This is a genomic window from Bacillus cereus group sp. BfR-BA-01382, from assembly GCF_022663475.1.
GTDB classification, from domain to species: Bacteria; Bacillota; Bacilli; order Bacillales; family Bacillaceae_G; genus Bacillus_A; species Bacillus_A thuringiensis_S.
Window position 1 is genome coordinate 1 of record NZ_JAKUFQ010000046.1, and the last position, 41,301, is coordinate 41,301.

The following is a 41,301-nucleotide window of genomic DNA, read 5'->3' on the forward strand; positions in this document are numbered from 1 at the left end:
AGTTTGTCTAGCATCTAAAAATAAAAATTGACGTTTCACGTTGTTTGTTTCGTTCAGTTTTCAAAGAACTACTTGGTCGCTCATTTGCGACTTCCTTATGTTAACATCTTCGTTTTTCGATGTCAACTAAGTTTTTCAATTTCTTTTTTGTCGTTTTCTGCGTTTCCGCATCAGCGACGGTTATTAATATATCATGGTGAAAAATGAAATGCAACACCTTTTATAAACTTTTTTAAAAACTGCCCACATTTCTTTTTTAATATCATATACTTAAACGAAATATCTCTTTCATGTATGATTAATTCCTACATATATTTTATATAAAGTTACTCTATCAAAAAACGTTTCTTTCTATAATAAGCGTTTTATTCATATACCATATCATACAAGGAGGAATATATATGGACTATACCGATTTATTAATCAAACTAGGTCTCTCGGCTATTTTAGGATTTGCCATTGGTTTAGAACGCGAATTAAAACGGAAACCACTTGGTTTAAAAACGTGTTTAGTTATTTCTATTATTAGTTGCCTCCTAACGATTGTTTCTATTAAAGCAGCTTATAACTTACCACATACCGATCATATGAATATGGATCCACTTCGACTTGCCGCTCAAATTGTATCAGGAATTGGTTTTTTAGGTGCTGGCGTAATTTTAAGAAGAGGCAACGATAGCATTGCAGGACTCACGACTGCCGCTATGATTTGGGGTGCTTCTGGTATTGGTATTGCCGTTGGAGCTGGTTTCTATATCGAGGCAATTTTCGGAATGTGTTTTCTTATGATTAGTGTCGAACTTATACCATTGACAATGAAGTTTGTAGGTCCTAGATCATTTCGTCAACGTGATATTGCAGTGAAACTTGTTGTGCGAAATATGGACAATATCCCGGTTGTAATCGAGGAGATAAAAGAAATGGATATAAACGTTAAAAATATGAAGCTTAAAACGTTAGAAAACGGTTCTCACTATTTACATCTTAAACTGTCCATTGATCAAAAAAGACATACCGCTGATGTTTACTATACTCTCCAGCATCTTGAAAGTGTCCAACAAACTGAAGTGGAAAGTATGTAGCATAAAATAAACTCTCTTTAATTAGAGAGTTTTTCTTTTTTCTATAATGGTAACAATGAATGTAGTCCTGCAAAACAAGGAGGAATTTACTATTGAAATCCCGTCCGAATTTAGTAGATACATTTCGTGATTCCATTATTTTTCGTTTAATTTGTTTTATTATTGTACTCACTGCTTTTTCTGGTTTTCTTATACATAGATTAGAACCCTCTCATTTCACTACATGGTTTGACGGAATTTGGTGGTCAATTGTTACCATTTTTACAGTTGGATATGGCGACTTTGCTCCCCATACAACGATAGGAAAACTAATAGGTATAAGTATTATTTTATTAGGAACTGGCTTTTGTTCTTATTATATGGTTCTATTCGCTACTGAGATGATTAGTAAACAATACATGAAAGTTAAAGGTGAAGAAGCCGCTACCTCTAACGGTCATATGATTATCGTTGGCTGGAATGAGCGTGCAAAACATGTTGTAAAGCAAATGCATGTACTACAACCAAACCTTGATATCGTTTTAATTGATGAAACACTTTCTTTACTCCCAAAACCCTTTCATCATTTAGAATTTATAAAAGGTTGTCCGCATCACGATCAAACTTTATTAAAGGCTAATATTGCAACGGCACACACCATATTAATAACAGCGGATAAAGAAAAGAACGAAAGCTTAGCAGATACACAGTCCATTTTAAATATTTTAACTGCGAAAGGACTCAATCCAAACATTCACTGCATCGCCGAACTACTTACTACTGAACAAATTCAAAATGCAACGAGAGCGGGCGCGTCAGAAATTATAGAAGGAAATAAATTAACGAGTTATGTATTTACCGCTTCTCTTTTATTCCCTTCTATTTCAGGTGTACTATTCTCACTTTACGATGAAATCTCTGATAACAAATTACAACTGATGGAGCTTTCTCCGTCCTGCACCGGACAAACCTTTGCAAATTGTAGCTATACCCTTCTAAAACAAAACATTCTCTTACTAGGTATAAAGCGTGATGATCAATATATGATTAATCCAGTCCATACCTTCATTCTTATCGAAAGCGACATACTCATTGTTATTCACCATTAATAAAATGACGCTCTAGTTCTTGCATGAGCACTTTCCCAATATTGATATATTTTCTTTTTACATCTCCATCTGGATCTTTCGGTTCAGCAAATTGATCCATCCCACTCGTTCCAGCGGTTAAAGTATTCACATTATCATCTAGTTCGTCTTGATATACGTGCGAAAGAATATACGGCGTTTCAAGACGGACTACTACACCAGGTACATCCAGTTCACCATCTACTGCTGTAAACGGCACTCGTAAAAATTGATACCCATCTTCTTCATCGATTTTGTAATCGAAGCATCCTTTATCATAATCCCAATTACCACCAATGCTATATCCAAGTGGTTTCATAATCTCTTCTAACTTAAATAGCGCATATGTACGTCCTTCTAAATTTGATTGAATTGGAATCAAGTCCATCCCTCCAAGACTTTTCCTTTAGCATACCCACTCTAGCTTGAATATACTGATGGACTTTTCGATAAAATAATAAAAAGCGACCGGATTCCGGTCGCTTTTTATTATTTTAAACGCTCTTCTAATTCTGCTTTTAATTCTTCAAATCCTGGTTTACCAAGTAAAGCAAACATGTTCTTCTTGTATGCTTCTACGCCAGGTTGGTCAAATGGATTTACCCCTAGTAAGTAGCCGCTCATCGCACATGCTTTTTCGAAGAAGTATACAAGGTAACCGAATGTGTACTCATTTAATTCAGGAATATTGACGATTAAGTTTGGTACTCCCCCGTCGCTATGTGCAAGTAATGTACCTTCGTATGCTTTTGTGTTTACAAAGTCTACAGTTTCACCAGCAAGGTAATTTAATCCGTCTAAATCGTTTTCTTCTGATTCGATTGTTAGTTCATGTGTAGATTTACCTACTTTAAGAACTGTTTCAAATAAGTCACGACGACCTTCTTGAACGTATTGACCTAATGAGTGTAAGTCAGTTGAGAAGTTTGCTGAAGATGGGAAAATACCTTTTTGATCTTTTCCTTCACTTTCACCAAATAACTGTTTCCACCACTCAGCGAAGTATTGAAGTGCTGGCTCATAGTTAACAAGCATTTCAATTGTTTTTCCTTTATTGTATAAAGCGTTACGAACTACTGCATATTGGTAAGCTGGGTTTTCTTCTAGTTCTGACGTTCCGAAGTCATCATGACCAGCAGCTGCACCTTTCATCATCTCTTCAATATTTAAGCCACTTACTGCGATTGGTAATAAACCAACTGGCGTTAATACAGAGAAACGTCCTCCAACATCATCTGGAATAACAAATGTTTCGTAACCTTCGTTATCAGCTAGTGTTTTTAATGCACCACGTGCTTTATCTGTAGTTGCATAAATACGTTTGCGAGCTTCTTCTTTTCCATACTTTTCTTCTAATAACTTACGGAAGATACGGAATGCTAGTGCTGGCTCTGTTGTTGTACCTGATTTGGAAATAACGTTAATAGAGAAGTCTTTACCTTCTAATACGTCCATTAAATCTTTCATGTAAGTGGAGCTAATGTTTTGTCCAACAAATAGCACTTGTGGAGTTTTACGTTGTTCTTTAGAAAGCGTGTTGTAGAAAGAATGGTTTAACATTTCGATTGCTGCGCGTGCCCCTAAGTAAGAACCACCAATACCTACAACAAGTAAAATGTCAGAGTCATTTTTAATTTTTTCTGCGCATTTTTGAATGCGAGCGAATTCTTCTTTGTCATATTGAAGCGGAAGGTCTACCCACCCAAGGAAATCGTTCCCAGCTCCAGTTTTTTCGTGGATTGCGTGATGTGTTACTTTCACTGCATCACGTAAATAAGTGATTTCATGTTCACCGATGAAGGATAACGCTTTAGAATAGTCGAACGTTACATGTGTACTCATCTTTTTCCCTCCAATTATGGATATGTATTTCTGTATTCACTTTAGCGAAACTGAAGTTGTAAATCAAGCGATTCAACCATTGTAAACGTAACCAATATATATTTTTTAGAAAAAGTTCATTTTTTGCATAAAAATTCGTATTTTTCGGTATAGATGTATATACATCATCTTTCGAACATTTTTTATGTATAAAAACAACATAACTACCCCATTCTATAAAAGAGTTAATTAACTCATCGCTTGCTCATGCTTCACAATTAAGGGGGGCTTTTTCATGAGTACTTTGCAACGTATCGCATTAGTCTTTACTGTAATTGGCGCTGTGAACTGGGGACTAATCGGATTTTTCCAGTTTGACTTAGTAGCAGCCATTTTCGGTGGACAAAATTCAGCTCTTGCACGTATTATTTACGGCATCGTTGGTATATCTGGGCTTATCAATCTTGGTTTACTGTTTAAACCATCTGAAAATCTTGGTACACACCCAGAAACAAACGAAATTCGATAGTCAGTATGTCCTTTCACCTCCGACATACGAATATGATTGCATGCAATCATATTTGCAAATATATATCATAAGATAAAGTAAAAGAGGAACGCTCATATGCGTTCCTCTTTTACTTTGTTAACTCGGACTCTTCAATCCATTCTGCCAACTTTTCTCGCAGCGTATTAAATCCGTTTTCAGATGGGTTCGGTATAAGAATCCTTCCTTGTTTTCTTTTCGCCGCTTTTAACGATAAACTCATTTTTCTGTGCTCTTCATCAATTGAAAGTACCTTTACTTCTACTGTATCGCCGACTTTTAAAAAGTCATGAATATCCTTTACATATCCATTTGTAATTTCAGATATATGCACAAGTCCTTGTGTTTCTGCATCTAACGCTACAAATGCACCGTAATCTTGAATTCCAGTCACTTTCCCTGTTACAACCACTCCTGTTGTATATTGTTCTGACATATGAAACACTCCCATACGTTTACCATTCTCTCTACAATTATAAAGAGCAAAGCAGATATATTTATTTTAAATATCCGATTGGTTAGTACGCATTCTAGATAACGTTATCTAGAATGCGTATACCTTATATTAGTAAATTATACCACTATGACAGAACTCATTCAAAATTCATGAAAAATTTCCCTTAAAGAAGTATAATTCTCCAATATTGGGATAGACTACTAACACATGGCTTTCTAGTATTCCCCCCCTTTTATGGACAAAACGTATTACGTTTTGTCCTTTTTTTATTTTCTACAAACCGTTCCATTCTCTTCATCGCTTCCATAAGTTGTTCAAGCGACGTTGCATATGAACAACGAATAAATCCTTCACCACTTTCGCCAAATACGCTACCAGGGACAACGGCCACTTTCTCTTCCAACAATAACTGTTCTGCAAATTCCGCTGAAGATAATCCGGTTGAAGATATAGCAGGAAAAACATAAAATGCTCCGCCCGGCACATGACACGTTAAGCCCATTTCATTGAAAGATGTCGTCATGAAGTTACGACGCTTCTTATAGCTATCTCTCATTCGAATTACTTCATCGTTCCCTGCGCGTAACGCCTCAAGTGCTGCAAACTGAGACATCGTCGGTGCACACATCATTGAATACTGATGGATTTTGAGCATTAATTCTGAAAATTGAACAGGAGCTGCAATCATACCGAGGCGCCATCCTGTCATCGCAAATCCTTTTGAAAATCCTGAAATTAAAATCGTATGCTCACGCATATTTTTAATACTCGCGAAACTTGTATATACTTCGTCGTATACAAGTTCTGCATAAATTTCATCAGATAATACGATTAGATTGTACTTCTCAACAATCACTGCTATTTCTTCAAGCTCGGATTTATTTAGCATTGCACCTGTCGGGTTATTTGGTGAACAAAGCAAAATTGCCTTTGTTTTCGCTGTAATAGCTGCTTCAATTTGTTCTGGTTGTACTTTAAACTCGTTTTCTAACGTAGTCGCCACAGGAACCGGAACTCCTCCAGCTAATGTCACAAGTGGTGCATAAGAAACGAAGCTCGGTTCAATAATGAGCACTTCATCATCAGGATTTATAATGGCGCGCATCGCTACATCTAACGCCTGGCTCGCTCCAACTGTAACAATGATTTCATCACTTGGATCATAAGATACTGCAAATTGTTTTTTTAGATACTTTGCTATTTCTTGACGGAGCTCCAATAATCCTGCATTTGCTGTATATGACGTATACCCTTGTTCCAAAGAACGAATACATGCTTGCCTTACATTCCAAGGTGTAACAAAATCCGGCTCTCCTACCCCGAGGGAAATAACACCTTTCATATTTGCTGCTAAATCAAAAAATTTTCGAATACCAGATGGTTTTAAAGATTCTGCTGATCTAGATAGTTCAAATTGCTTCATGGTGTCACCACAATTCGCTTATCATCATCGTCTTTTTCATAAATAACGCCCTCATGTTTATACTTCTTCAAAATGAAATGAGTAGTTGTAGAAACAACAGATTCAATTGTTGCTAATTTCTCAGAAACAAACATCGCTACTTCTCCCATCGTTTTCCCTTCTAATGTAATAGAAAGATCATATGTCCCTGACATTAAATAAACGGATTTCACTTCTGAATAACGATAAATTTGTTCAGCAACCGCATCAAACCCAACGCCATGCTTTGGCGTAACTTTCACATCGATCATTGCCGTTAAACCTGTATGTTCTTTCACCTTCGTCCAATCAATATGTGTTACATAATCCACAATAATCTTTTCATTTTCTAACCTCGCAACCATCTTCTTTACTTCTTCTACCTCTATATTTAACAGCTTCGCTAATGTATCTACAGATAATCGACTACTCTTTTCAAGACAAGCTAATAATTCTAATTCTTTTTCTGTCACCATATAAATCATCCTTCCTTTTCGTTTGTGTTTAAATTATACAAATACCCTTTCCAGTTTGAAAAGAAGATTTTTCTATTGAATTATGTCAAAATAAAGTGAAACTTTAATCAGTGGAAAAATGCGTGATAAAGCGAAAGGGGATGGAATCGTGAAACCAAAAGTTTATATTGCTGAACCAGTTCCAACATTTGTAGAAAACTATTTATCAGAACACTGTGATTATGAAAAATGGGATCAAAATGAGAAAGTACCCCGTGATGTTCTATTAGAAAAAATACAAGATAAAGATGGGTTATTAAATTTCGGATCTGCTATTAATGAAGAATTACTGACAGTGGCTCCTAACTTAAAAGTAGTGAGCAACATTTCTGTCGGTTACGATAATTTTGATTTACAAGCGATGAAAAACCGAAATGTTATCGGAACGAATACACCATACGTATTAGATGATACAGTAGCTGATCTCGTTTTCGCCCTTATGTTATCTGCTGGGCGCCGTGTTTGCGAACTCGATTCTTATGTGAAAAATGGTGAATGGAACGCTGAAATTGGAAAAGAACACTTCGGACTAGATGTACACCATAGCACAATTGGTATTATCGGTATGGGCCGAATTGGAGAAGCCGTTGCAAAACGAGCAAAATTCGGATTTGATATGAATGTTCTTTACTATAACCGCCGTCGTAAAGAAGAAGCTGAACAAAAATTCGATGCTACATATTGTGATTTACAGACGCTACTGGAGCAGTCTGACTTTATTGTTCTTCTTACTCCATTAACAGATGAAACATATCACCTTATCGGAGAAAAGGAATTTTCATTAATGAAAGAAACAGCAATCTTCATTAATGCTTCTCGCGGGAAAACAGTAGATGAAGAAGCGTTAATCCATGCTTTAACAGAAAAGAAAATCTTTGCAGCAGGTATCGATACATTTACACAAGAGCCGATTCAAAAAGATAATCCACTCTTATCATTACAAAATGTTGTGACTTTACCACACATCGGATCTGCAACATTAAAAACTAGGCAGCAAATGGCTATGACCGCCGCTGAAAATTTAGTTGCAGGATTACAAGGAAAAACACCGCCTAATATTGTTCGCGGGTAATAATGAATAAACGAAAGGCAAGATGACATCGTCATCTTGCCTTTTTTTGTTAACATATTTTCTTCTTCCTTGGAGATGATATGAACAAAAATCAATGGAGTGACAAAAAATGAATCACGAATATACTTGTCCTTATTTCACTTTTTCCACTCGCGGCACTACTATTCATTACGAATTGTATGAACACGATAACAAAACAGAACGTCCTACTTTCGTACTCGTTCACGGCTTTTTATCTTCCTCATTTAGTTACCGTCGTCTCATTCCCTTACTATCGAAAGCAGGAACAGTGATTGCTCTTGATTTACCACCGTTCGGAAAAAGTGATAAGTCTCATCTGTTTAAGTATTCTTATCACAATTTAGCAACGATTATTATTGATTTAATTGAACATTTATCTCTCTCAAACATTGTATTAGTTGGGCACTCTATGGGTGGGCAAATTTCTCTCTATGTAAACCGTATACGTCCTGAACTCATTTCAAAAACGATTTTACTATGCAGCTCTAGCTATTTAGCACGCGCAACCTTACCTTTACTATACTCTTCTTATTTACCGTTCTTTCATTTATACGTAAAGAACTGGATTATTAGACGCGGTATTGTTCATAACTTAATGAATGTCGTTCATGATCACTCATTAATTGACGATGAAATGAAAAAAGGTTACTCCGCTCCTTTTTATGACGACCGTATATTTCCCGCTTTAACTCGCATGATACGAGACCGTGAAGGTGACTTATCTTCAACTGAATTACAAAAAATCGAAACACCTATCTTGCTCATTTGGGGTGAAAAAGACCGCGTCGTCCCTGTACATGTAGGTCATCGTCTACACAAAGATTTACCGAATTCAAAATTTATTTCTTACGAAAATACAGGACATTTACTACCTGAAGAAAAGCCTAAACATGTTTATGAAGAAATTATCGCTTTTTCTGCGCAATAAAGTGAAACTTTAATCAGTCCCCACCTAACTTCTTTGCTTCCGCTGAATTTTGAGGTGGGGTCTTACTACCAAGCAAATAGCGGGATAATATAAAAAAGGCTGTCGGAAATTCCGACAGCCTATAATGAACAACTTCCGCCTTCTTTTATTACAAGTAATTCCACAGCTAACTTCTCACATTTTTCAAGCGCAGGTACTTCCTCAAAAGACATAAAGTATATATGTTGAATCTTCTTTGCGATGTATTTTGGATCATCAAACACACTTATGACGTTCACAACATCGCTCGCTTCTGTTTCATAAAACTCCGGTCCCATTTGAAACGGATCCCAATTCTTCACAACCTCTATCATCTTTTCATATGTACCCATTCGCTTCCCGCCTTTTCACTTTTTAATACTTTTCTTTATCCTATCACATCAGCTATTCTATAAGAAGAGAGAGAACTTTCGTAACTTATTGGTTTTACAGAAGAAGGGGGCAAACTTATGCAACTATTTCATAAAGCAATCAATCGACGTGGAACGCATAGTATAAAATGGGATACATATAAAAACGAAGAACTTATCCATGCTTGGATTGCTGATATGGATTTTGAAGTACCAAAACCAATTCAAACTGCCTTAAAACAACGGATCGAACATCCGATTTTTGGCTACACACTTCCCCCTGAAAATATTGGGGATATTATTTGTAACTGGACAAAACAACAATACGACTGGGACATTCAAAAAGAATGGATCGTCTTTAGTGCAGGGATCGTTCCAGCTCTTAGTACGAGCATACAGGCTTTTACAAAAGAAAACGAATCCGTTCTCGTACAACCACCTATTTATCCTCCATTTTTCGAAATGGTCACAACAAATAATAGGCAGTTATGCGTGAGTCCATTACAGAAACAAAATGATACATATGTGATAGACTTCGAGCATTTAGAAAAGCAGTTTCAGCAAGGCGTCAAACTCATGCTTCTTTGTAGCCCTCATAATCCAATCGGACGCGTTTGGACGAAAGAGGAACTTGTGCAGCTCGGATCGTTATGTACTAAATATAACGTAATCGTTGTCGCGGATGAAATTCATTCCGATATCATTTATGCAGACCATACACATACACCGTTCGCTTCCTTATCTGAAGAATTAGCAGAACGCACTATCACTTGTATGGCTCCAAGTAAAACATTTAATATCGCTGGATTACAAGCGTCGATTATTATCATTCCAAACGAAAAACTCCGTCACGCCTTTACAGCTATCCAATATAGACAAGGCTTCCACGGGTTAAATATCTTCGCCTACACAGCGATGCAAAGTGCCTATACAGAATGTAATGATTGGCTAAACGAAATTCGATTATATATAGAAGATAATGCTCAATTTGCTTATGAATATATCAAAACTCACATACCTGCTCTTTCCGTAACGAAGCCAGAAGGTAGCTTTTTATTATGGATTGATTGTTCTCGTCTAAAGCTTTCTCAAAACGAGCGTACTGCATTACTTGAGGAAAAAGGAAAAATCATCGTTGAACCTGGTGAGAAATACGGGTTAGGTGGGGAAGAACATATTCGAATTAACATCGGCTGTCCACGATCTGTTTTAGAAGAAATTTTGAACAGACTGCGTCATACGTTTTCATAATAAGAAAAGAGGCTGTCATAAATCATTTTAGGACAACCTCCTTTATCCATATCTTTTCAATTACTTTTCACAAAAAAAGCTACCATGCACAGTAGCTTTTACTTTTTCTTCATATCCGATGCTTTTTTTACAATGACACCACAAGCAATTCGATCACCTGATTTACCTGTCGGTTGTGTCATACCATCATCAGCGTTTTCTGTAATAATAATAGACGCTCCATCTTTTCTATGAATCGTTGTTTTTCCTTCTTCAAGCGTTATGTGCGGCGCGTCGATTTCTGCCTTGATCTTTCCAGAACCGTCTGCAATTACGTTCGGTAAATCACCGTTTTCTGCACCCTTCGGATTAAGAAGACCATGTTTTTTATCATCAGGATTAAAATGATTCCCGGATGATTCAAAACGAGGTGCCTTACACTCTCCAATTTCATGTACATGTAGTCCGTGTGGTCCTGGCGTGAAACCTTCCCCTTTAATCGTAATTTTCACTCCACTTGTTTGCTGAACTACTTTCGCAGTCCCTACTTCATCTCCTGAAGCATTATGTAATTTCACTTCAATTTCTTTCGGCTTTCCTTGGTCACAACCTGCCATCAGAAATAATAAACAACAACTGAAAAAAAGCCGTTTCTTCATTCCATTCCCTCCAAAATATATTCTGCCCTTAGATTGTCCGAGCATAGAGGGAAACATACAAAAATGCGTTACTGTTTCTTTTCAGCTAATAGTTTTTCTTCAACTTTCTGTAATCGCTCTGCTTCTCTTTTTGATATACGAATAAACATGCGCCACGTGGCAATAGCACCGATAATAAATAGAACGCACACAATCCCTGGAATAATATATTCTGTTTTATCTTCCGGAAAATATAAAGGCATCATAACGAACACTCCTTAATTATAGGATTCAAAAAAAACATCAGAATTTTCTGTTATATATATCTTTAAATTATAGTTGAACCAGTTCATATTCTCAAGAGGCGTTCCGAAAGTGAATGATTTCTTTGACTCCTCCTCCTACTTTCCTTACTATAAACTTGAGGTGAAAAATATGAGAGAAACATTTGAAATTGGTGAAATCGTTACTGGTATTTATAAAACAGGAAAATACATCGGCGAAATTACAAATAGCCGTCCTGGTAGTTATGTCGTAAAAGTATTAGCTGTTTTAAAACATCCGGTGCAAGGTGACTTACATAACGTAAAACAAGCTGACGTACCATTTTTCCATGAAAGACGCGCTTTAGCTTTTCGTGAGCAAACGAACATTCCACAGCAAATGGTAAAGAAATATGAAGGAGAAATTCCTGATTATACCGAGTCACTAAAATTAGCATTAGAAACTCAAATGAATTCATTTTCTGAAGATGATTCACCTTTTGCAGAGCGTAGTCTAGAAACATTAGAACAGTTAAAGAAGGACTACAAACTCTAAAAAAACAAAACGACCAAATTACATAATGTGCAATTTGGTCGTTACTGTGTGCTCACTTTCTTTAACACTTTTGAAAAATCAACGAGTTCTCCTAATGTTGGTGGTGCTGGTTTTACTAAATACTCTTTATCTTTTTCTACTAGTTTAAAAATATTGTACGTCGTCATCGCATCATCAAGCGCACAATGATGCTTCCCTGTCCCTACTTTTCCGTACGCCTCAATTGCTTTCCATAATCCTGTTTGATTTCTTTCCCCAAAAAACTTCTTATACTCAAGCGATAAATCACGACACTGCCCGAAGAATGGAAAAGCTATCCCTGCCATTTCACAATTATGCTTCAGCACTTTCATATCCATATTTCCCCACGTTACAATTGTCGGTTTACATTTCGTTTCGTATTCTGCAAGCTTCTTAACGAGTTCAGGAAATGAAATCCCTTTATCCACGACTTCTTGTTTTATTCCTAAAAACTTCTTACATCGATCCGTTAAGGAGGGAAATGTTTTCGGCCTGACATGTGATGAATACGTATCTTCCACCTTACAGCCAGCAACTGAAACGAGTCCTACCTCAATAATTTCCGGAAAAAATCCTTTCGGTTTTTTTCTATGCTGGGGCATCGTAAACTCAAAGTCTAAAAATAAAAATCGTTGTTCATCCATACGATCCCTTCCTTATCATTTTTGTCATTCCTTTCTATTTGACACTCCTACACGAACAAGCTCGAATGCTAATTCCATTTTAAATATTCAGATTGGATGTATCTTATATATATGTCAAATGCCCACAAATATTTTAAAAAATAAGAAAAAATGACCTATGCAGAAAATATGACAAAATCCCTCCTTTCATTTACATCCGCAGTTTTTCTACTTTATAATGACGTTATGTGTGTTTCATCTAGTTAATATTTGACACACTAAGAAAAATGAATGAAAGGAGATGAGATTTTTGCACGAAACAACGCAAGAACTCGCTAACTGGCAGTATTATTTTGCTATCGCAGTCTTTTTAATTACATATGCCATTATTATTTCTGAAAAAATTAATCGCGCTGTCATCGCACTTCTTGGTGCAGCACTCATGGTAATTGTGGGGGTCGTCGATTTACATAACGCCTTTACGAAACATATTGAATGGGGAACGATTACGCTACTCATCGGTATGATGATTTTGGTGAACATTACGAGTAAATCAGGTGTTTTCCAATACGTTGCCATTAAAGCAGCAAAAAGGGCACAAGGAAATCCAATTAAAATTTTAATTTCCCTTTCCCTACTTACTGCGCTTGGCTCCGCATTTTTAGATAACGTTACAACTGTACTTCTTGTTGTTCCAGTTACTTTATCTATTACGCGCATACTGCAAGTAAATCCTGTTCCTTATTTACTTTCTGAAATTATTTTTTCAAACATTGGGGGAACGGCAACATTAATTGGTGATCCACCTAACATTATGATTGGTTCTGCCAATAAACATTTAGACTTCAATGCTTTCCTATTGAATCTAGCACCAATCGTAATTATTATTATTGGAGTTACAGCAACAATACTTTACTTCATGTACCGCAAACAATTAATTGCCGATCCTGTACAAGTCAAAAAATTAATGAGCTTAGATGAAAAACAATACATTAAAGATCCAGTATTAATGAAAAAATCTTTAACGGTACTTGGACTTACAATTGTAGGTTTCATGACTCATTCTATTTTCCATATTGATGCGGCTATCATTGCCTTAACTGGTGCTACTGTACTTATGTTAATTGGTGTGAAAGAGCATGAAATTGAAGAAGTATTTGCAAGCGTAGAGTGGGTAACAATCTTCTTCTTCGCAGGGCTATTCGTACTTGTTGGAGGACTTATCGATATCGGTCTTATCAAAATGTTAGCTCAAAAAGTAATTGGTATAACAGGCGGAGATATTTCTTACGCATCCATCCTTATTTTATGGGTATCTGGTATCGCCTCTGCAACAATTGATAACATCCCATTCGTCGCAACAATGATTCCACTTATTAACGATATGGCAGTTGGGCTAGGCTTATCACCATCTGACGCACAAATCGATGTATTATGGTGGGCATTAGCACTAGGTGCTTGTCTCGGCGGAAACGGAACATTAATCGGAGCTTCTGCTAACGTAATCGTTGCAGGTATCGCGAGCCGCGAAGGACATAAATTTAGTTACATGGAATTCCTAAAAGTCGGTTTCCCAATTATGATCGTTTCATTAATCATTTCTCACATTTATATTTATTTACGCTACCTTATGTAGTAGAAAAAGCGCCCTGATAATCAGGGCGCTTTTTTACTTATATCTAAAATATATCGACTTATCAACAGAAACGAAAAATCTACTCTTTATATCTCACCGGTTCATTTCGAATAATAAATAAATGAATCGGTAAGAAAACCGAAAATGTGATTGTATGAATAATCGTAAACAATATAGAATTCGTTCCGTATCTATCTAAAATTGCGTAGATAAGATAAATAGACAGCACAATCGATACAGCTGTTGCTAATAAATATAGAATTGGTACGAAGTTAAAAATGAAACATGCGACATATATGCCGAATACTTTCCATCCCGCTTCTTCTTTTAAGAAATCCGGTAATTTGTCTTTTGCTAAATCACCCCATATCTTACTATTTAAAAAAGGAATAAACGCAAGAGCACCATCCGTTGCACCATCATTTTTCGCCATCGTATACAGTGCAAAAGCCGTTAATAAATACGCAATAATTGCCCAAATCAATACAACAAGAATAAACGCAAAACTAAGAGCAAAGAAACCTGCTAGTACGCCTTGATCCTCCATCTTATCCTCTCCTCTCTACTTTCAACATATTTCATTACATTGCAAGTTATGTTTTAAAATTTATCCAAACTCTTTGTATAATAAGAGAAGAAAGAGAATAAGAGAGGAGAAACACGTATGCATCCATTTGTAAAAGCATTACAAGAGCATTTTACAGCTCATCAAAATCCTGAAAAAGCAGAACCTATGACTCGTTATATGAAAAATCACTTCCCATTTCTAGGTATTCAAACACCGGAAAGGCGCCAATTATTAAAAGACGTCATTCAAATACATACTCTCCCAGATAAAAAAGACTTCCAAATTATTGTACGCGAGCTTTGGGACTTACCAGAACGTGAATTCCAAGCGGCCGCACTTGATATCATGCAAAAATATAAAAAGCATATAAACGAAACTCATATCCCCTTCTTAGAAGAACTTATTGTCACAAAATCTTGGTGGGACTCTGTCGATAGCATCGTCCCTACATTCTTAGGTACTATCTTTTTAAAACACCCAGAATTAATTTCTACGTATATTCCAAAATGGATTGCATCAGATAACATATGGTTACAACGTGCCGCTATTTTATTCCAACTGAAATATAAACAAAAGATGGATGAAGAACTTCTTTTCTGGATTATTGGGCAACTACATTCTTCAAAAGAATTTTTCATTCAAAAAGCGATTGGCTGGGTCCTTCGTGAATATGCAAAAACAAATCCGGATGTAGTTTGGGAATACGTGCAAAACAATGAACTCGCTCCATTAAGTAAGCGTGAAGCAATTAAGCATATTAAACAAAATTACGGAATAAATAATGAAAAAATAGGCGAGACTCTATCATAGATAGACACGTTCCTCTATTGAGATTTAAAAAAGAACGTGTTAGAATATGTTCATTATTATTAATATAAGTAGCGATGACGGACTTATAAGTACTTGCATAAAAAGCGATTCAGGGATAGTGAAAGCCTGAAACCGCAAGGAAACGGCAGTCCCGAGCAATACATGATAAAGTGGATGCACCTTTTGTGTATCAACTAGGGTGGAACCGCGGGCAAACGCTCGTCCCTAGGCAAATAAGCCTTGGGATGAGCGTTTTTTTATGTTCTTTTTAGCATATACTGCTCGTTTCCAAAGTATCAGAGTATATCATCGCCAATACGTTAACTTTCAAAAGGAGGATTTTCTTATGTATTCAATGGAACAAGTTGTAAACTTAGCGAAACATCGCGGTTTTGTTTTCCCTGGTTCTGAAATTTACGGTGGTCTTGCAAACACTTGGGATTACGGTCCACTTGGAATCGAATTAAAAAATAACGTTAAAAAAGCTTGGTGGAAAAAATTCATTCAAGAATCTCCACACAACGTTGGTTTAGACGCAGCTATTTTAATGAACCCTAAAACTTGGATCGCTTCTGGTCACGTTGGTAACTTCAACGATCCAATGATCGACTGTAAAAAATGTAAAGCTCGTCACCGTGCTGACAAATTAATTGAGGATGCTTTAGATGCAAAAGGCATTGAAATGGTTGTTGACGGTCTTACTTTCGACCAAATGGCTGACTTAATGAAAGAACATGAAGTAAAATGTCCTGATTGCGGTAGTGAAGAATTCACTGAAATCCGTCAGTTCAACTTAATGTTCAAAACATTCCAAGGTGTTACAGAGTCTAGCACAAACGAAATTTTCCTTCGTCCTGAAACAGCACAAGGTATTTTCGTAAACTTCAAAAACGTTCAACGCTCTATGCGTAAAAAGCTTCCATTTGGTATTGGCCAAATCGGTAAGAGTTTCCGTAACGAAATCACGCCTGGTAACTTCACATTCCGTACACGTGAATTCGAACAAATGGAACTTGAATTCTTCTGTAAGCCTGGTGAAGATTTAGAGTGGTTCGCATTCTGGCGTGAAACTTGTAAAAACTGGTTACTTTCACTTGGTATGACTGAAGAGAGCATGCGTCTTCGTGACCACGGTGAAGAAGAGTTATCTCACTACAGTAATGCAACAACTGACATTGAATTCAAATTCCCATTCGGTTGGGGCGAACTTTGGGGCGTTGCATCTCGTACAGACTTCGACTTAAAACGTCACATGGAACACTCAAACGAAGACTTTAACTATATCGATCCACAAACGAATGAGCGTTACGTACCATACTGCATCGAGCCATCTTTAGGCGCAGACCGCGTAACATTAGCATTCTTATGTGATGCATATGAAGAAGAACAATTAGAAAACGATTCTCGTACAGTTCTTCGTTTCCACCCTGCTTTAGCACCATACAAAGCAGCTATCTTACCATTATCTAAAAAGCTATCTGAAGGTGCTACTGAAGTATTTGCAGAATTAGCTAAAGACTTCATGGTAGACTTTGATGAAACTGGTTCTATCGGTAAACGTTACCGTCGTCAAGACGAAATCGGTACACCATTCTGTATCACATACGACTTCGACTCAGTTGAAGACAAAGCTGTTACAGTACGTGACCGTGACACAATGGAACAAGTTCGTATGCCAATTAGCGAACTAAAAGGTTTCTTAGAGAAGAAAATCCAGTTCTAATTATAAGAAAAAGAGGCTGCTCATAAGAGCGCCTCTTTTTTACTTTTCACGTTTTTCTTTAATTGCTACTGTACATCTTGATATACATAGTAAATCATCATTTTCATCAATAATGCGAACATCCCAAACCATTGTCGCTTGTCCTCTATGTATCGGTGTCCCAATCGCTGTTACAATTCCATCTTTCTTTGAGCGAATGTGGTTTGCATTAATTTCTAATCCGAAACAAATACATTTTTCTTGATCAATCAAATTGTATGAACCAACACTTGCCACTGTTTCTGCTAATGCAACCGATGCACCACCATGTAAAAATCCAAACGGCTGATGCGTACGCTCATCAACAGGCATCGTAGCAACCACCTTTTCTTCTGTCATCTCTAACAACTCAATTCCAAGTGAATCCATTAAAGTTTTTGCCATATCGCTTCCTCCTTCTCTTACTTTAATTAAATGTATAATTTTACCTATTTATTTTCAAACTACTTATAACACTTATATAAGGAGGCTTCACCTAAATGAAACAGAAATTTTGTATATTACTGCTTATGTTCTCCTTGCTGACTATTGTACCAAATTGTGCAATAACAGCCAAAGCATCTAACCTGACAATCGATGTTAAGACTGTAACGCAAAAAGGTAAGAAACCTTATATAGAATATCAAATAAATAGGCCTTCTTTTCACAACTTTTCTGACTCTAAATTTCAAAATAAGCTCAATTTATATTACAAAAAATCCACTGACAAATTTAAAAACAAATTAGAAAAAGAAGCAAAAAAATATTATAAAGAGACAGAAGGATCTAGTACACCATTTCATCCGTACGTAGCAAATGTCGATTATAAAGTCTCATTAAACAAACCACCTTTTCTTAGCCTATATGTGAATTACTATCAATATACTGGCGGAGCACATGGTCTTTATACGTGGAAGGCAAATACATTTGATTTAAACGAAAAAAAGCTACTGCACTTAGACGATTTATTTCAACAAAAAAATAAATATAAAGATGTAATCCGTGCAGAGATTGTAAGACAAATTAAACAAAATGAAAGTATTTATTTTCCTGATGCAACTGAAAAGGTAATGAGTATGAAAAAGTTTCACTTCTTTTTAGAGCCAGACAATCTCGTCATTTATTTCCCTTTATATGAAATTGCTCCGTATTCAAGTGGAATTCCGCAATTTCGTATTCCATATACATTGCTAAGAGACTATTTAAAGCCTTCTTATCAAAATATTTTGATTGACAACAAGTAACTATTTTCGCTACGATAATGTTAACCTAAAAACAACAGGAGGTTAACATTATGAGGAGATTTCATGTTTTAGATTTAGCATTAGCTGCCATGTTCGTCGCTCTTATGGCCATTGGTGCAAATATTGTATCTTGGGCACCATTCCTGCAAGTAGCGGGCATCCCATTATCTATGCAACCATTTTTCGCAATTTTAGCAGGTCTTCTTCTTGGAAGTAGACTTGGTGCCTTATCCATGACTGTATATATGCTCGTTGGCGTAGCCGGCGCACCAATCTTTGCTAACTTCAAAGCTGGATTTGGAGCACTTTTAGATCCTACTGGTGGTTTTATTATCGCATTTATTATCGTTGCTTACGTATCGGGAAAACTAGTAGAACAAAAAGAAAGACCAACATTCATTACATTTGCTATTGCCTCTTTCACAGGAATTATTTTAACTTATATAATCGGTACTACTTACATGTACGGGGCAGTCAATCTCTTTATGGGCGGTAATATGAGTTATAAAGCTGCTTGGATGATTATGATGTGGTTCGCAGTAAAAGATATTGCATTTACAATTATCGGTGCTATTATCGCACCTCGCATATACTATGCTGTGCGTCGTTCTGCTTATCAGCATTCTCATTCGACGATTTCATAATAAAAAAAGAGTTATTTCAAGCTGAAATAACTCTTTTTTATATTAAGACTCTTGATTCGCTTGTTCTTCTAAAATTTTCTTCATCATCGCAACCATGTCATCACGTAATTCTGGGTGTTGCAGGGCCATTTCAATTGTCGTTTGAACGAATCCTAGCTTTTCACCTACATCGTAGCGCTTTCCTTCGAAATCGTAAGCAAATACACGTTGGATTTCATTTAAGCTTTGGATTGCATCTGTTAACTGAATTTCACCGCCAGCACCGACATGTTGCTGTTCTAAGAACATAAAGATTTCAGGCGTTAAAATGTAACGGCCCATAATCGCTAAGTTTGAAGGTGCTGTACCTTGTGCTGGTTTCTCAACGAAATTGCGAACTTGGTAACGACGACCTTCTTGTTCTAATGGATCGATAATTCCGTAACGGTGTGTTTCTGTTTCTGGAACAGTTTGTACACCAATAACAGAAGAAAGTGTTTTTTCATACTCATCCATTAATTGACGTAAACATGGTTTCTCAGCTTGGACAATATCATCACCTAGTAACACTGCAAATGGCTCATCACCAATGAATTTACGTGCACACCAAACAGCATGTCCTAGTCCCTTCGGCTCTTTTTGACGGATGTAATGAATATCTACCATTTTTGAAGAAGCTTGTACTTTTTCAAGCAACTCATATTTTTTCTTCTCTAATAAGTTTTGTTCTAGTTCAAATGCGTTATCAAAATGATCTTCGATAGAGCGCTTTGTTTTACCAGTAACGATAATAATATCTTCGATTCCCGATTTCACTGCTTCTTCTACAATGTATTGAATCGTTGGTTTATCTACTATCGGTAACATTTCTTTCGGCATTGCTTTCGTTGCTGGTAAAAAACGTGTTCCTAATCCAGCTGCTGGGATTATCGCTTTTCTTACTTTTTTCATCACAAAATACCCTCTCTCCTGTCGGAATTAATAGCAATCATTTCCTACATAAAACAAAAGGGAGATTTCGCTCCCTTTTGTTCCTTACTACTTAAAATTACTTTGTATTATAAACGATTCATAATGTCTTCTTTAATAGTAAGTAACTTTTGTTCACTATTTTGTAAAGAACTATCTTGTACACCGAAGTAGAACTTAATCTTCGGTTCAGTTCCAGATGGACGTAGGCAGAACCATGAACCATCCTCTAATTGATATTTTAACACATTTGATTTCGGTAAGTGAATCTCTTCTTTATGTCCATCTTGTAAAGATGTAATGATGCTTGCTTTATAATCTTCAACTGCTACGACTGTTAAGCCTGCTACTTCTTTCGGAGGATTCTCACGGAACGTCGCCATCATCTCTTGGATTTGTTCCGCTCCATCTTTTCCTTTTAACGTTAACGATACAAGGTCTTCACGGAAGAAACCATACTTCTCAAATACTTCTAATAGACCATCATATAACGTTTTCCCTTGTGATTTGTAGTATGCAGCTACTTCACATGCAAATAGGACAGATTGTACTGCATCTTTATCACGGCAGAATGGACGGATTAAATAACCATAGCTTTCCTCATAACCGAATTGGAATTCGTATTGTCCGCTTTCTTCATACTGTCTAATTTTCTCACCGATAAATTTAAATCCAGTTAACGTATCAACTGTATCTAAACCGTATGCTTTTGCAATTGTACGGCCAATTTCAGACGTTACGATTGTTTTTAATACGACACCGTTCTCTGGAAGTATTCCGTTTTCTTTCTTTTGAGATAGTAAGTAATCAAGCATTAATGCACCTGTTTGGTTTCCTGTTAATACTTGGAACTCACCATTATGATTACGAACAGCTACACCAAGGCGATCTGCGTCAGGATCAGTTGCGATTAATACATCTGCGCCTACCTTTTCACCGTCACGAATTGCATACTCAAACGCGGCGTGCTCTTCTGGGTTCGGTGATTTTACTGTAGAGAAGTTTGGATCTGGTAACTCTTGCTCTTTTACAACTGTTACATCTGTAAATCCAACTTCTTCTAAACCACGGCGTACAGAAATATTTGATGTTCCGTGTAATGGTGTAAAGACAATTTTTAAGTCTTTGCCGGCCTTTTCCACCATTCCTTTATTAATGATGACATTGTTCAATTCTGCAGCATATGCATCATCTACTTCTTGTCCAATAATATGTAATAAACCGTCAGCTTTTAATTGCTCTACATCAGCGACTTCAACTGTTAATTCATCTTCTATTGCATCTACGTAGCTAATTAACTCATCCGCTTCTTTTGGCGGCAACTGTCCACCATCTTCACCGTATACTTTGTATCCGTTATATTCAGGCGGATTATGGCTTGCCGTAAGAACGATTCCACTTACTGTATGTAAATGACGAACTGCGAAAGAAAGTACTGGCGTTGGACGTAAGCTTTCAAACACATATGTTGTGATACCACGTGCACCAAGTGTAGCAGCGACTTCCATTGCAAACTCAGGTGATTTATGACGAGAATCATAGGCTACAACAACACCTCGTTTTTTCGCTTCCTCACCTAATTTTTCAATAAAGCTTGCTAATCCTTTTGTTGCTTTACGAACTGTATATACGTTTAAACGGTTCGTACCAGCACCAAGTTCACCACGCATACCACCTGTGCCGAACTCTAGGTTTTTATAAAAGCTATCCTCGATTTTCTTCTCATCTTGCTTCATGTTTTCTAGCTGTTCTTTTAATTCTGCATCTAATTGTGCGTAAGAAAGCCAGCGACTAAATTCTTGTTTCCAATTCATTCTTCTCTCTCCTCTCGCTCGTCATACCTTTATTATATGAAAAAAACATGCCGTATCTCAATATTTTATAAAATCTAGCAGGATTTTACTAGGAATATTTGTATACACTATTGTTAAATACTCCACTAAAGGGAATGAGGATTATGCACGAATGGGGCTTGTCAGAAGAGCTCAAAATACAAACAAAGCAAATGATTGAAATTGCTGAAAGAGAACTATCGATTATGAGGAACGCAATCGATAAAGAAGATGAATGCATTTTATGCAAAATGGAAGATATTCATCATATGTTGGCAAATGTACAAACATTGGCAGCTACATACTATATTCAGGCATATTTATCACCTTATACGGAAAGTTCATCTTTTATTACAACAGCTATCCAACATTTAAGCGCCAGAAAACATGGTGCTCTTATCGTTGTGGAACGAAACGAGACGCTTGAAGCTTTCATTCAAACTGGAACGACATTAAACGCTCATTTAACTGCACCATTACTCGAATCAATATTTTATCCAGGTAACCCTCTTCATGACGGTGCCGTTCTCGTAAAAAATAATCATATTGTCTCAGCTGCTAATATTCTTCCTTTAACGAAAAGTACAGAAGTTGATCCTGAGCTGGGAACACGGCACAGAGCTGCAATTGGCTTATCAGAAAAGAGTGATGCACTTATATTAGTTGTCTCTGAAGAAACGGGCCGTACTTCTTTTGCCTTAAATGGGATTTTGTATACGATTTCTTTATAAAGTGAAACTTTAATCAGCCCTCACCAATCAAGAGTTTACGAGCAGCTCGATCCACACTTAACTTCTTTGCTTCCGCTGAATTTTTGAGGTGAGGGTCTTACTGCCCGGCAAATAGCTGGATAAACAAACCTATAAAAAAGAAGACTGTTCCAAAATATTGGAACAGTCTTCACTTATACTCTTATTCTTCTCCGAAACGCTCCACAAGTGTTGCAAGTGTACGTACCATTGCACCAGTTGCTCCAGCTGGACCTAAGTCGTGCGCGCCTTTTGTTTCTGATGTTCCAGCGATATCTAAGTGTACCCACGGTGTATCTTCAGCGAATTCGCCTAGGAATGTACCTGCCATAACCGCATGTCCTTCACGGCCTGGTGAGTTATTTAAATCAGCAAACTTACTGTTTCTCACACGTTCTTTATCACGATCAAAAATCGGTAGTTGCCAAATTGGCTCATCTGTTTCCATAGAAGCCTCTAGCACTTGCTCAAATAACTCTTCATTATTGGTCATTGCGCCTGTCGTATAGTTTCCAAGTGCAACAATTACACCGCCTGTTAATGTTGCAATATCAACAAGGTAGTTTGCACCAAGTTTTTTCGCATACGTAATACCATCAGCTAAAGCTAGACGACCTTCTGCATCCGTATTTAATACTTCAATTGTCTTTCCGCTCATAGATGTGATTACATCGTCTGGCTTAAATGCCGTACCACTTACAACGTTATCAGTTGAAGGAATAACAGCGATCACATTTTGTTCTGGGCGCAGTTCTCCGATAATTTCCATCGCACCTAATACAGCAGCTGCACCGCCCATATCACCTTTCATACCAACCATGCCTTCACGTGGTTTTAAAGAATAACCACCTGTATCGTATGTAATACCTTTTCCAACGAATCCAATGACATCCGTCCACTCTTCTTTTCCTTTATAAATAAGAGCGATCATTTTTGGTGGCTCTACACTACCTTGGTTTACTGCAAGTAACGCACCCATACCAAGATCTTCCATCTCTTCTTTCTCAAGAACTTTATAGTCCATATCATACTTCTCCGCTAACTCAACAGCATACTCAGCAAGCTTTGTCGCTGTTAATACGTTTGGCGGCATATTTACAAGTGTACGAGCCGAGTTTGTTGCACGTCCATGTACGTAGCCAACTGTTAATGCGGCTTCAATTTCTTGTGCATCTTCCGCTGTAATAGCCGTGAACTTCTCTAACTCTACACGATCCTTTTTATCTGATTTATACGTTTGTAACTCATATGTACCAAGGCCTTGTACTTCTGCTGCAATATGAGCTACATCAATCGCATCTAATTTCTCTGTTACGAAAGAATCAAGTAAGATTGCTGCATCTTGTACTTTTGCTACTTGTAATGTTTTAAACGCTTTTCCAAGAGCCGCACGTAACGTTTCTGTCGTGTAAGACTCTTTCTTGCCTAAACCAACAAAGTAATAACGTTTCACATTTGTTTTTCCTAAGCTATGTACTTTCGAAATGGCCTTTTTCTTCGTAGATAATTCTTTCTCTTCTAGTAAAACTTGTAATTGTCCTTCAAACGCTTTGTCCAGTTCTTGTACAAAACTACTCATTTTCTCTTCTTCAAATAGAGCAACAATCACTACTTCATGACCTGCTAATTCTTTTTGTACTTGAAACATGTTCAGACCCCCTAAATTTCTCTACCACCATTATAACTTTATTTTCTATAAAATGCGACAATTCTAACTACAGTTATATGACGTGTAAAATCTCCTCTATTATGAAATAAGCCAAGAAAAAAAGTCTAGCGTAATTACAACTAGACTATCTTTGTTTTAAATATTGACCACGAAACACTTGCATCGTTTCGTCTTGATTTAACATCGTTAACTCTTCTTCTGTAAACTTACCATTTCCTACTTTTACTACATACACATTTACTTTTTTCTTACCCCATTGGCTATAAACATCTTTCACCGTATCATAATATAGATCAAGACGGTTTCCTTTTATTGCACCGCCCTTATCAGCTACTACACCATACCCGTAACCTGGCACGAAGAGAATCGTTCCAATCGGGAATACGCGTAAGTCCGCAGCAATTGTGGAATATAAATCCCTTTTCACTTTAACACCTGAATATGTAATACCATACTCTGGATGCCCTGGCCTCTTACCAGTTGACTCAATCCCCGATGTATAACCTGTTGCAGTCATTTCAATTGAACGATATTTAGACCAGTCGTTTGCCTGCTCTAAAGCATTTATCACTTCTTTACTCGGAGCAACATTTCTCTTAACTTCTGCTGCATGTACTTCTTTTGCACTCGTTCCCTCATATTTCTTTACAATCTCTAATAGAGAAACTCCTGTGAAAGCATTCCATGTTACGCATAATGCAATTGCAAGTAAACAAGTCATCATAATGCGAATACAATATCGTTTTAACATTTTTATATTCCACACTCCTTCATCGTTAATCATTCCCTATACGATGAAGGAATATGCAAAAAAATAATCTCCAAATGAATTGGAGATTAAAACATTTGATATCCGCTTTTCCGAAGTTTCTTGATTACGACTCCTGCTAAAGCAGCCCCTACTAATCCAGTAGATAGAATAAATAAGTCTGCTTGTCCTAAGTGCGATACACTTGTCCCAAATGAAGAAAATGTTTCTTTCGGCTTTGAAAAATAATCCCACATACTCGCTTTATTAATAATAAGCATACAAACAATCGGATACACAATAACCATTACCCATGTAGCCCGCAAAATCATGTTGAGTAAAAATCCAATTCCAAAGAACAAAATAAAGAATAACATCATTGAAATAAGTAGTACCGGTATACTCACTCTTTTTCCCTCTCCTTCGCACGTGCCGTAAATACGTGATAAGCTGTATAACCAAATGATTCTCCTGGATTTAATGTTTTGTCCACTTCAAGATGTAGTTCTGATCTTCCTTCTAACAAATATTTAATAAGTACAGACGTATTCGGATTGTCCGCAATCTTATCTGGATGTAAGAACGCCACTTCAGACAATTCTTTCTCCTGTACAATAATATTTTCTCCTTCAGGCTCCAAAAGGAAAATAATCATATTATCACTAATTTCATCACGAATAACACCCGATCGAACACCAATGATCCCCTTCACATGAGCGACAATGCCTGTCTCTTCTAACACTTCGCGTTTCACAGCTTCATCAACTGTCTCACCTTCATTTACAAAACCAGCCGGTAAAGACCATTTCCCTTTTAATCCACTGTATTTCTTCTTAACGAATAGCCACCTGCCATCTTTTGTAGCTACTAGACCGCTAACAGCTAGCCATACCTTCCCTCGTTTCTCCATGATGTAATAACCTCCTCCATCATAACGGACAGAATATTCTTTCTTTTTTATATATTATACTATATTTTTAATATGAAAAAAGCAGAAACAGCGCTTAGCCGTTTCTGCTTTTTCTACTATATATTAAAAGAACTTTAATTTACCTTTTTTAAGAACTAATAAAGGTCCACCTAATAAGAACAGGTAGCGGTTATCGATTACTTTCTTCATGAAGGAAGCTTTCCAACCTGTTAACTTTTTACCCATAACAACACCCATTGCATCGTCATGACCTAAAGAACATACAGATCCTTTATTATCGAATGCGAATTTTTTCATTTCGCCCTTGCCACGAACTAATACAGTTAAGTTGTGTGCAATGTTGTAACCTTGTTGAATTGCAATTTGTGCTGTTGGTGGGTATGGACGGTTAATTTCTTCGTTAATAATTAACGCGGCATCACCAACCATGAATACCTCTTCGTATCCTGGAGCGTGCATGTACTCATCAACTTTTACACGTCCGCGCATTGCTTCAAAGCCAGACTCTTCTACAATACCATTACCACGAACACCTGCAGCCCAAACTACTGTTTCAGACTTAATTAATTCCGTATCATCGCCATTTGCAACGATAATTCCTTCTTCAGTTGCTTCTTTAATTGCTGTACCGATGCGGAATTCTACGCCTTTTTTCTCAAGTTGTTTTACAGCGTATTCTACTAATGCTGGATCGAAACCTGGAAGTGCTGTTGGAGCCGCTTCTACACAAATGATACGTGCTTTTTCACGTGGTACATTGTACTGTTTGCAAAGTTCAGGAACACGGTTTGCAAGCTCACCTACGTACTCGATACCAGTAAATCCAGCACCACCAACAACGATTGTTACTAACTCATCGCGCTTCTCATCTGCATATTTAGCGAAACTAGCTTCCATATGCTCACGAATTTCACGAGTTGCATTAATGTTAGCGATTGAGAATGCATGCTCTTTTAATCCTGTAATTCCGAATGTTTCTGATTCGAAACCAAGACCGATTACTAAGTAGTCATACTCTAACTCGCCGTCTTTTAAGATAATACGTTTTTCAGCAGCTTTAATTTCTACTACTGTGTCTTGTACAAAGTTCACTTTATTTGTATCAATAACGTCTTGAATATCTAGACAGATTTTTTCATCTTGTAATGTACCAGCTGCGCTCTCGTGTAACCAAGTCGCTTGGTAGTGATAGCTGTTGTTGTTTACTAACGTAATTTCAGCTTCATTTACAGATAATGCTTTTTGCAGACGAACAGTCGTAATCATCCCGCCATAACCTGCACCTAAAACTACGATTTTTGGAGTCTTCACCAAATCACAACCCTTTTCTTTATATAATAGTAATGAGAAATAATACCAAGTACTAAAAACTCTATTTGTCAAGAATGTGGAATTTATCACATTCTATATCATAACAAAACGCAGTCAAAAAATCGTACGAATTTTGTCATAGAAATTTAACATAATACTTCCCTATATTAGTCGGTTTTATTCCAGAATTCAAGCATCTGGCGAATTATCAATATTTTAAAATAACATAGCGTTTTCAAGGGTTTTTCAGCCTTTTTTTCATGTATTTTCCTTTCTGTATATTTTATACAATAAAAAAGAACCTATGCGAAAACTTACACACAATTCAGTCGTTTTCAGAAGTATTATGAACTCAAATATGCTATCATTTATTTGAAAGTGTCATCATTTGCAGGATTTTCGTGTACATATGAACAATATATGAAATCAATATCAAAATTCCATCTATAGGGGGAATGAAAGTGGCAGAAAATCAAAAAGTTTACGACATAACAATTATTGGTGGTGGTCCAACGGGACTGTTCACAGCATTTTATGGCGGTATGAGACAAGCAAGTGTAAAAATCATTGAAAGCTTACCTCAACTTGGAGGACAATTATCCGCACTCTACCCTGAAAAATACATTTATGATGTGGCTGGATTTCCAAAAGTGCGTGCACAAGAATTAGTCGATAACTTAAAAGAGCAAATGAAGAAATTTGATCCAACCGTTTGCTTAGAAGAAGCGGTTGATACGCTTGAAAAACAAGCTGATGGTATATTTAAACTTGTTACGAATAAACAAACTCACTATTCTAAATCAGTCATCATTACTGCCGGCAATGGTGCTTTCCAACCACGCCGCTTAGAATTAGAAGGTACAGCAAAATACGAAAAGAAAAACTTACATTATTTCGTTGATGATATGAATAAATTTGCTGGCAAGCGCGTCGTAGTATTTGGCGGTGGCGACTCCGCAGTAGACTGGACGATGATGTTAGAACCGATTGCTGAAAAAGTTACAATCGTTCATCGCCGTGATAAATTCCGTGCACATGAACATAGCGTCGAAAACTTAATGAATTCTCGTGCAGAAGTAAGTACACCGTATGTTCCAGTTGAACTCATTGGTGATGACAAAATTGAACAAGTCGTTCTTCAGCACGTAAAAACTGAAGAAAAAGTTATCATCGATGTTGATGACGTAATTGTAAACTACGGCTTCGTTTCTTCTCTTGGTCCAATTAAAAACTGGGGCTTAGATATACAAAAAAATAGCATTCTTGTGAATTCAAAAATGGAAACGAATATTCCTGGCATTTACGCTGCTGGTGACATTTGTACATATGAAGGAAAAGTAAAACTTATCGCTTGTGGATTTGGCGAAGCACCGACAGCAGTAAACAATGCAAAAGCTTACTTCGATCCAAATGCAAAACTTCAACCGATGCATAGCTCAAGTATGTTTTAATATAGCAATGAAAAGAACTCCTTTTACGCGAAGGAGTTTTTTATTATTGTGCTACCGTATCCTTCCAAAATATGTTACAATAAAACAGAACAAACGTTCTATTTAATAAGGGGGATATTTTAAAGATGAAAGAACCTATTATCGTAAAAAAAGAAGCTTTCCAAGCAATCGGCGTTTCGGTTACGACGACTAATGAAAAAGAAGCATCTACTGAAGGAAAAATTCCCGAGCTCTGGAACCGATACTTTCAAGAACAAATGATGCATCACATCCCAAATCAACAAACGAAAGAAACACTCGCTTTCTACTCCAACTACGAATCAGATGAAACTGGTACATATACATTTACAATCGGTATGCCCGTTTCTTCACTAAAAGAAGTTCCTGAAAATATGACAACTTTAACAATACCCGCCGCTACGTATGCGGTATTTACAACGAGAAAGGGACCAGTTGCTGAAGTCGTTTGCGAAGCTTGGGAATATATTTGGAAATGGTCGAAAGAAAATAAACGTGCTTTTACAACAGACTTTGAGCTTTATGATGAAAAAGCAACAGATCCAACCAACGTACAATTGGATATTTATATTGCATTAGCCTGAACGACAAAAAAGAAGATACCATTTGGTATCTTCTTTTTTGTCGTTAAATAGCCACTGTGCAAATTCATTATTATTGTCTACAATGAGAAAGTGCAGTATAGAAATATTAGAAACTGTATAAAGTGAAACTATAATCAGCGAGGGACATCTCTCATTGAGTATTAGCCCTCACCAATCGGGCGTTTACTGTTTTTTTAGTTTAAATTTGTCACATAGAAAGGAAGCAATATGGAGGAACTACAACAAAATAAAACTGCTTTAGAAGGAAGCGGAAAACCGTTATTAAAAAATACGAATTTCCTTTTTCTTTGGGCAGCTACTCTTTTTTCAAGCTTTGCTTTAGCCTTTTTTACTTTTTCACAAACGTGGTACATAGCAAAAACATTAAACCTTGAAGCTTCACTCGGTGTTGTTTTCGTAGCTCTTAGTGTTCCAAGGCTTATTTTTATGATTATCGGCGGCGCTGTAGCTGATAAATTCCCGAAAAAAAACATTATGTTTTACTCCAATATTATTCGAGCGATTCTTGTTGCAACCATTCTCACATGGTTTATCGTTGGTGATGTAACACTATATACATTTGCTTTATTCGCTTTATTCTTTGGACTTGCCGATGCTTTCTTCTGGTCAGCAGATGGATCTATCTTACCGGAATTGGTAGAAAAAAGCCGGTTAACACAAGCGAATTCACTTACACAAATGACGAACCAAGCATCGGTCATCTTAGGCCCTGTACTTGGCGGAATTCTTATCAAATTCACAAACTACGAGACAATATTTTCTATTACAATTTTATTACTGATTGTCGCGGCCATACTCGTTCAAAAAATACAATTTACGATGCCAGAACTAAAAGATACGGATAAAGGTATGTTCACTTCCATTAAAGAAGGAATCTTATATGTAAAGGAATCACCATTCCTTTCAACTTTCCTTATTTGTAGCGCCTTTTTAAACTTATTTTTGATCGGCCCGATGCAAGTTGGTTTCCCGCTTTTTGTTAAAAACGTGCTGCATGGTGATTCACTCCAGTTTAGTTACTTAGAAGCATCTGTAGGCGGCGGAATGGCAATCGGTGCTGTCATTGTCGGTTTAAGAAATATTAATCGTAGGCGCGGTCTTTTTTGTATTATCATGATGCTATTGTCTGGTGTATTCTTCTTAGCCATCAACTTTAGCACCGTACTTTGGCAAGCACTATTAGCCGGCATGTTTTATGGTATTACAATTGCAATGGCTATCGTTCCGCTTATGGCGATGATTCAATCGACAGTAAAAGAGGAAATGATGGGACGCGTAATGAGCTTACTTATGCTATCATCAATGGGCTTTATCCCGCTCTCTTATGCATTCACATCAATCGCACTTGCACTGGGAATTCCAATCGTAACCGTTATGAAAAGCGGTGCAATTGCTGTTATCGTCTTCGTACTATTTGTAGCGATTCGTGTTCCAGTTGTAAGAAAGTTCGACTAGCTACTTGGAGTCATGTATTATACGCATGGCTCCTTTTTAAATGGATCAAATAACGCTATCCCCTTACTTCTTCTCAGTGCTGCTCCCCATTCTAATCCAACCTCTAAAAATAAATCTCGCACTGTACTATATAAAAGTGCCTTCACATTTTTACGGATTTCCCCGTATTTATAAGCTCTCACGACACTCTTCACTCGCCAAATGAAATTTCCATACACTTCTTCATCAGCTAATATTTGCTCTAGTAAAACACCTTGCTCTAGCAATCCGCTCTTTTTATATGCAAGTTCTACCTTACTCCAAAATATATTAATCTTCTTCGGATTACTCGTCATCGGCAGAAGTGCGTATATAAAAGGCTTCGGTATATCATGACGGCAATACGTCTCATCAAGCTCGTACGTTATTTTTCTTTTCTCTTTTATTTGTGGAATGTTTTTAGAAAGAATTGTTTCCCTCTCGTTTTTTTGTTCCTTTCCGCTACAGCCAGCTGCATAATCCTCACTTTTACAAGCGGACATTTTCATACGGTCATCCATGCGGTCAATTGCAGATATAAGAAAAATATATAAATTCGCACTATACCCGCCGCGCTTATGTCTTTCTTTTGTTGCAACACGCTTTATAATTCCTAGTCCCTCTAACTTTGCAATTGAACGGCGTACTGTACGAATACTCTTTCCAACATTCTTCGCAATCGTCTCCATTAACGGACAGGCGACTCCTACTGTTTTTTGTTTCTCATTCACCGCATACTTTCCTAAAAAATGAATAATGATAGAATCAGTTTTATTCAATTGAAATCGGTAGCACTTCAAAACTTGTTTTTGATATGTATTAAACTCTTCTTTACTTCGAAATTCACTATATGGTTTCATTAAATTATATAAGCTTCCCATTTATATCACCTCATTTATAAGTAAGAGGCAGGAAGAGAATTTGGCGTGGAATTTAATATTTTTTTAATGGAGATGAAAATATGATCGTAATTAGCGCTTGTTTAGGTGGTATCGCTTGTCGATATGACGGAAATGACAATCTCGTTTCAAAAATAGAGGAGCTTCTGCAAAAAGAAGATACCGTCCTCATTTGTCCTGAAGTATTAGGGGGACTACCAACGCCTCGTCCTTCCGCTGAAATTATTGGCGGGAATGGCGACGACGTTTTGGACGGAAAAGCGAAAGTGATGACAAAAGATGGTGAAGATGTCACAGAAGCTTTCGTAAATGGCGCTTATAAAGCATTAGAACAAATTAAAAATTTACAACCAGAATATATTATTTTAAAGGAACGTAGTCCATCTTGTGGTAGTTCTACGATTTATACTGGAGAATTTAACGGTAATAAGCAAACTGGTTACGGGGTAACTACTGCTTTATTTAAAAGATACGGATTTAAAGTCTTTTCAGAAGAAGAATTTGAAAGCAAAAAAAGGAATTGACCCTGTTCGTCAATTCCTTTTCTATCTGTCTTATTTCACGCCTAATTTTTCTTTCACTTTCGCTGGAAGCTCGTCTTTCTTCACTTCTTCCCAAGCTGTTACACCTTTTTTATCTGAGTTGTATACGCGTAGGAATGCTTCTTTACGAAGGTTTTTTTGTGCTGTGAATTCCAATTCTTTTTCTTCTCCACCTTTATCGAATCCTTTTAATTTATACTCGAAATATTTATGTGGCTCTCCGTTATCAAACTTCTCATTTTTTTCAATTCCATCAGCTTTAATTTGAAGATAATACTCATCTTTTCCTAAACGATTAATATCACAACCAACTAACAGACTTGCAAATACAACTAAAATACTAAATAGTGCAATGTATCTTTTCATTTCCTTCACCTCATATGTTTTTCTTATATTCTTATCTTAAAGCGCAGAGCTTAAAGAAGAAATTCAAAAACATGACATGAACATTACACTTTTGTAAGATAATAATTATTTCTTCACTTTAGAAATCGTCATTCCATCACCAATTGGAACGAGTACAGATTCTAAATGCAAGTCGTTTTCTATTATTTCATTAAACTTCTTCATAACTTCTGTATAACGTTTTTGTTTCGCACACTCATCACCTACACTACCGCCAATAACGTCTTTCACGCCAATTTCGCCACTTATCACGTAATTTCCTTATACCGTTTATTACGCCTTCTATTATGCCCTCAATTATAATCTCTATTACAAGATATCTCACTAAACTAATAATAGGTTTAATTACGTATCTCCCTATGAATTCAAGAATATCCTCCATCATATTTTCCTCCTTCTTTCAAAAGGAAGCTGCTACTACGCGTCCTCTTACGTTCAGTTACAACCGCTGTCCTACTGCGATATATACCAACAAGAATAATACGACAACAACATCCACAATAACGCTATTGAATTTGGAAGAAACTTCGGTAAATACTGATACTATAGTTAACATGGCTAATAAAAACACTTTCCATCTATATTCGGGTATGCTCCCAAAAACTTTATAAAATCAACGAAAACTTTACTACAACTCTTCCCGTAACTAATTTATTATCGTGGTAAACCGTCTTCCACTACATCCGTAACAGTTCCATTCGGTTCAAAGATTACACGTAATGATCCTTCTCCACCATAACCAGTATAGTCATATACTGAATAAGATTTATATTTCTCAATCACATGTGGCTGTCCAATTGCAGCTTTTACCTGATTCGCAGGCATACCTTTTTTGATTTTCAAATAGTGATTGTAACTTACTGCTGCCGAATTGTTATTTACATCTTTATACCACGGTACACGATCGTTTTTTTCTTCATATTCCTTTACAGGCTCTTCAATACGTTTCGTAGATACCCGATTCTCTTTACCTTTCTCTGTATCTTTCTCTGTATCTTTCTCTGTATCTTTCTCTGTATCCTTTATAGCAGTACGTTCAATATTCACAACGTAACCATATGTATTTAATTCAACCATAATTTCATATGTACCATCCGTATCTTTTTCAGTATAAAATACGCGTTTTTCATTGTTATTATAATGTTTTATGTTCTCACCACCGTAGTCAATCGTATTAAGAATATCCGTATACATCATACCTTCCTCAATCTTTTTAGATTCATCATGAGAAATGTAACGCTTCTGTGATGATGGAGCGTCCTCATTTTTAATACTTTCACGTTTACTCGTAGTCATAGGTGTTTTCTTCTGTTCTTTTAGTACGTCACCTTCCGCCTTCGCTGGTTGCTTTACTCCTACTTTTGTTAATACGTCTGTATCGCTAGAACAAGCTCCCAAAATCGATACTGTAGTCAACGCCATCCCTACTATAAGTACTCTCTTAAATGACTTCACTCTAATCCCCCCGGTATTTTTTAATATTTAGTAATCAACGTATTTTAATTAATACGGAACTATTCAGTTCTATACAATTTGCTATAGCCTTCTCCCTCATGCACCTTTTTTATATAAAGTGAAACTTTAATCAGCCCTCACCAATCGGGCTTTTATGGAATAAATCTACCTATTAGTCATAACCGATGCAGCTACAGCTAATCCAAACATGGTCACCAATCATCTTCGTTACAAATATTAACATTAAATATAACTAATAAATAGTATATTTCTCCTATTCATTTACATTTCTGTTGCATAATCTTATCTTAAAACGAACAATATGAAACTCGATTAATCATATATCCCATATATAATAACATTTAAATTAAATTCTAAAGTAACTTTACATGCATTTTCTGTTTTAACGCCAAAATAAAAGACCTTCCTAACGATTTTATTCTATCGCTAAAAAGGTCTTTCCTATTTTGGCTAAAAACTTAGCACTCTTCTGGCTTACCAGCATTCGTCGCTGTACGGAAAGATGATCCAAATCTGCATGATGCGATTGTGTATAGATAATCAATCTTGAATTATGCGTTCAATTTAAAGCAGTTTAAAAAATAATAATTCCTTATTCAATTAACATATGCATTAGTTTAACAACCTAATGCTGCTGTACCAACTGATAGTTTAGTTTTCAATATGTGAAAAGGGATTTCTAAATGATGAATTGAATATATATTTATTGTTTACTCGTTTTTGAGAGGTTCCTTTATGGGAAGATAAGCTTTACTATATTCCTGTACTTCACACAGTTCTATAATAACTAATAGTGATGCTGTGACGTGATTTTCTATTAGTGAGATAAAGTATTTTTCAATTCATTTATTATAAATTGCGACTCTCGTCCTCAAGAATTATTTCTTTTGGGTGAAAGTTTTTTTATGATATAAGTTTCATTCTGTCGTAATTTAAAGGTTTCGAGAGGAGAAATAATATGAATCCTATTTTATTAGATGTTCCGTTACAAATAGAAACAGACAGACTCATTCTTCGAGCACCACTTCAAGCAGGTGAAGGGGATATAGTACAACAAGCTATTAAAGATTCCATTAATGAATTAAAGCAATGGTTGTCTTTATTTCAGTCCATTCCTACTGTTGAAGAAACGGAAATTCTTCTGAGAAATGCACATATAGATTTTTTGAAAAGAGAAAGCTTTCGCTATCTTATCTACCATAAGGAGACGAATGATTTTGTTGGAACGGCTAGCCTTCATCGAATTAATTGGAAGGTTTCTAAATGCGAAATTGGATATTGGATTAACACGCAATTTAGTGGCAGTGGATATATGACAGAAACAGTAAGTGCGTTAACAAACCTTGGATTTCAGTTATTCAAATTTAGAAGGATTGAAATACGATGTGAATGTAATAACACGAAAAGTCGTGCACTCCCTGAAAAACTAGGCTTTGAACTTGAAGGGATATTACGTAATGAAGATTTTTCAGCTGACGGCAAACAACTAACTGATACTTGCATCTATGCAAAAATAAAGTGAAATATTGATTAGCCTTGGTAATCGGGCTTTTACGGCAAAAGAAAAGACCTCCTTAACGATTTTATTTCATCGCTAAAAAGGTCTTTTTCTATTTCGGCTAAAAACTTAGCACTCTTCTGGCTTACCAGCATTCGTCGCTGTACGGAAAGATGATCCGCATCCGCATGATGCGATTGCGTTTGGATTGTCGATTGTGAATCCGCCGCCAAGCATCGATTGTTTATAATCAATTTTTACTCCTTTAACAATTGGAGCACTTTCTGTATCGATAACAAATTCAACACCGAAAAACTCAAGAACTGTGTCGTCTTCTTTTGGTTCTACTTCAAATCCTAAGCCGTAAGAAAGGCCAGTACATCCGCCGCCGTGTACAGCAAGGCGCACGTACTTCTCTCCATCTTCAGCATCTTTTAACATATCTTTAATTTGAAAAGCTGCTTGTTCTGTTACTTCAATCATGAAATACACCATCCTTTCTGTTCTCATTCTATTATACATCTTTACGCTTCTATCTTGTACTCATACACTCCGCGGCAAATTACTTCCGCAGGCCCTTTCATCAACACGTTTCCTTCTTCAGTCCAAGCAATCATTAAATCGCCGCCAGCTAAATGGACTGTAATTTCCTTACCACGTTCCATCTTTCCATTTAAAATAGCAGCGACAACTGCAGCGCACGCTCCTGTTCCGCAAGCTTGCGTTACACCAGATCCACGTTCCCAAACGCGGAAATTCATCTCTGCATCATTCAAAATCTCGATGAATTCAACATTTACTCGCTCTGGGAACATTTCATGTGTCTCCAGGACTGGACCAAGTGTTGTAAGAGGTGCTTGCTCTACATCATCAACAAAAATAACCGCATGCGGATTCCCCATTGAAACAGCTGTAAATGCATAGCGATGATTATTGTATAAGAAGTTTTCACGAATAAATGGTGTTTCACCTTCACCAAGCATCGGTATTTCTGCACGTGTTAAACGCGGTGCTCCCATATCGATTTTCGCTAATGTAACTTTCCCTTCTTCTACCGTTACTTCCGCTGTTACAATACCAGCTAACGTTTCAATTGTGAAAACTGTTTCTTCTACTAGTTTATGCTCATACGCATATTTCGCTACGCATCGTAAACCGTTACCACAACTCTTTCCTTCTGAACCATCATTATTAAACATGCGCATTTTCACCGGAGCTACGTCAGATGGACAAATTAAAATCATCCCATCTGCTCCAATACCAGTATTAATATTTGAAACCTTTTCCGCCACAAGAACTAAATCTTCTTCAGGAATTTGTTCTTCAAACATATTTACATATATATAACTATTGCCAAGACCATGCATTTTTGTAAAAGAAAATTGGCTCATTTATATTCACTCCAAAAATAATTTGTTATTTTAAGTATAGAATGCATGCTTTTAGAACACAATATGAATGTCCCCCGTTTCTCATATTTGACAACGTTTGGCGATGAGCCACTCTTACACACATTGTGTAAGAAAAAAGCCCTTCTAAAAAGGGCCTTTTTTTATTTATCTATAGTATTAAACTACCCTACGAAATAACATTTTATCTAATGAAAAAGGTGCTGCTGATTGCAACACCTTAAAACATTGGATTTTCATCCAAATAATCATATACATTATTGACCAGTTCTTCTACTGTAGCACCTTGTACAACTTCACCATTTACAAGTGCAAACGGTCCTTCAAAACAAATGCCACAATATCCTAAACAACCATACTCCATTACATCTAAATTCGGATCTTTTTCTAATTTCTCTAAAGCTGCTTGTGAACCACTTGCAAGGTTACCTACACAAAATTCAATTAATGGTTTAATCAAAATTCTCCCCCCTGTACTACAAAACAAATTACCTTCTGACTTCATCTATAAGAAGAAAACTAAGCTGTCTCTTGTTGTTTTCGTTATACATCCTAAACTATTTAGTTACTTCACTATTTCACTTCAAAGTAGATGGTTTTATTTTATATAACATGCTACTTGCAATAAAATAGTAACTAAAAAGGCAAAACAGTTTACTTTACTTTTCTTCTTATTGTACAACAGAGTATTCATTCATGCATTGTTATTTGTTCACAAATTCGATATAATTTGATTGAGTAAAGTCAAAATATTTTATTAATATAAAATTTTATGATTAGGGGATATTTCAACAGAAAAGGGGTAATCCATCATGAAACACCTCGTAATACTAGGTGGCGGCTACGGTGGAATGAGAATTCTACAAAGGCTACTTCCAAGCAACCAACTTCCAGATGATGTACAAGTGACATTAATCGACAAAGTACCATATCATTGCTTCAAAACTGAATATTATGCATTAGTTGCGGGTACTATTTCAGAAACACATATTCGTATACCGTTTCCCGAGCACCCACGCCTCAATATTCAATACGGCACAATAACAAATATTGATCTCGAAGAAAAAGCTGTTCATCTCGATGGCGGCGAAGCGATCCAATATGATGATTTAATTATCGGTCTTGGCTGTGAGGATAAATATCATAACGTTCCTGGGGCGAAAGAATATACACATAGCCTACAATCGATTGAACAAACACGTAAGACATATGAACAATTAAATAGTCTAGAACCAAATGCAACAGTAGCTGTCGTTGGCGCTGGCTTAAGTGGTGTGGAAGTTGCCAGTGAACTTCGCGAAAGCCGTTCTGATTTAAAAATCTATTTATTTGATCGAAAAGATAGAATTTTATTCCCGTATCCAGAGAAATTAAGTAGATACGTAGAAGAATGGTTCGTAAAACATAAAGTTACTATTATAAGAAACTCTAACATTACAAAAGTGGAACCAAATATTGTGTATAACCACGATGAACCACTTGAATGTGATGCAATCGTCTGGACAGCTGGTATTCAAGCAAATGAAGTTGTTCGAAACCTTCCAGTTGAACAAGATGGTAGCGGACGGGTTGTCTTAACTAAATATCATAATATTCCAAATAACGAGCACGTGTATGTTGTAGGAGATTGCGCAGCACTTCCACACGCTCCATCTGCCCAACTTGCTGAAGGTCAAGGAGAGCAAATTGTCCAAATATTATTAAAACGTTGGAACAATGAACCACTTCCTGACGAACTACCTATAATCAAATTAAAAGGTGTTCTCGGCTCTCTTGGTAAGAAGCATGGCTTCGGTTTACTTGCAAACCAACCATTAATGGGACGTGTACCAAGATTATTAAAATCCGGTCTACTTTGGATGTACAAATATCATAAGGGTTAATATCTTACAGGCTGTCTACTATGTAGACAGCCTCTTTGCATCAGTTTTTAAAAATTATCAGACACATCTTTCTCAATATGTATAATGATTTATTTTTCATTTTTATATTAAAAACTATTGATAAACAGTGTATGCTATTTGTAAGTTGTCTTATTATTTCCTTTAAGACCGAATTCATTCGGTCTTATTTTTTATGTGATAAATACTTTTGTAGGAGGCATTACATTCAACTTATGAACTTATCGAAACTAAACAATCGAATAGAAGCGAAAAAGAAAGAGTTAATCTATCTCGGTGAACGATACGGATTAACTCATAATAAAGTGATTTCTTTCAGCCAAGAATTAGATCGTTTACTTAACTTATTAATAAAACTCAAGATGAAGAAAAAACGTTGCTCTTTATAACCCTTATCCTCCCTTTTTTGATACGATATAAATAGAATCAGAAAGGAGCGATTTATGTTTATATTAAAAGACGTTATATATAAAGATATCCTACACATTCCTTATTTACAGATTCAAAATGAAAAAATCACTTGCATTATCGGTGAAAGTGGAAGTGGAAAAAGCACATTGCTTCGCATGTTAAACGATTTACAATCTCCAACATCCGGTACAATTGAATATAACGGAAAGTTAATTTCTGATTATCCGCCTATTCAATTACGTCGTGACGTAGTTATGCTTGGGCAAACTCCACCTATTTTTGATGGAACCGTTAAAGAAAACCTATTAACGGGACTTCGTCTTTCTGAAAAACCATTTCCAAATGATGATGCCCTGCGGAGTGCATTACAAACCGTTAGCTTAGACAAGCAATTAGAAGATAGCGCCTCCTCATTATCCGGCGGTGAAAAACAAAGACTTGCCTTTGCTCGTATTGTACTTATGGATCCGCCTGTCTATTTATTAGATGAACCCACTTCAGCACTAGACAATGATACAGAACGCCGCGTTATGAAACAATTTACTGAACTAGCACGAAAAAAGAAAAAAACAGTTATCTTCATCACACACTCGCAACAACTTCCAAAAGAAATTGCAGACGACATTATTGAAATTAGTAAAACAAACGGTGCAACTAGAAAGGAAGTGCTCTCTATTGAAGGGCGTTATTGAACTCCAAATTTGGCAACTGGCGGCTGCCTATATTTTTATCCTTATCTTAATTGGACTTGTAAAATTAAAAGGAATACCTCGTGAAAAACAAATCGCGCTCGCAACATTCCGTATGACGATTCAGCTCGTACTTGTTGCATATGTCCTTACATACGTATTTGAAAACAGTAATCCATTTTATACAATTGCTCTCATTACTTCTATTACTACCTTTGCAATTTTTAATATTTATAAACGAGTTAATATCCTAATGTCTAAAGAATTAAAACGAGTAGCCGCCCTTTCCATGGTCGCTGGATCAATTGGGCCACTTCTACTATTTATCTTTGTTATTATCGGTCATGACCCTTGGTATGCTCCGCAATATATCGTCCCTATTACGGGAATGTTAGTCGGTAATGCCATGACTGGTGTTTCTCTCGGCGCAAATACGTTCTTAAACAATATGAAATCGCAAAGAGGTCAAATTGAAGGTGCACTTATGCTCGGCGCAACACCGAAAGAAGCAGCTGCTCCGCTCATTCGAGACGCTTTTGATTCTGCTATTTTACCAACAATTAATTCTATGGTCGGAATGGGAATTATAAGCTTACCAGGCATGATGACTGGTCAAATATTATCCGGTGTATCACCATTCACAGCCATTCAATATCAAATCGCTATCATACTCGGTATTTCAGGAAGTACCGCTTTCGCTGTCATTATCTTTTTACAGCTTGGATATAAAACGTTCTTTAATAAGCGATGTCAGTTGAAAGAGGTTGACTATGATGCGAAGTGAATCGTAACTTTCGCTCAGTAAATGATGCCCTGTTCTCGGTGAGTGAAATTATATCAACGATTTTTCAAATATATCTATCATAACTTACAATATATCAACGATTTTGCACGAAATATCGATTTACCGACAAAAAGTGACATAATAAAAAGAGGAGGCTATTCGCCCCCTCTTTTTATTGTCTTACGCCTTCTTAACGAAC

General features: G+C 36.5%; 47 protein-coding genes and 1 pseudogene. 22 read left to right on the forward strand and 26 right to left on the reverse strand.

Annotation, left to right across the window (positions count from 1 at the left end; all coding sequences use genetic code 11):
* Nucleotides 1–401: 401 nt before the first annotated feature.
* Together MR160_RS18280 and MR160_RS18285 are read left to right on the forward strand one after the other, a co-directional pair.
* Nucleotides 402–1,082 (forward strand): MgtC/SapB family protein, encoded by a 681-nt coding sequence (locus MR160_RS18280; RefSeq protein WP_000386682.1) that lies wholly within the window; start codon nt 402–404, stop codon nt 1,080–1,082.
* A 92-nt stretch (nt 1,083–1,174) separates the two neighbouring features.
* Nucleotides 1,175–2,170 (forward strand): potassium channel family protein, encoded by a 996-nt coding sequence (locus tag MR160_RS18285; protein ID WP_000842324.1) that lies wholly within the window; start codon nt 1,175–1,177, stop codon nt 2,168–2,170.
* On the opposite strand, the gene MR160_RS18290 is transcribed toward MR160_RS18285, so the two are convergent.
* Together MR160_RS18290 and MR160_RS18295 are read right to left on the reverse strand one after the other, a co-directional pair.
* On the reverse strand, nt 2,157–2,570 hold the full coding sequence (locus MR160_RS18290; protein ID WP_000612326.1) for a YugN-like family protein: 414 nt from the start codon (nt 2,568–2,570) through the stop codon (nt 2,157–2,159). The genes MR160_RS18285 and MR160_RS18290 overlap by 14 nt on opposite strands.
* A 107-nt stretch (nt 2,571–2,677) precedes the next feature.
* Entirely contained in the window at nt 2,678–4,030 is a 1,353-nt protein-coding gene (locus tag MR160_RS18295) for a glucose-6-phosphate isomerase (protein WP_000103654.1), read from the reverse strand.
* 274 nt (nt 4,031–4,304) lie between these two features.
* On the opposite strand from MR160_RS18295, the gene MR160_RS18300 reads away from it, so the two are divergent.
* Entirely contained in the window at nt 4,305–4,538 is a 234-nt protein-coding gene (locus tag MR160_RS18300; protein WP_000105788.1) for a DUF378 domain-containing protein, read from the forward strand.
* Between the two features lie 109 nt (nt 4,539–4,647).
* Here the strand turns inward: MR160_RS18300 and yugI are convergent, their stop codons facing one another.
* The 3 genes from yugI to MR160_RS18315 form a co-directional block, all read right to left on the reverse strand.
* Nucleotides 4,648–4,992 carry a S1 domain-containing post-transcriptional regulator GSP13 gene (gene yugI, locus MR160_RS18305; RefSeq protein WP_000003764.1) on the reverse strand — a complete coding sequence of 115 codons (345 nt, stop codon included), beginning with the start codon at nt 4,990–4,992 and terminating at the stop codon, nt 4,648–4,650.
* 253 nt (nt 4,993–5,245) lie between these two features.
* Entirely contained in the window at nt 5,246–6,436 is a 1,191-nt protein-coding gene (locus tag MR160_RS18310; RefSeq protein ID WP_000808529.1) for an aminotransferase, read from the reverse strand.
* The gene (locus MR160_RS18315; protein WP_000255696.1) at nt 6,433–6,930 is read right to left on the reverse strand and encodes an Lrp/AsnC family transcriptional regulator; all 498 of its coding nucleotides are present in this window, start codon (nt 6,928–6,930) and stop codon (nt 6,433–6,435) included. Before MR160_RS18315 ends, MR160_RS18310 begins: the two co-directional genes overlap by 4 nt.
* A gap of 118 nt (nt 6,931–7,048) precedes the next feature.
* On the opposite strand from MR160_RS18315, the gene MR160_RS18320 reads away from it, so the two are divergent.
* The gene (locus MR160_RS18320; RefSeq protein ID WP_001205003.1) at nt 7,049–8,041 is read left to right on the forward strand and encodes a 2-hydroxyacid dehydrogenase; all 993 of its coding nucleotides are present in this window, start codon (nt 7,049–7,051) and stop codon (nt 8,039–8,041) included.
* Nucleotides 8,042–8,150: 109 nt separating this feature from the next.
* Nucleotides 8,151–8,990, forward strand: coding sequence for an alpha/beta fold hydrolase (locus MR160_RS18325; RefSeq protein WP_001015203.1), 840 nt, complete (start codon nt 8,151–8,153; stop codon nt 8,988–8,990).
* 119 nt (nt 8,991–9,109) lie between these two features.
* Here the strand turns inward: MR160_RS18325 and MR160_RS18330 are convergent, their stop codons facing one another.
* Nucleotides 9,110–9,361: a YugE family protein gene (locus tag MR160_RS18330; protein WP_000537641.1), complete on the reverse strand. Its 252-nt coding sequence runs from the start codon at nt 9,359–9,361 to the stop codon at nt 9,110–9,112.
* A 117-nt stretch (nt 9,362–9,478) separates the two neighbouring features.
* Here MR160_RS18330 and MR160_RS18335 point away from each other — a divergent pair, with 117 nt between their 5' ends.
* Nucleotides 9,479–10,630 (forward strand): MalY/PatB family protein, encoded by a 1,152-nt coding sequence (locus tag MR160_RS18335; RefSeq protein ID WP_001175811.1) that lies wholly within the window; start codon nt 9,479–9,481, stop codon nt 10,628–10,630.
* A gap of 98 nt (nt 10,631–10,728) precedes the next feature.
* Here the strand turns inward: MR160_RS18335 and sodC are convergent, their stop codons facing one another.
* Together sodC and MR160_RS18345 are read right to left on the reverse strand one after the other, a co-directional pair.
* Nucleotides 10,729–11,268 carry a superoxide dismutase [Cu-Zn] gene (gene sodC, locus MR160_RS18340; protein ID WP_000746518.1) on the reverse strand — a complete coding sequence of 180 codons (540 nt, stop codon included), beginning with the start codon at nt 11,266–11,268 and terminating at the stop codon, nt 10,729–10,731.
* 68 nt (nt 11,269–11,336) lie between these two features.
* A complete protein-coding gene (locus tag MR160_RS18345; RefSeq protein ID WP_000982756.1) occupies nt 11,337–11,513 on the reverse strand; it encodes a hypothetical protein in 177 nt (58 codons plus the stop codon).
* Nucleotides 11,514–11,682: 169 nt separating this feature from the next.
* Here MR160_RS18345 and kapB point away from each other — a divergent pair, with 169 nt between their 5' ends.
* Nucleotides 11,683–12,066 carry a kinase-associated lipoprotein KapB gene (kapB, locus tag MR160_RS18350; RefSeq protein WP_001209326.1) on the forward strand — a complete coding sequence of 128 codons (384 nt, stop codon included), beginning with the start codon at nt 11,683–11,685 and terminating at the stop codon, nt 12,064–12,066.
* A 41-nt stretch (nt 12,067–12,107) separates the two neighbouring features.
* On the opposite strand, the gene kapD is transcribed toward kapB, so the two are convergent.
* On the reverse strand, nt 12,108–12,731 hold the full coding sequence (gene kapD, locus MR160_RS18355) for a 3'-5' exonuclease KapD (protein WP_000344356.1): 624 nt from the start codon (nt 12,729–12,731) through the stop codon (nt 12,108–12,110).
* Between the two features lie 289 nt (nt 12,732–13,020).
* Here kapD and MR160_RS18360 point away from each other — a divergent pair, with 289 nt between their 5' ends.
* Nucleotides 13,021–14,346: an ArsB/NhaD family transporter gene (locus MR160_RS18360; RefSeq protein ID WP_000545235.1), complete on the forward strand. Its 1,326-nt coding sequence runs from the start codon at nt 13,021–13,023 to the stop codon at nt 14,344–14,346.
* A gap of 79 nt (nt 14,347–14,425) precedes the next feature.
* Here the strand turns inward: MR160_RS18360 and MR160_RS18365 are convergent, their stop codons facing one another.
* Nucleotides 14,426–14,893, reverse strand: a complete 468-nt coding sequence (locus tag MR160_RS18365; RefSeq protein ID WP_000390065.1) for a hypothetical protein — start codon at nt 14,891–14,893, stop codon at nt 14,426–14,428.
* 117 nt (nt 14,894–15,010) lie between these two features.
* Between MR160_RS18365 and MR160_RS18370 the strand changes: the two genes are divergently transcribed.
* A complete protein-coding gene (locus tag MR160_RS18370; RefSeq protein ID WP_097826216.1) occupies nt 15,011–15,724 on the forward strand; it encodes a DNA alkylation repair protein in 714 nt (237 codons plus the stop codon).
* A gap of 346 nt (nt 15,725–16,070) precedes the next feature.
* Nucleotides 16,071–17,447 (forward strand): glycine--tRNA ligase, encoded by a 1,377-nt coding sequence (locus MR160_RS18375; RefSeq protein ID WP_000287148.1) that lies wholly within the window; start codon nt 16,071–16,073, stop codon nt 17,445–17,447.
* Between the two features lie 39 nt (nt 17,448–17,486).
* On the opposite strand, the gene MR160_RS18380 is transcribed toward MR160_RS18375, so the two are convergent.
* Nucleotides 17,487–17,870, reverse strand: coding sequence for a hotdog fold thioesterase (locus tag MR160_RS18380; RefSeq protein ID WP_242297844.1), 384 nt, complete (start codon nt 17,868–17,870; stop codon nt 17,487–17,489).
* 95 nt (nt 17,871–17,965) lie between these two features.
* On the opposite strand from MR160_RS18380, the gene MR160_RS18385 reads away from it, so the two are divergent.
* The gene (locus MR160_RS18385) at nt 17,966–18,709 is read left to right on the forward strand and encodes a DUF3298 and DUF4163 domain-containing protein (protein WP_242297845.1); all 744 of its coding nucleotides are present in this window, start codon (nt 17,966–17,968) and stop codon (nt 18,707–18,709) included.
* 50 nt (nt 18,710–18,759) lie between these two features.
* The gene (locus MR160_RS18390) at nt 18,760–19,353 is read left to right on the forward strand and encodes a biotin transporter BioY (protein ID WP_001252163.1); all 594 of its coding nucleotides are present in this window, start codon (nt 18,760–18,762) and stop codon (nt 19,351–19,353) included.
* A gap of 42 nt (nt 19,354–19,395) precedes the next feature.
* Here the strand turns inward: MR160_RS18390 and galU are convergent, their stop codons facing one another.
* Together galU and MR160_RS18400 are read right to left on the reverse strand one after the other, a co-directional pair.
* Nucleotides 19,396–20,283, reverse strand: coding sequence for a UTP--glucose-1-phosphate uridylyltransferase GalU (gene galU / locus MR160_RS18395; protein ID WP_000757823.1), 888 nt, complete (start codon nt 20,281–20,283; stop codon nt 19,396–19,398).
* Nucleotides 20,284–20,390: 107 nt separating this feature from the next.
* Nucleotides 20,391–22,115, reverse strand: a complete 1,725-nt coding sequence (locus tag MR160_RS18400) for a phospho-sugar mutase (protein WP_063675932.1) — start codon at nt 22,113–22,115, stop codon at nt 20,391–20,393.
* A gap of 143 nt (nt 22,116–22,258) precedes the next feature.
* On the opposite strand from MR160_RS18400, the gene cdaS reads away from it, so the two are divergent.
* Nucleotides 22,259–22,864 carry a sporulation-specific diadenylate cyclase CdaS gene (cdaS, locus tag MR160_RS18405; RefSeq protein ID WP_000545255.1) on the forward strand — a complete coding sequence of 202 codons (606 nt, stop codon included), beginning with the start codon at nt 22,259–22,261 and terminating at the stop codon, nt 22,862–22,864.
* Nucleotides 22,865–23,045: 181 nt separating this feature from the next.
* Here the strand turns inward: cdaS and pepA are convergent, their stop codons facing one another.
* The 5 genes from pepA to MR160_RS18430 all read right to left on the reverse strand — a co-directional run bounded on the left by pepA (nt 23,046) and on the right by MR160_RS18430 (nt 27,541).
* A complete protein-coding gene (gene pepA / locus MR160_RS18410; RefSeq protein WP_063675934.1) occupies nt 23,046–24,530 on the reverse strand; it encodes a cytosol aminopeptidase in 1,485 nt (494 codons plus the stop codon).
* 145 nt (nt 24,531–24,675) lie between these two features.
* Entirely contained in the window at nt 24,676–25,302 is a 627-nt protein-coding gene (locus MR160_RS18415) for a 3D domain-containing protein (protein ID WP_000920103.1), read from the reverse strand.
* A gap of 86 nt (nt 25,303–25,388) precedes the next feature.
* Nucleotides 25,389–25,706, reverse strand: coding sequence for a YuiB family protein (locus MR160_RS18420; protein WP_000027012.1), 318 nt, complete (start codon nt 25,704–25,706; stop codon nt 25,389–25,391).
* Nucleotides 25,703–26,209 carry an NUDIX hydrolase gene (locus MR160_RS18425; RefSeq protein ID WP_242297846.1) on the reverse strand — a complete coding sequence of 169 codons (507 nt, stop codon included), beginning with the start codon at nt 26,207–26,209 and terminating at the stop codon, nt 25,703–25,705. Before MR160_RS18425 ends, MR160_RS18420 begins: the two co-directional genes overlap by 4 nt.
* Nucleotides 26,210–26,332: 123 nt before the next feature.
* Nucleotides 26,333–27,541 (reverse strand): NAD(P)/FAD-dependent oxidoreductase, encoded by a 1,209-nt coding sequence (locus MR160_RS18430; RefSeq protein WP_000856602.1) that lies wholly within the window; start codon nt 27,539–27,541, stop codon nt 26,333–26,335.
* 461 nt (nt 27,542–28,002) lie between these two features.
* On the opposite strand from MR160_RS18430, the gene MR160_RS18435 reads away from it, so the two are divergent.
* From MR160_RS18435 to MR160_RS18445, 3 genes are all read left to right on the forward strand, one after another.
* A complete protein-coding gene (locus MR160_RS18435; protein WP_000829785.1) occupies nt 28,003–28,992 on the forward strand; it encodes an NAD(P)/FAD-dependent oxidoreductase in 990 nt (329 codons plus the stop codon).
* A 125-nt stretch (nt 28,993–29,117) separates the two neighbouring features.
* Nucleotides 29,118–29,594 carry a GyrI-like domain-containing protein gene (locus MR160_RS18440; protein ID WP_000662574.1) on the forward strand — a complete coding sequence of 159 codons (477 nt, stop codon included), beginning with the start codon at nt 29,118–29,120 and terminating at the stop codon, nt 29,592–29,594.
* A 228-nt stretch (nt 29,595–29,822) separates the two neighbouring features.
* Entirely contained in the window at nt 29,823–31,070 is a 1,248-nt protein-coding gene (locus MR160_RS18445) for an MFS transporter (protein WP_000391930.1), read from the forward strand.
* 17 nt (nt 31,071–31,087) lie between these two features.
* Here MR160_RS18445 and MR160_RS18450 read toward each other — a convergent pair whose 3' ends face one another.
* Nucleotides 31,088–31,969, reverse strand: a complete 882-nt coding sequence (locus MR160_RS18450; protein ID WP_000535257.1) for a helix-turn-helix domain-containing protein — start codon at nt 31,967–31,969, stop codon at nt 31,088–31,090.
* Between the two features lie 80 nt (nt 31,970–32,049).
* Between MR160_RS18450 and MR160_RS18455 the strand changes: the two genes are divergently transcribed.
* Entirely contained in the window at nt 32,050–32,511 is a 462-nt protein-coding gene (locus MR160_RS18455; protein ID WP_000635492.1) for a 2-thiouracil desulfurase family protein, read from the forward strand.
* A gap of 30 nt (nt 32,512–32,541) precedes the next feature.
* Here MR160_RS18455 and MR160_RS18460 read toward each other — a convergent pair whose 3' ends face one another.
* From MR160_RS18460 to MR160_RS18480, 4 genes and pseudogenes are all read right to left on the reverse strand, one after another.
* Nucleotides 32,542–32,895, reverse strand: a complete 354-nt coding sequence (locus tag MR160_RS18460; protein ID WP_000833121.1) for a YxeA family protein — start codon at nt 32,893–32,895, stop codon at nt 32,542–32,544.
* A 105-nt stretch (nt 32,896–33,000) separates the two neighbouring features.
* On the reverse strand, nt 33,001–33,186 hold the full coding sequence (locus MR160_RS18465; RefSeq protein ID WP_002083726.1) for an O-methyltransferase: 186 nt from the start codon (nt 33,184–33,186) through the stop codon (nt 33,001–33,003).
* A gap of 402 nt (nt 33,187–33,588) precedes the next feature.
* Nucleotides 33,589–34,389: a hypothetical protein gene (locus MR160_RS18475; RefSeq protein WP_086396217.1), complete on the reverse strand. Its 801-nt coding sequence runs from the start codon at nt 34,387–34,389 to the stop codon at nt 33,589–33,591.
* A gap of 479 nt (nt 34,390–34,868) precedes the next feature.
* Nucleotides 34,869–34,946, reverse strand: a pseudogene (locus MR160_RS18480) (hypothetical protein); the annotation flags it as partial.
* A gap of 422 nt (nt 34,947–35,368) precedes the next feature.
* Between MR160_RS18480 and MR160_RS18485 the strand changes: the two are divergent.
* Nucleotides 35,369–35,932 (forward strand): GNAT family N-acetyltransferase, encoded by a 564-nt coding sequence (locus tag MR160_RS18485; RefSeq protein ID WP_071712666.1) that lies wholly within the window; start codon nt 35,369–35,371, stop codon nt 35,930–35,932.
* A gap of 105 nt (nt 35,933–36,037) precedes the next feature.
* Here MR160_RS18485 and MR160_RS18490 read toward each other — a convergent pair whose 3' ends face one another.
* The 3 genes from MR160_RS18490 to MR160_RS18500 all read right to left on the reverse strand — a co-directional run bounded on the left by MR160_RS18490 (nt 36,038) and on the right by MR160_RS18500 (nt 37,777).
* A complete protein-coding gene (locus MR160_RS18490; protein WP_000573830.1) occupies nt 36,038–36,391 on the reverse strand; it encodes a HesB/IscA family protein in 354 nt (117 codons plus the stop codon).
* A gap of 41 nt (nt 36,392–36,432) precedes the next feature.
* On the reverse strand, nt 36,433–37,299 hold the full coding sequence (dapF, locus tag MR160_RS18495) for a diaminopimelate epimerase (RefSeq protein WP_000077409.1): 867 nt from the start codon (nt 37,297–37,299) through the stop codon (nt 36,433–36,435).
* Between the two features lie 238 nt (nt 37,300–37,537).
* Nucleotides 37,538–37,777 (reverse strand): YuzB family protein, encoded by a 240-nt coding sequence (locus MR160_RS18500; RefSeq protein ID WP_000595025.1) that lies wholly within the window; start codon nt 37,775–37,777, stop codon nt 37,538–37,540.
* A gap of 352 nt (nt 37,778–38,129) precedes the next feature.
* On the opposite strand from MR160_RS18500, the gene MR160_RS18505 reads away from it, so the two are divergent.
* The 4 genes from MR160_RS18505 to MR160_RS18520 all read left to right on the forward strand — a co-directional run bounded on the left by MR160_RS18505 (nt 38,130) and on the right by MR160_RS18520 (nt 41,102).
* Entirely contained in the window at nt 38,130–39,200 is a 1,071-nt protein-coding gene (locus MR160_RS18505; RefSeq protein ID WP_000682066.1) for an NAD(P)/FAD-dependent oxidoreductase, read from the forward strand.
* Between the two features lie 233 nt (nt 39,201–39,433).
* Nucleotides 39,434–39,607 (forward strand): aspartyl-phosphate phosphatase Spo0E family protein, encoded by a 174-nt coding sequence (locus MR160_RS18510; RefSeq protein WP_141403422.1) that lies wholly within the window; start codon nt 39,434–39,436, stop codon nt 39,605–39,607.
* Between the two features lie 54 nt (nt 39,608–39,661).
* Nucleotides 39,662–40,321, forward strand: a complete 660-nt coding sequence (locus tag MR160_RS18515) for an ABC transporter ATP-binding protein (protein WP_000470267.1) — start codon at nt 39,662–39,664, stop codon at nt 40,319–40,321.
* Nucleotides 40,305–41,102 carry an ABC transporter permease gene (locus MR160_RS18520; protein ID WP_242297847.1) on the forward strand — a complete coding sequence of 266 codons (798 nt, stop codon included), beginning with the start codon at nt 40,305–40,307 and terminating at the stop codon, nt 41,100–41,102. The genes MR160_RS18515 and MR160_RS18520 overlap by 17 nt, the downstream gene beginning before the upstream one ends.
* Nucleotides 41,103–41,301 lie beyond the last annotated feature (199 nt).

What these genes read in the sequence shown, in the direction of transcription:
- MR160_RS18485 (WP_071712666.1), top strand. Translation starts at nt 35,369, where the DNA reads ATGAATCCTATTTTATTAGATGTTCCGTTACAAATAGAAACAGACAGA.
- MR160_RS18445 (WP_000391930.1), top strand. Translation starts at nt 29,823, where the DNA reads ATGGAGGAACTACAACAAAATAAAACTGCTTTAGAAGGAAGCGGAAAA.
- MR160_RS18375 (WP_000287148.1), top strand. Translation starts at nt 16,071, where the DNA reads ATGTATTCAATGGAACAAGTTGTAAACTTAGCGAAACATCGCGGTTTT.
- MR160_RS18390 (WP_001252163.1), top strand. Translation starts at nt 18,760, where the DNA reads ATGAGGAGATTTCATGTTTTAGATTTAGCATTAGCTGCCATGTTCGTC.
- dapF (WP_000077409.1), bottom strand. Translation starts at nt 37,299, where the DNA reads ATGAGCCAATTTTCTTTTACAAAAATGCATGGTCTTGGCAATAGTTAT.
- MR160_RS18335 (WP_001175811.1), top strand. Translation starts at nt 9,479, where the DNA reads ATGCAACTATTTCATAAAGCAATCAATCGACGTGGAACGCATAGTATA.
- MR160_RS18280 (WP_000386682.1), top strand. Translation starts at nt 402, where the DNA reads ATGGACTATACCGATTTATTAATCAAACTAGGTCTCTCGGCTATTTTA.
- MR160_RS18440 (WP_000662574.1), top strand. Translation starts at nt 29,118, where the DNA reads ATGAAAGAACCTATTATCGTAAAAAAAGAAGCTTTCCAAGCAATCGGC.
- MR160_RS18510 (WP_141403422.1), top strand. Translation starts at nt 39,434, where the DNA reads ATGAACTTATCGAAACTAAACAATCGAATAGAAGCGAAAAAGAAAGAG.
- MR160_RS18345 (WP_000982756.1), bottom strand. Translation starts at nt 11,513, where the DNA reads ATGATGCCTTTATATTTTCCGGAAGATAAAACAGAATATATTATTCCA.
- MR160_RS18385 (WP_242297845.1), top strand. Translation starts at nt 17,966, where the DNA reads ATGAAACAGAAATTTTGTATATTACTGCTTATGTTCTCCTTGCTGACT.
- MR160_RS18365 (WP_000390065.1), bottom strand. Translation starts at nt 14,893, where the DNA reads ATGGAGGATCAAGGCGTACTAGCAGGTTTCTTTGCTCTTAGTTTTGCG.
- yugI (WP_000003764.1), bottom strand. Translation starts at nt 4,992, where the DNA reads ATGTCAGAACAATATACAACAGGAGTGGTTGTAACAGGGAAAGTGACT.
- MR160_RS18325 (WP_001015203.1), top strand. Translation starts at nt 8,151, where the DNA reads ATGAATCACGAATATACTTGTCCTTATTTCACTTTTTCCACTCGCGGC.
- MR160_RS18400 (WP_063675932.1), bottom strand. Translation starts at nt 22,115, where the DNA reads ATGAATTGGAAACAAGAATTTAGTCGCTGGCTTTCTTACGCACAATTA.
- MR160_RS18490 (WP_000573830.1), bottom strand. Translation starts at nt 36,391, where the DNA reads ATGATTGAAGTAACAGAACAAGCAGCTTTTCAAATTAAAGATATGTTA.
- MR160_RS18370 (WP_097826216.1), top strand. Translation starts at nt 15,011, where the DNA reads ATGCATCCATTTGTAAAAGCATTACAAGAGCATTTTACAGCTCATCAA.
- MR160_RS18310 (WP_000808529.1), bottom strand. Translation starts at nt 6,436, where the DNA reads ATGAAGCAATTTGAACTATCTAGATCAGCAGAATCTTTAAAACCATCT.
- cdaS (WP_000545255.1), top strand. Translation starts at nt 22,259, where the DNA reads ATGCACGAATGGGGCTTGTCAGAAGAGCTCAAAATACAAACAAAGCAA.
- MR160_RS18460 (WP_000833121.1), bottom strand. Translation starts at nt 32,895, where the DNA reads ATGAAAAGATACATTGCACTATTTAGTATTTTAGTTGTATTTGCAAGT.
- MR160_RS18415 (WP_000920103.1), bottom strand. Translation starts at nt 25,302, where the DNA reads ATGTTAAAACGATATTGTATTCGCATTATGATGACTTGTTTACTTGCA.
- sodC (WP_000746518.1), bottom strand. Translation starts at nt 11,268, where the DNA reads ATGAAGAAACGGCTTTTTTTCAGTTGTTGTTTATTATTTCTGATGGCA.
- kapD (WP_000344356.1), bottom strand. Translation starts at nt 12,731, where the DNA reads ATGGATGAACAACGATTTTTATTTTTAGACTTTGAGTTTACGATGCCC.
- MR160_RS18505 (WP_000682066.1), top strand. Translation starts at nt 38,130, where the DNA reads ATGAAACACCTCGTAATACTAGGTGGCGGCTACGGTGGAATGAGAATT.
- MR160_RS18455 (WP_000635492.1), top strand. Translation starts at nt 32,050, where the DNA reads ATGATCGTAATTAGCGCTTGTTTAGGTGGTATCGCTTGTCGATATGAC.
- kapB (WP_001209326.1), top strand. Translation starts at nt 11,683, where the DNA reads ATGAGAGAAACATTTGAAATTGGTGAAATCGTTACTGGTATTTATAAA.
- MR160_RS18315 (WP_000255696.1), bottom strand. Translation starts at nt 6,930, where the DNA reads ATGGTGACAGAAAAAGAATTAGAATTATTAGCTTGTCTTGAAAAGAGT.
- MR160_RS18380 (WP_242297844.1), bottom strand. Translation starts at nt 17,870, where the DNA reads ATGGCAAAAACTTTAATGGATTCACTTGGAATTGAGTTGTTAGAGATG.
- MR160_RS18295 (WP_000103654.1), bottom strand. Translation starts at nt 4,030, where the DNA reads ATGAGTACACATGTAACGTTCGACTATTCTAAAGCGTTATCCTTCATC.
- MR160_RS18425 (WP_242297846.1), bottom strand. Translation starts at nt 26,209, where the DNA reads ATGGAGAAACGAGGGAAGGTATGGCTAGCTGTTAGCGGTCTAGTAGCT.
- galU (WP_000757823.1), bottom strand. Translation starts at nt 20,283, where the DNA reads ATGAAAAAAGTAAGAAAAGCGATAATCCCAGCAGCTGGATTAGGAACA.
- MR160_RS18330 (WP_000537641.1), bottom strand. Translation starts at nt 9,361, where the DNA reads ATGGGTACATATGAAAAGATGATAGAGGTTGTGAAGAATTGGGATCCG.
- MR160_RS18515 (WP_000470267.1), top strand. Translation starts at nt 39,662, where the DNA reads ATGTTTATATTAAAAGACGTTATATATAAAGATATCCTACACATTCCT.
- MR160_RS18320 (WP_001205003.1), top strand. Translation starts at nt 7,049, where the DNA reads ATGCGTGATAAAGCGAAAGGGGATGGAATCGTGAAACCAAAAGTTTAT.
- pepA (WP_063675934.1), bottom strand. Translation starts at nt 24,530, where the DNA reads ATGTTTCAAGTACAAAAAGAATTAGCAGGTCATGAAGTAGTGATTGTT.
- MR160_RS18450 (WP_000535257.1), bottom strand. Translation starts at nt 31,969, where the DNA reads ATGGGAAGCTTATATAATTTAATGAAACCATATAGTGAATTTCGAAGT.
- MR160_RS18300 (WP_000105788.1), top strand. Translation starts at nt 4,305, where the DNA reads ATGAGTACTTTGCAACGTATCGCATTAGTCTTTACTGTAATTGGCGCT.